The 51,462-nt window shown below is 47.4% G+C and carries 44 protein-coding genes and 1 pseudogene (1 of these 45 running past the window's edge); 20 read left to right on the forward strand and 25 right to left on the reverse strand.

The features are described 5' to 3' along the window. Positions 1-591, reverse strand: partial view of an RNA-guided endonuclease InsQ/TnpB family protein gene (locus QUB66_RS00885; RefSeq protein ID WP_332971183.1) — the start only. 735 nt of this gene lie to the left of the window's left edge; 591 of the gene's 1,326 nt are visible here — the first part of the coding sequence; the start codon lies at positions 589-591; its stop codon lies beyond the left edge, outside the window. 118 nt (positions 592-709) lie between these two features. Next, positions 710-895, reverse strand: a complete 186-nt coding sequence (locus QUB66_RS00890) for a hypothetical protein (protein ID WP_332967601.1) — start codon at positions 893-895, stop codon at positions 710-712. 393 nt (positions 896-1,288) lie between these two features. On the opposite strand from QUB66_RS00890, the gene QUB66_RS00895 reads away from it, so the two are divergent. Together QUB66_RS00895 and QUB66_RS00900 are read left to right on the forward strand one after the other, a co-directional pair. Further along, positions 1,289-1,486, forward strand: coding sequence for a hypothetical protein (locus QUB66_RS00895; RefSeq protein WP_265239488.1), 198 nt, complete (start codon positions 1,289-1,291; stop codon positions 1,484-1,486). Between the two features lie 7 nt (positions 1,487-1,493). After that, on the forward strand, positions 1,494-2,231 hold the full coding sequence (locus QUB66_RS00900) for a class I SAM-dependent methyltransferase (protein WP_265239489.1): 738 nt from the start codon (positions 1,494-1,496) through the stop codon (positions 2,229-2,231). A 223-nt stretch (positions 2,232-2,454) separates the two neighbouring features. Here QUB66_RS00900 and QUB66_RS00905 read toward each other — a convergent pair whose 3' ends face one another. After that, a complete protein-coding gene (locus tag QUB66_RS00905; RefSeq protein ID WP_332967598.1) occupies positions 2,455-4,134 on the reverse strand; it encodes a hypothetical protein in 1,680 nt (559 codons plus the stop codon). A 447-nt stretch (positions 4,135-4,581) separates the two neighbouring features. Next, positions 4,582-5,061, reverse strand: coding sequence for an NUDIX domain-containing protein (locus QUB66_RS00910; RefSeq protein ID WP_265239442.1), 480 nt, complete (start codon positions 5,059-5,061; stop codon positions 4,582-4,584). A 152-nt stretch (positions 5,062-5,213) separates the two neighbouring features. Here QUB66_RS00910 and QUB66_RS00915 point away from each other — a divergent pair, with 152 nt between their 5' ends. Then, positions 5,214-5,915 carry an esterase/lipase family protein gene (locus tag QUB66_RS00915; RefSeq protein WP_265239441.1) on the forward strand — a complete coding sequence of 234 codons (702 nt, stop codon included), beginning with the start codon at positions 5,214-5,216 and terminating at the stop codon, positions 5,913-5,915. 130 nt (positions 5,916-6,045) lie between these two features. Here the strand turns inward: QUB66_RS00915 and QUB66_RS00920 are convergent, their stop codons facing one another. The 3 genes from QUB66_RS00920 to QUB66_RS00930 form a co-directional block, all read right to left on the reverse strand. Then, on the reverse strand, positions 6,046-6,864 hold the full coding sequence (locus QUB66_RS00920; RefSeq protein ID WP_265239440.1) for a class I SAM-dependent methyltransferase: 819 nt from the start codon (positions 6,862-6,864) through the stop codon (positions 6,046-6,048). A gap of 66 nt (positions 6,865-6,930) precedes the next feature. Further along, positions 6,931-8,889, reverse strand: a complete 1,959-nt coding sequence (locus QUB66_RS00925; protein WP_332967593.1) for a cation:proton antiporter — start codon at positions 8,887-8,889, stop codon at positions 6,931-6,933. Positions 8,890-9,301: 412 nt separating this feature from the next. Further along, positions 9,302-10,576, reverse strand: a complete 1,275-nt coding sequence (locus QUB66_RS00930) for a GH25 family lysozyme (protein ID WP_332967591.1) — start codon at positions 10,574-10,576, stop codon at positions 9,302-9,304. A gap of 240 nt (positions 10,577-10,816) precedes the next feature. Here QUB66_RS00930 and QUB66_RS00935 point away from each other — a divergent pair, with 240 nt between their 5' ends. Both QUB66_RS00935 and QUB66_RS00940 read left to right on the forward strand, forming a co-directional pair. Then, on the forward strand, positions 10,817-11,311 hold the full coding sequence (locus QUB66_RS00935; protein ID WP_265238637.1) for a DUF427 domain-containing protein: 495 nt from the start codon (positions 10,817-10,819) through the stop codon (positions 11,309-11,311). A 232-nt stretch (positions 11,312-11,543) separates the two neighbouring features. After that, a pseudogene (locus tag QUB66_RS00940) lies at positions 11,544-11,810 on the forward strand (diguanylate cyclase domain-containing protein); the annotation flags it as partial. 9 nt (positions 11,811-11,819) lie between these two features. On the opposite strand, the gene QUB66_RS00945 reads toward QUB66_RS00940, so the two are convergent. Further along, complete coding sequence (locus QUB66_RS00945) at positions 11,820-12,827, reverse strand: methyltransferase domain-containing protein (protein WP_332967590.1); 1,008 nt, start codon at positions 12,825-12,827, stop codon at positions 11,820-11,822. 512 nt (positions 12,828-13,339) lie between these two features. Here QUB66_RS00945 and trxB point away from each other — a divergent pair. Continuing rightward, positions 13,340-14,710, forward strand: coding sequence for a thioredoxin-disulfide reductase (trxB, locus tag QUB66_RS00950; protein ID WP_332967588.1), 1,371 nt, complete (start codon positions 13,340-13,342; stop codon positions 14,708-14,710). A gap of 318 nt (positions 14,711-15,028) precedes the next feature. On the opposite strand, the gene QUB66_RS00955 is transcribed toward trxB, so the two are convergent. Further along, positions 15,029-15,163, reverse strand: coding sequence for a hypothetical protein (locus tag QUB66_RS00955; RefSeq protein WP_332967586.1), 135 nt, complete (start codon positions 15,161-15,163; stop codon positions 15,029-15,031). Positions 15,164-15,167: 4 nt separating this feature from the next. Here QUB66_RS00955 and QUB66_RS00960 point away from each other — a divergent pair, with 4 nt between their 5' ends. Next, positions 15,168-16,052: an ABC transporter permease gene (locus QUB66_RS00960; RefSeq protein ID WP_332967584.1), complete on the forward strand. Its 885-nt coding sequence runs from the start codon at positions 15,168-15,170 to the stop codon at positions 16,050-16,052. A gap of 723 nt (positions 16,053-16,775) precedes the next feature. Here the strand turns inward: QUB66_RS00960 and QUB66_RS00965 are convergent. After that, positions 16,776-16,928, reverse strand: a complete 153-nt coding sequence (locus QUB66_RS00965; RefSeq protein ID WP_332967582.1) for a hypothetical protein — start codon at positions 16,926-16,928, stop codon at positions 16,776-16,778. 55 nt (positions 16,929-16,983) lie between these two features. On the opposite strand from QUB66_RS00965, the gene QUB66_RS00970 reads away from it, so the two are divergent. After that, on the forward strand, positions 16,984-17,700 hold the full coding sequence (locus QUB66_RS00970) for a potassium channel family protein (RefSeq protein WP_332967580.1): 717 nt from the start codon (positions 16,984-16,986) through the stop codon (positions 17,698-17,700). On the opposite strand, the gene QUB66_RS00975 is transcribed toward QUB66_RS00970, so the two are convergent. Further along, positions 17,657-19,276, reverse strand: coding sequence for a cation:proton antiporter (locus QUB66_RS00975; protein WP_332967579.1), 1,620 nt, complete (start codon positions 19,274-19,276; stop codon positions 17,657-17,659). The two genes, QUB66_RS00970 and QUB66_RS00975, sit on opposite strands and share 44 nt — an antisense overlap. Positions 19,277-20,399: 1,123 nt before the next feature. Between QUB66_RS00975 and QUB66_RS00980 the strand changes: the two genes are divergently transcribed. Next, complete coding sequence (locus QUB66_RS00980; RefSeq protein ID WP_265238627.1) at positions 20,400-20,564, forward strand: hypothetical protein; 165 nt, start codon at positions 20,400-20,402, stop codon at positions 20,562-20,564. A 133-nt stretch (positions 20,565-20,697) separates the two neighbouring features. Here the strand turns inward: QUB66_RS00980 and QUB66_RS00985 are convergent, their stop codons facing one another. Next, on the reverse strand, positions 20,698-21,003 hold the full coding sequence (locus QUB66_RS00985; RefSeq protein WP_332967578.1) for a hypothetical protein: 306 nt from the start codon (positions 21,001-21,003) through the stop codon (positions 20,698-20,700). A 239-nt stretch (positions 21,004-21,242) separates the two neighbouring features. On the opposite strand from QUB66_RS00985, the gene rpoD reads away from it, so the two are divergent. Further along, positions 21,243-22,412, forward strand: a complete 1,170-nt coding sequence (rpoD, locus tag QUB66_RS00990; protein WP_265238623.1) for an RNA polymerase sigma factor RpoD — start codon at positions 21,243-21,245, stop codon at positions 22,410-22,412. 206 nt (positions 22,413-22,618) lie between these two features. Here the strand turns inward: rpoD and QUB66_RS00995 are convergent, their stop codons facing one another. Then, complete coding sequence (locus QUB66_RS00995; RefSeq protein ID WP_265238621.1) at positions 22,619-22,771, reverse strand: chlorophyll A-B binding protein; 153 nt, start codon at positions 22,769-22,771, stop codon at positions 22,619-22,621. Between the two features lie 125 nt (positions 22,772-22,896). Further along, positions 22,897-24,339 (reverse strand): ABC transporter ATP-binding protein, encoded by a 1,443-nt coding sequence (locus QUB66_RS01000; protein WP_332967577.1) that lies wholly within the window; start codon positions 24,337-24,339, stop codon positions 22,897-22,899. Positions 24,340-24,403: 64 nt separating this feature from the next. Here QUB66_RS01000 and QUB66_RS01005 point away from each other — a divergent pair, with 64 nt between their 5' ends. Next, the gene (locus QUB66_RS01005) at positions 24,404-24,538 is read left to right on the forward strand and encodes a hypothetical protein (RefSeq protein WP_332967576.1); all 135 of its coding nucleotides are present in this window, start codon (positions 24,404-24,406) and stop codon (positions 24,536-24,538) included. Positions 24,539-24,682: 144 nt separating this feature from the next. Here QUB66_RS01005 and QUB66_RS01010 read toward each other — a convergent pair whose 3' ends face one another. Both QUB66_RS01010 and QUB66_RS01015 read right to left on the reverse strand, forming a co-directional pair. Beyond that, entirely contained in the window at positions 24,683-27,235 is a 2,553-nt protein-coding gene (locus tag QUB66_RS01010; protein ID WP_332967575.1) for a DNA gyrase/topoisomerase IV subunit A, read from the reverse strand. 86 nt (positions 27,236-27,321) lie between these two features. After that, complete coding sequence (locus QUB66_RS01015; protein ID WP_332967573.1) at positions 27,322-27,624, reverse strand: hypothetical protein; 303 nt, start codon at positions 27,622-27,624, stop codon at positions 27,322-27,324. Between the two features lie 618 nt (positions 27,625-28,242). On the opposite strand from QUB66_RS01015, the gene QUB66_RS01020 reads away from it, so the two are divergent. Continuing rightward, the gene (locus QUB66_RS01020; RefSeq protein WP_265238613.1) at positions 28,243-28,638 is read left to right on the forward strand and encodes a response regulator; all 396 of its coding nucleotides are present in this window, start codon (positions 28,243-28,245) and stop codon (positions 28,636-28,638) included. A gap of 535 nt (positions 28,639-29,173) precedes the next feature. Here the strand turns inward: QUB66_RS01020 and QUB66_RS01025 are convergent. The 7 genes from QUB66_RS01025 to rpsT all read right to left on the reverse strand — a co-directional run bounded on the left by QUB66_RS01025 (position 29,174) and on the right by rpsT (position 41,971). Next, positions 29,174-33,352 carry a DNA-directed RNA polymerase subunit beta'' gene (locus tag QUB66_RS01025; RefSeq protein ID WP_332967570.1) on the reverse strand — a complete coding sequence of 1,393 codons (4,179 nt, stop codon included), beginning with the start codon at positions 33,350-33,352 and terminating at the stop codon, positions 29,174-29,176. 224 nt (positions 33,353-33,576) lie between these two features. Next, the gene (locus tag QUB66_RS01030; protein WP_265238611.1) at positions 33,577-35,454 is read right to left on the reverse strand and encodes a DNA-directed RNA polymerase subunit gamma; all 1,878 of its coding nucleotides are present in this window, start codon (positions 35,452-35,454) and stop codon (positions 33,577-33,579) included. Between the two features lie 83 nt (positions 35,455-35,537). After that, positions 35,538-36,626, reverse strand: a complete 1,089-nt coding sequence (locus QUB66_RS01035) for an HNH endonuclease (protein ID WP_332967569.1) — start codon at positions 36,624-36,626, stop codon at positions 35,538-35,540. Positions 36,627-36,759: 133 nt separating this feature from the next. Continuing rightward, positions 36,760-40,143, reverse strand: coding sequence for a DNA-directed RNA polymerase subunit beta (rpoB, locus tag QUB66_RS01040; protein ID WP_265238607.1), 3,384 nt, complete (start codon positions 40,141-40,143; stop codon positions 36,760-36,762). Between the two features lie 267 nt (positions 40,144-40,410). Further along, positions 40,411-40,614 carry a hypothetical protein gene (locus QUB66_RS01045; protein WP_265238606.1) on the reverse strand — a complete coding sequence of 68 codons (204 nt, stop codon included), beginning with the start codon at positions 40,612-40,614 and terminating at the stop codon, positions 40,411-40,413. Between the two features lie 121 nt (positions 40,615-40,735). Next, a complete protein-coding gene (locus QUB66_RS01050; protein WP_265238604.1) occupies positions 40,736-41,515 on the reverse strand; it encodes a TatD family hydrolase in 780 nt (259 codons plus the stop codon). A 156-nt stretch (positions 41,516-41,671) separates the two neighbouring features. Next, complete coding sequence (gene rpsT, locus QUB66_RS01055; protein ID WP_265238602.1) at positions 41,672-41,971, reverse strand: 30S ribosomal protein S20; 300 nt, start codon at positions 41,969-41,971, stop codon at positions 41,672-41,674. A 467-nt stretch (positions 41,972-42,438) separates the two neighbouring features. Between rpsT and QUB66_RS01060 the strand changes: the two genes are divergently transcribed. From QUB66_RS01060 to QUB66_RS01085, 6 genes are all read left to right on the forward strand, one after another. Next, the gene (locus QUB66_RS01060) at positions 42,439-42,705 is read left to right on the forward strand and encodes a hypothetical protein (RefSeq protein ID WP_332967566.1); all 267 of its coding nucleotides are present in this window, start codon (positions 42,439-42,441) and stop codon (positions 42,703-42,705) included. Positions 42,706-42,929: 224 nt separating this feature from the next. Beyond that, positions 42,930-44,243, forward strand: a complete 1,314-nt coding sequence (gene hisD / locus QUB66_RS01065; RefSeq protein WP_332967604.1) for a histidinol dehydrogenase — start codon at positions 42,930-42,932, stop codon at positions 44,241-44,243. Between the two features lie 328 nt (positions 44,244-44,571). Beyond that, positions 44,572-44,997 carry a universal stress protein gene (locus QUB66_RS01070; protein WP_332967603.1) on the forward strand — a complete coding sequence of 142 codons (426 nt, stop codon included), beginning with the start codon at positions 44,572-44,574 and terminating at the stop codon, positions 44,995-44,997. A gap of 94 nt (positions 44,998-45,091) precedes the next feature. Further along, positions 45,092-45,970, forward strand: a complete 879-nt coding sequence (locus QUB66_RS01075) for an ATP-binding protein (RefSeq protein WP_332967564.1) — start codon at positions 45,092-45,094, stop codon at positions 45,968-45,970. A 448-nt stretch (positions 45,971-46,418) separates the two neighbouring features. Beyond that, positions 46,419-46,772 (forward strand): STAS-like domain-containing protein, encoded by a 354-nt coding sequence (locus QUB66_RS01080; protein WP_332967563.1) that lies wholly within the window; start codon positions 46,419-46,421, stop codon positions 46,770-46,772. Then, positions 46,772-47,377 (forward strand): hypothetical protein, encoded by a 606-nt coding sequence (locus tag QUB66_RS01085; protein ID WP_332967562.1) that lies wholly within the window; start codon positions 46,772-46,774, stop codon positions 47,375-47,377. Before QUB66_RS01080 ends, QUB66_RS01085 begins: the two co-directional genes overlap by 1 nt. Positions 47,378-47,551: 174 nt before the next feature. Here QUB66_RS01085 and QUB66_RS01090 read toward each other — a convergent pair whose 3' ends face one another. Then, complete coding sequence (locus QUB66_RS01090) at positions 47,552-48,994, reverse strand: NB-ARC domain-containing protein (RefSeq protein ID WP_332967561.1); 1,443 nt, start codon at positions 48,992-48,994, stop codon at positions 47,552-47,554. A gap of 439 nt (positions 48,995-49,433) precedes the next feature. Between QUB66_RS01090 and QUB66_RS01095 the strand changes: the two genes are divergently transcribed. Together QUB66_RS01095 and QUB66_RS01100 are read left to right on the forward strand one after the other, a co-directional pair. Beyond that, positions 49,434-49,850 (forward strand): hypothetical protein, encoded by a 417-nt coding sequence (locus tag QUB66_RS01095; RefSeq protein ID WP_332967560.1) that lies wholly within the window; start codon positions 49,434-49,436, stop codon positions 49,848-49,850. 33 nt (positions 49,851-49,883) lie between these two features. Then, the gene (locus tag QUB66_RS01100) at positions 49,884-50,432 is read left to right on the forward strand and encodes a hypothetical protein (protein WP_332967559.1); all 549 of its coding nucleotides are present in this window, start codon (positions 49,884-49,886) and stop codon (positions 50,430-50,432) included. A 357-nt stretch (positions 50,433-50,789) separates the two neighbouring features. Here the strand turns inward: QUB66_RS01100 and QUB66_RS01105 are convergent, their stop codons facing one another. Then, positions 50,790-51,188: a hypothetical protein gene (locus QUB66_RS01105; RefSeq protein ID WP_332967557.1), complete on the reverse strand. Its 399-nt coding sequence runs from the start codon at positions 51,186-51,188 to the stop codon at positions 50,790-50,792. Between the last annotated feature and the right edge of the window lie 274 nt (positions 51,189-51,462).

Consider the following 51,462-nt stretch of genomic DNA (forward strand, 5'->3'; position numbering starts at 1 on the left):
TCGGGTGATACTTGTTGGGTTAATTTCTGGCAGTTCAATTTCAAGGCTTACCATTAAATAGTAAGTCTTGGAAGAACGCTGGTAGAGAATCTTTGCTGCACCAATATTAGGACAGACCTTGATCAAGTCTAAATGCTTGTTCCAACCTTCATAAGGCACAACAATACGACCGTTTAGCGTTCCAATACTGACTTGTTGGTCAGATTTGAACCTGTAGTCTCGCTGATAATTCAAAGTTACAGTCCGAGATGCGTATTTTGGAGCTTGATCAAGCCCTTTAAAGCGCTTCTTGGTGTATCCCTTTTTAATAGCTTCGTTGTTCTGCTTAACTTTTGTTGTTAAAGATTTAAAGGTTGCAGCCACTTGTCTAGGAACGTTACACGCCATCTGTGCGCCTAATTTAAACTCGGAGCGCAGGTGGTTGTAAACGAGTTTTTGCAACTTAGTACCATTACTCGAACTGCTGTCGCCGAAAGCGACCATAGCAGTATAATTCAAGGCATCACGATAAGCCAACGCAGTATCGCGCACCGCCAACTTCTGTTCGGCGGTGAGATTCAGCTTTAACTTGGCGGTGATAACTTGGTTCATGGTTTCACTAGGTTGTGAGATGAGTATAACTCGTGAAACTATCAGATAACTACCTTGTTACAAATCTTGTTCGTTCACTCATGCACCGCGCTAGCAGTCGAACGTTACGCTGATCGATTTAATATGCGGTACAATCGCAAGCCTCACCCGCATTCATCCCGCCACCAACCGAGGCGGTATGGTGGGGGAATCCTGCTGTTCTAGTTGAATAATCGCGCGCCTCTGAAATCCCCGAAAGCGAGGCCATCTCCCAACAGCAACCAATTTCAATCGCATGAGCATTTGGGGGATCGATTTTCAGCATAAGTCGCTGCTTGCTTGCTCCGTGAAAGCTATTTCCTGGCTGATACTTTTAACCGTACCCGACAGCTAGGATGCTCTGAATTACAAGAAAGAATTAGTTTAAAGCCGGAACCCTGATCGGGAGAAATTAAAATCAGACGATTCATTACTCCAATCCTCGGACTTCCAGGTAGAGGTCGCCCTCAAGCAGTCAACTGTCAACTGTCAACTGTCAACTGAATGAACTTCCTTCTGCTATATTTATAAGTTTGCCACCAGTAGGAATGTTGAAGTCTCTAGCTGAAGGTAGAATTGCTACGGGAATCCGTGCACCCGGAGCTGAAAAATGATAGATTAAGAGTAAGATTTTGCCGAGCTAACTCAAAATCCAATCAATCGCTTAGGGGGTTATTTGATGGAACCGTTAATTGGATTGGTGTTGCTAGTCGCTTACGGAGGCGGTATCTGGAAATTTTGGAATGGTTTCGATCGCACAAACTTCGACAGAAGTTTCGCAAATCGCCTGAAACTGTCCCTGCTGTGGCCCGCGTTAATTTTTAATAAGCCTTACCGCCAAAACTTTACAAAAGCACTCAAAGGCTCTAAAAGGTAATTCACGAATGTCTAAAAAGTCCGATCGCGCAGTTGCAGGTCAAGAGCAGACTTGGTTTGCCAAAGAAAAATCAGATAACTGGCAAGTTTTATTATCGCAGGTTGCTTCCCGGTTCGATCGCGAATACCGAGGAGAAGCATTCGCCTTACCCGAAGAAGTCGAAGCCATGCCAATTTTCCTAGAATCAGTCGCCGGGACACTCCAAGCAAAAACAGTATCTCCCTTCTGGAAAATTGCCAAACCCCAAAAAAATCAGCGCTGTTTAGACATTGGCTGCGGAGTCAGCTTTCTGATTTACCCTTGGCGCGAGTGGGAAGCATATTTTTACGGTCAAGAAATCAGCAGCGCAGCGCGAGACGCATTAAACGCTCGCGGCCCTCAGCTCAATTCTAAGCTGTTCAAAGGAGTAGAACTGGCCCCCGCTCACAAGTTAAATTACGAAGAGGATCAGTTCGATTTATGCCTCGCTACAGGCTTCAGTTGTTACTATCCCATAGACTATTGGAGTATTGTCATGGGAGAAGTAAAGCGGGTATTAAAACCGGGCGGTCATTTTGTGTTTGATGTTCTCAACCCCAAGGCACCTCTAGCAGAAGACTGGGCAATTCTGGAAACATATCGAGCCGGAGAAGTATTTTTAGAGACAATAGAAGATTGGGAAAAAGTAATTAAAGCGGCTGGCGCTAAAGTAGTAAAAAAGCAAAGCGGCGACTTATTCCAAATGTACAAAATTCAATACAATTGAGAGGTCATTGGTCATTGGTCATTGGTCATTGGTCATTGGTCATTGGTGATTGGTCATTGGTGATATCAAATCCAGTTAAAAATGTAGGTGCGTCAGCGGCTAGAAATTGGTTTCAGAAGCAACAAATATAGCAACTGACGCACCCTACGAATACTTTTACTCAAAGCAAAACTCGTAGAAACCAGGTTTCTCGCCCCATGAGTAAGACTTGACCAATTAACAATTAATTTTCGGTAGCTGGAGAAGGCGCAGGAGACGGGGACACTTCCGGGGCTGGAGAAGGCGGCGGGGACACTTCCGGGGCTGGAGAAGGCGCAGGAGAAGGCGGCGGGGACACTTCCGGGGCTGGAGAAGGCGGCGGGGACACTTCCGGGGCTGGAGAAGGCGCAGGAGAAGGCGGCGGCGACACTTCCGGGGCTGGAGAAGGCGCAGGAGAAGGCGATTGTTCGGCTGCTGGTTGCGGTTGAGGTAAGGGCGACGGTTTGGTTGCGGGTTTTGGTGGGGGCGTTGGCGACGGTTGGGCCCCTGGTTTCGGTTTGTTTGAGGCAGCCGGTGGCTTCTCAAACTGCGGTTTCACTTCCGCAGGGGCTGGGGATGGGGAGGGCGGCTGGCCTGTCGGGCTGGGTGCTGTTGGGGCTGGCGCTACTGGCTGTTGATTGCTTGGTCTGGGCCTAGTGGGGCCGGTGGATGGGGTGACAGGAATGCCGCTGCAAACTTTTTCGTCGTATTTAAACTCGACAGTCACCTGGTAAATCTTGTGGGTGCTGGTTGTTGGAAATGTTAGAGCAGGGTTAATAATCGCAATTTTAGCCGCATTATCGAGAATACCGTAACCCGTCGAGTATATCGTTTGAGGCTCGGCCTTGAGCAAGCCTTGAGGGCTGACAACTGCTCCAAAAACTGCTTTTCCTTCGAGTTTTTGCGAGCAAGCTGCTACGGGATAAGCGACATTCACAGGAGTCGGCCCCGTCGTATCCAAGTCAGGATAAGCCTTTTTGAATCTGTCAGCCAAAGCAACATAGGCATCTCCAGCATCGAGCTGTGCCTCTCTGTCGGTGGGTAAGTTTGAACCCGATTGTCCGCGCTGTTGTAGCTGTTGCTGTCCCTGGTCAAATTGCTCTCTTCTCTTTCTTTCTTCGGGAGTTTCTGCAATCAGATTCCTTTTATTCGGATCTTTTTGAGTCAATTTCACTCCATCCTGGCCGGAATTCCTGCTGCCAATTGGGAATTCCGGGGTAAAGACTGGAGCTCCGTCTGGGAATAGCGGGAGTCCGCCTCTACTTGCTATAACCCTTTTGAGTGTCTCTGCCTCATCTTCGGAGGTGCTGCCGGGAAGCTGGGGGATTCCTGTCACTCCTGGTGGCGGTGGCGGGATATTGCGATCGAAATTACCGGGTAATGGCGGGAAAATCAAGCCGCTGGGAGGCACTTGCGGGATGACAGTGGGTGTTCTGAGAGAGGGGGGTTTGAGAGTTGGAACTGAAGCTGGCGGCTGCGGGGCTGTTAAGGGTGGGAGAGGGGGATCTAAAGGGGCAAAGAATCCTGGAGGGGGCATTCCCGGAGGTAGGGCGGGCAAGTTGATGGCTGGAGGTTCGGGGGGGTAGGGCGGGGCTAACTTGGGCGGGGCGGGAAGGGGAACTGGTGCGACGAGCGAAAATGGCTTATTGGACGGTCGCGGTGGTATAGTTTGTGGCAGGCGGCCGGCTTCTGCGGGAGTTAGTTCTACCAAGCCGACGGAACCGGGGATCTTTTTTGAGGAATTTCCACCATAGATGATGTTTGAGATCGTCGGGGCGCCGACTCCGAGCACTCCGTGAAGGCCGACAGAAGCTAGGGCTGCCCACCAAAAAGGCTGGCGCAGCGGTTCGGAAAGGGCGTTGGCTAGGGACGAAGAGTCATTCATGACAATGGGAATGGGGAATTGGTAATTGGTAATTGGCAATCTGGAATTGGTAATCTGAAATTGGTAATCTAAAATTGATATTTTTTTATTTTGAGCGATTTAAAAAGATACTGTTAGGAATTCAAAGGTATAATTTTAGCACGATCGCCCTCTAAATTGCCGATCGACCTTGATGACAATTTATGGGCCCAAAACTGAACCAAATTTATTAAACACGATCGACAAGTTCGATCGATCGGCGTTTCCAATTCGGTTACAGCATCAAAAAACTGATCTAGTGGCTGCCAACCAGGCCCGCGGCCCCTCGATGGCCCTCAAACATGAGCACCGTCCCACGTACACGAGTGTGAGGGTCGATTCTCAAAATTTTAGACTTTTGTTCAAGCTCCCAGATTAATCTGTGGAGTCAATCTAAAATCTCAAATCTCAAATCTCAAATCGCAGGATTCACCAGCGATAGCGGTAAGTTTTAAAAGGAGCTCCCTCGATGCTCAGCAAGTCGAGCGGATAAATTGGAGCACCGCTTGCCATGTACTGAAACATTTCCCGAACTTCCTCACCCCGTAGCGACAACTGGTCTAACTCTTTGAGAGAATACCAACCAGCACATAAAGTGTGCTCATCCGGCTTGCTCTTGGGCGGTGTCTTATCTTCAGGGCGAGCCACAAAAATCACTCTCAGGCGCACATTGCCCCTAGGCATCACCGTATGCTCTACCCTGAGAATTCCCTCCACGATCACAGAAATGCCCGCTTCCTCAATGGTATTGCGCACAGCAGCTTCGAGCAAAGTCTCGCCTTTTTCCACTCGCCCTGCTGGGAGATACCACTGCTGCTCGTACTTGCGCTCTTGTACCAGTAGAAAACGGTCTTCTAAGTGAACGACAACTAGGGTAAAATACAATGTTGCAATCGGCTCGCGAGCCATAAAAGTAGATATTCCCCAAGCAAAAAGTTTAACGAGCGGCAGATGTTAGCAATCCAAAGGATGCTTCGACAAGCGTCTTTGAACTTGAAAAATAGATCGTAGCATCCCGATCGCAAAATCTCAAATCTCAAATCTCAAATCTCAAATTGATCATGCCATTACCAACCGTGATTTTGCCAGGATATTTTGCTGCTGCTTCAGACTATCGGGAATTAGAAAAATCTTTGGTCGATCGAGGTTTCCCCACAGTAACAGTACCACTGGGCAAGGGAGATTGGTTGCCCACTCTTGGCGGGCGATCGATGGTGCCAATTTTGCGACAGCTCGATCGCACGGTCAAACAGATGTTACAGCAATACGGCAGCCAACAGATCAACCTCATCGGTCATTCCGCAGGCGGCTGGATTTCTCGGATTTATTTAGGCGAAAAGCCTTACACGATTCACGGAGATGTGCTGGAGGATGCGGGTTTGTGGGAAGCTCACCCTTGCGTCCATACTTTAATCACTTTAGGCACGCCACACGTCTCTCAAGAGCGCTGGACGCGCAAAAACCTAGATTTTGTCAAAATTTACTATCCGGGGGCTTTTCACCCGCAGGTGCGCTACGTATGCGCTGCTGGGAAAGCTGTTTTGGGCAAGCCCGGTTTAAAGACGTGGCTGGCTTATAAAAGTTATGAGTTGACTGTGGGGAATGGCGAAACTTGGGGAGATGGAATTACGCCGATTGAAGCTGCTCATTTGGACGGGGCCGAAAATTTGGTGTTGGAGGGTGTTTGGCATTCGCCTCGCTCTCCGGGGAAGTGGTATGGTTCGCCGGATGTTCTGCCCGCTTGGATTGGGTATTTGCAGTAGAAATAAATTACCACAGGCGGGACGCCTGTTCCACAAAGGAAGAAGCGGAAGGTTGAAGGGAGGATTTAGAGTCATTGGTCATTAGTCATTAGTCATTGCTGGGAGGAAGTTTGAGAGTTATTCGAGATGTCTATTGATTCTTTTCCCCGCAAGCCATCAACCAAAAACTCATCATTAATCGATCGCCCTTAGCTACAAACTCATCCCGCGAAACCAGATAACTGGCTATTTCTGACTCGGAAATTAACCCTTGTTTGACCAACTGTAAAATGGGCCCGGAGTCCAGCAAAGGCTCAAACGCTTCAATTCCGATGATATCGCTGTGGCTGACAACCGCTTCTAAATCGATGCTACCAAATCCAGCTTGTTTGAGAATGCGGCACAGATTTCGCCCGATCGATAAATTGCCTCCCCGCGAGGCCATAACCTGTTTGAATTTCTCCCTGACAATCTCGACTGATAGGGGTGGATTTGTCAGCCAAAACAGATCGGCATCGCTATCGATAATCACCAATTTTCCCCTAGGCTTTAAGATGCGGAATATTTCTCTAGCTGCTGCGACTGGTTCGGGGAGGTGGACGAATAGCAAACGGGCGATCGCAAAATCAAAAGAGTTCGCAGGTAAGCCGGTATCCGCCACCGACGCTTGCACGTAATTTACTCGATCGCCAGCTTTTTCATGCAAATATTCTACTGCTTTTTCGTGCAGTACGGGGTCAATTTCTACCGCTGTTATCGAACTGTTTGGCAGCAATTCTAACAGCTTTTCGGTAAAAAATCCCGGCCCGCTACCCGCTTCTAAAACATTCATCCCGTCTGCTAAACCGAACCACTTTAAATTGCGCGCTTCCTTTTCCCAACTTATCAGAACTTGAGCTTTTAATCGCTGGATTTCTCCCTCTAATTCCAGATTGTACGTATTTGCTTTATACGAACCTTCTCCGGTCATAAAATTATCCTGCTTCTTGCTGGGATACCTAGATTATAGAACCGATCGGACACAGGGTTAATGCCCCTACCGCGAAACAGGCGGCTGCAAAATTTCAGCCTCTTCTGCTATTTCCGCTTCTACCAAAATCTCCTCTACAATCGGAGTAGGAATCGGCACTTCTTCAACTACTTGATGCTTTTCCAAAGTCAGGCGAGATTGCGACGAACCTGACAATCTTTTCAACAATTTCGGTGTAGGATCGTATAGTAAATAGATAATTCGATCGCCCGCTTGCCAAATTTCTGTCGCTGACACTACTTGCAAGTATCCTTGTCTTTCCAGCAACAGCGGCGCTAACTCCCCAGCCTGAACCAAAGCTTGCAAGTGAGCAATCTGAAACTGCAATCCCTCGCTTTTTAACTCGGTTTCCCCCAATTTTACTTCGTTGTCAATCAGATATTCGTTCCAATCCTTCAGCGACAAATCGGATACAAACGCTTGATTGATTTTACTGTTATTTGCAGGCGAGTTTGCTTGCTGGTCTTTGGGGAAGATTGCCAAAACCCGCGGCGGTGCAAACTCCTCGGCTGCTCGTTGAGCTAACACTAAGTTTACCTCGCCGTTGTTGGTCATTGCTAAAAAAGTTCCCATCGAATCAAGTCCGGCTTCTTCTAAAATGCTGTGATCCAAAGCACTACTCAAAAACACCCGCAAACCTTCTCTTTCTGCTTGCGCGCAAGCTTCCGGGTTGGTGTCGATAATTGCGACAGATTCTCCGCGTTCTTGAAATAAGCGAGCAATTAATCTGCTCAAAGGATTTGACCCTACAATCACGGCACCGGTAGCTGATTTTAAGGTGATGTCCAAAATTTGAGCGACCCATCCCGCTGTCAGCCCTTGCACGAAAACTGTGATAATAATTGTTAGGAAGACTAAGGCTTTAATTGAGTCGCCACCGTTGATTCCTCGCTGGGTGAGCAAAATTGCAAATAAAGATGCGATCGAAGCTGAAATAATTCCCCTCGGCGCTACCCAAGAAGCAAATAATTTTTGCCTCCAGTTGAGCCCGCTGTTGATGGTGCAAACCCAAATATTAATCGGTCTCACTATCCACATTAAGGCTAAAACTGTAAAAAAACTTCCCCAACCGAGGGCGACCACACTAGCGAGGGATAAATCGGCCGCCAACAGCACGAACAGTACGGATATAGCCAGGATTGTGAGCTGACCTTTAAACCTTCTCAGCAGCCTTTCTTCCGGGACAGCAGCGGCTCTGAGGACAATACCTGACAGCACACTTGCCATTAGTCCTGATTCGCTGCGGATTTGTTCTGATAGGCCGAATAATCCCCACAAACCGGCTAAAACTACTAAATTTTTGAGGTCTTCTGACAGGAATTTCGCTCGCTTGAGAATCAGTCCCAGCAGCCAACCTCCGGTAACTCCGATGACTGTGCCAATACCCAGCCGCACGATTAAATCTCCGAACAAAATCAGCAAGTCGGTATTGCCGTTTAAAACCACGTTTAGTACCAATACTGCCAGAATTGCCCCGACGGGATCGACTAAAACACCTTCGCCTTCTAGCAAGGCGGCGACTTTTTTGTCTACGGGTACTTGTTTGAGCAAAGGGCCGATGACTGTCGGGCCTGTGACGACTACTAGAGAAGCATACAGAAAGGCGATCGGCCAGGGAAATTCTCCTAACCAATGCGCGGCCATTCCGCCACCTATTAGCGTAATCAAAGTGCCGAAAGTAACTAAATTGCGGATGCTGCCGGAAACTTTGCCTAAATCTCGCAATTCTAAATTCAAGCCGCCTTCAAACAAAATTAAGGCTACGCAAAGGGATACCATAACTTCCAAACCGTTGCCCAACAGACTCGGATGCAGGATTCCCAAGCAATCCGGGCCTGCTAAAATGCCGAAAAGCAGCAAAAATACGATCGCCGGAACTTTCAGATAAGCGGCCAGAACTTGAGCGCTGATACCACAGGTGACGGTCATGACCATCAACAGGGTGATGTTAAAGGGGATTTCCATAGATACAATTATTACAGGCTGCCCGCTGGGTTTTAAAAGTGCGATCGCGAGTAATTTGAGTACAGGCGCTATATTTGGCGCTGGTACAAACTCGGCACGGCCCTGGATTTTTGCGAATAAGATTAAAAAACCTTGATATTGGCTATAACTTTATCAGATAATTCTCTTAGCGTCAAAGATGGGAGCAAGCTGTAGCGCCTAAATTGTCTGTTATGTTCGAGGGCGATAAGGGGAGAGAGGGAGAGAGGGAGATTTGAATGTCGAGTCAATTATCAAAGAGACTTCTTGCACTCATTCTGAAACTATCTTGAAATACATTTGCGTTGCATCGTCGATTGCATCTGCCTAAAATCTGCGGTTGACCTAATTTCAGAACACTGAAACCAGATTCATCTGTGGAATTCATCTAAAATCATTTGGCATTCTGCCATCGGCGAAGAAACTCCGATAGAGTTGCCGGCGAAATTTTATTTTCCAGCCAATCTAATGCCTGATTTTGGTTTGGTGCAGCCCGATAAAATTTGCAGGTGTCTATCAGCCGAATCGGAGAAATTGGGGCAGTAGATTGAGCACGCCACTTTTGCCCAAACTCGGCAATCACAGTCGGAGAAATTTGTTTTTGCAGCCAATCTAAAGCTTGGTCTTGTTCTGCTAAACCGCGATAAAATTTGCCGACATCTATTAATTTCAAATTAGTGTCTGGAGGTACGGCAGTTGTCCGCCACTTTTGAGCAAATTCTCCTAAAACAGAGGTAGAAACTTGACTTTGCAGCCAAATCAAGGCAATATCTTGAGCAGCATTAGCTTGATAAGACGAGAATAACTTAGTCAGTGGCACAGCCGATACTGGAGTTGGCGTCGGAGTGGGTGTCGGAATTGGAGTTGGTGTCGGCGGTGGAAGGGGAACTATTACTTTTGGAGATTTTTGCATCAAAGCGGCCCAGGTTTTGATACCAGCCATGCCGTCTGCATTGAGATTTTGAGATTTTTGAAACGAGATGAGTGCGGCTGTGGTAGAGGTTCCAAATTTACCATCCATCGCGCCTTGATAGAAACCTTTACTTCTTAATTGCTTCTGGATGTCTGCAACTTTATAATTGATCGCGCCTTCTCGGACGCTTTCAAAAATATTGGCATCTACATTACCCGAAACTCCCGATACGGTGCTAGTGTCGCTGTACTGCCAAAAAGTCCAAGTCTTCCAGCCTCCTGGTACCCAAGGTTCCTCGGCACTGGTATAGTGAGCAATCCACAGTGGGTAATCTGCCAACCGTTGTGTGCCGAGGTTGTCCCAGAATCCGGGGTAAGTGTAGATAATTGGTCGCATCAAGGTGGCTTTTTCGACTGCTTCGAGCCAAATTGTCGCGCGATCGCACAATTCGTCCGCATTCAAACCGCCTGTAGTTTCCAAATCCAAAACTGCCGGCAAATCCCCCGCTGCCAGTTTGACAGTTTTCAGGAACAAATCTATCTGTCCTTGAACGCTGCTTGTCGGTCGAAAAAAATGGTAAGCACCGCGTTGAATCCCCGCCGCTTTCATTCCCGCCCAATTCCGGGCGAAAGTTTGAGAAACTAACGTTGCACCTTCCGTCGATTTGACAAATGCGAACAGAATGCCTCCCTTGGCAACGGCTTGCCAATTGACATTGGGCTGGTAGTCGGAAACATCTATACCGCGAATGCTCATATAGCAGTTGACAGTGGACAGTGGACAGTTGACAGTTGCATGACGGGAATCAAACCATTGATGCTTGACGAGTATCGGCTCTATTCAGGAAGTTATTTATGTCCTCACCGATGTGGCGAATGCTCATATTACGGAGAATAGAGAAAAGCTGAGGACTGTCTGGATTGGCAACTAGACTTAGAATACATTAAATTGTAATCTTCAGCCGCTAATTGTTTTTTTGTAGGGGAGATTGTACAAGTGAACCTCGATCGCATAGAACCAGGCCCTGGTCAAGAGTCTGTTTGGGATTACCCGCGTCCTCCTCGCCTTGAGGAATTGACCAAACACGTACAGATTGTTTTTAATGAAGTGACGATCGCCGACACGCGGCGCGCTCAGCGGTTGTTAGAGACAAGTCACCCTCCTGTCTACTATATCTCCCCCGATGACATCCAAATGGAATATTTACACAAAACTTCACGGGGCTCGTGGTGCGAGTGGAAAGGACAAGCGGGTTATTACACTGTGACGGTAGGCTCGAAGGAAGTTATAAATGCTGGTTGGTTTTATCCTAATCCCAATCAGGTTTTTGCAGCTATCAAAGATTACGTGGCTTTTTATCCTAGCCAGATGGATGCTTGTTATGTAGACGGGGAATTAGTGCAATCTCAACCAGGGGATTTTTACGGAGGTTGGATTACCAAAGATATTGTCGGCCCGTTTAAGGGAGGAGTCGGAACTTGGGGTTGGTGAGAAAATTGTGAAATTGCTTCGTTTCTCACAACGATTCGCGGTTTTGGCTTTTGAGTTGAGGACTGGCACAGAAACCGCGTTTTTTACTCCAAAGAATTGGTTGAAAGCCGGAACCCTGGTAGGGAGAAATTAAAATCAGACTATTCATTACTCCAATCCTCTTCCTTCTTTTGTCAACTGTCAACTGTCAACTGAATGAAGCACAACTTTGTTATAGCCTTATGGAGGCGAAGAGTTTGTGGTAATTTTGCCCCGGATTTCACCTGAAAGAGCTTTGTGGATTGCCGAGAAAATTCGAGTCGGGGTGAAAGAACTAAAAGTCGAACATATTAATTCGGCGGTGTCTTCTTATGTTACACTGAGTTTGGGAGTAGCGAGTACGGTTCCTCGACTGGAAATTTCCAAAAAAGATTTGATTGCAGCAGCAGACCGTGCGCTTTATCAAGCTAAAGACGGAGGGCGCGATCGAGTAATTTTAGGTAATATAAAGTTAGACTAAATCCCAATTCTACATCCAAGCCCGCTCCGCCGTCCAGTGTCTATCCGAAGATTCATAAATTCTCAAACCCTCCAACCCCGCGCTTTCCACCATTGTCTCAACTTCATCTAGGGAAAAAGCCGCGTGCAGAGAATCGCTAAACAATTGTTTCTGATGCGAGTTACAATCTCCCGCGTACATCTCGACCAAATTATCCCTGATTGTCTCATCCAGAGGCCGCAGTAAATCTCGTAAAAATATTGCTCCGTTCGGTTTTAAGACTCGCTGGACTTCGCGAAAAAATAGCAAGGGGTCGGGCAAATGGTGGATAATGCTGTTAGAAATCACCATGTCAAAATAACTGTCTGGATAGGGCATGGCTTTAGCATCAACTAATTCTAGCTTAATTTGCGATCGCACATTTGCCTTGGACACATTCTCCAGTCCTAATTTCAGCATATTTGCCGACAAATCGATGCAAGTCATTTCCCAAGCCGGACGCATTTGAGCAATGGCGATCGGGATTCTCGCCGTACCAGTCCCAGCATCTAAGATTTTCCCACATATCGGCCCGAGGGCGATCGCACTTTTAGCAAAAGCCGCATTCACCTCAGAAAAATCCATCGAGTCATACTCAACAGCTTCTTCCCAAGTATCCATAACCTCCGGTTCCAAAACTCGCTGCATAAAACTTGTCTGATTGTCGGACATTTCCAGATACGGGCTGAGTTTCGCCTGCAAAAGCTCTACTAACTCCGGCTCCATATATCTGTAATTATCGGCGATTTGCAGGCAAATAACCTTCTTGCCTGTGAGAGTTTCGGGAAATTTGCTGTGAAGTCGAGATTCATGCTTCTTTTCCATCACAAATATCACATCCGCCCAGCCGAGCAAGCCTTCAGTTACTCTAATTCTCGCACCTTTTTCCGTGCCAGCCGATCGCGCACTGTACCCGCTAATTTTCTCGCAAATCTTCTCGGCCGTTAAACTCCGCCACTTGTTTTGGCTGCATACAAACAGTATCTTGATTTTATCCATCAGACACAAGTGCAAAATTCTCTGTTAATTTGGGAAGAAAGTAAAAATCTTGATCGCATTTTTGTCCGATCGCACCTTACATATCACAATACCTGTACCTTGTCAAATCCGCCAAAGTTTTATTTACAATTCTTAAACTTAAAAATGCGAGTTTTGCATCAAAAATTGTGATTATTGCATTTATAGATTTTGCTTCTTCCATGTCCTGAAAGGGTTTCAGCCTACGCGCAAAAAAATAGTCGTAGCACCGCTTGAGTATCGGAATTGTATAATAGCTCAAACGGCGCACTTTCGTCAAGTAAATGAGAATGGAATCAATAGTGAGGGATGGTAATTTTTGGGGATTTTCGGAGATTGATTGAACATTTAAAACTAAATTAGTTTTCCTATCGTATTTGCTTATCACATTAGCTTTAATTGTCCCGATCGCCCTCAACCCCTCAAAAATAGAAATATGCTTGATGCTGCTAGAATTGATAAAACGAAGTCGTTATGAGTTCAAATAAATAATTATGACCGACAAAACCGTAGAAAACCTAGTAATTATCGGCTCAGGCCCAGCAGGCTACACCGCAGCCATCTACGCCGGGAGAGCAAACTTAAAACCCGTAGTCTTTGAAGGCTACCAAATGGGAGGCATTCCCGGCGGTCAACTGATGACCACCACAGAAGTCGAAAACTTCCCCGGCTTTCCCGAAGGTATCACCGGGCCGCAACTGATGGATCGGATGAAAGCTCAAGCAGTGCGCTGGGGTGCGGAATTATACACAGAAGATGTAAGTTACGTTGATTTAACTCAGCGTCCGTTTACAGTGCGATCGGAAGATAGAGAAATCAAAACCCACACCATAGTAATCGCTACAGGCGCAACTGCAAAAAGATTGGGCTTGCCTAGCGAAGATATTTACTGGAATTTGGGAATATCTGCCTGTGCGATTTGCGACGGTGCTACCCCAATTTTTAAAGGAGTTGATTTAGCTGTCATCGGCGCGGGCGATACCGCAGCGGAAGAATCTATTTATTTGACAAAATACGGCTCTCACGTACATATGCTGGTGCGCAGCGATCGAATGCGGGCTAGCAAGGCTATGCAAGACCGAGTGCTGAGCAATCCTAAAATTACCGTCCACTGGAACACCGAAGCTGTGGATGTTTTGGGAGTGCCGGGGAGCAAAATGGATGGGTTGAAAATTAGAAATATTCAGACTAGCGCTGAGAGTGATTTGCAGGTGAAGGGATTGTTTTATGCGATCGGTCATACTCCCAACACTCAACTGTTCCAAGGTCAGCTAGAACTCGACGAAGTAGGCTACATCGCTACCAAACACGGCGCGGTAGAAACTAGCGTCGAGGGAGTTTACGCTGTTGGTGATGTGCAAGACCACGAGTTTCGCCAAGCTATCACCGCAGCAGGTAGTGGTTGTATGGGGGCGATGTTGGCAGAGCGTTGGCTGTCAGTCAATGCTTTAACCCAGGAATTCCATCAAACCGAGGAATCCGAGCTACCCGCCGCAGCGCCGGAAGCTCCCAAAGTCGGCAAAACTAGCGAGAATTTTGATATCAACGACACGCGCCACGAGGGAGGTTATGCTTTGCGGAAGTTGTTCCACGAGAGCGATCGACTGATTGTAGTTAAATACTCGGCTTCGACTTGTGGCCCTTGTCACAGCCTCAGACCGATTTTGAGTAAAGTGGTAGATGAGTTCGATGGCAAAATCCACTATGTAGAAATTGACATCGAAGAAGATCCAGAAATTGCTGAAAATGCTGGCGTGATTGGTACGCCGACGATTCAGTATTTCAAAGACAAAGCTATGGTGACTGAGCTCAAGGGAGTTAAGCCGAAAAGTCAGTACCGGGAGTTAATCGCCAACAATTTGTAGGACTTACTCGCGGGTTGCCAGAAACCGGGTTTTTCACGAAAATACGTGTTGTAGCTGGATAACCCACAAAAAAAAACCCGGTTTCTTGACTCGCAGCGGGTGATCAACAATCCGGTTTCTAGCTTGCACAATCGTCAGCTCACTTTTGAGGCGAGAAACCGGGTTTTTAGCGATATCCCGGACTCCGCGCCACATTTTCGTAAAAAACCCGGTTTCTAACCAGTATTGAGCGCATAAGGGAGAAAATTTTCGGCTATTTCAGGTTTTGTTAGGCTTTCTGCTACTAGAATCAAAAAGTCTCATATTGGTCGATCGCAATTATAGCAACCACACCCAGCGCTTAAAACCTTCTGAATTGCTAAAACCCCTTCTTCCCTCTTCCTGAATTTCCCCCCTTGGGGGGGGCAGGGGGGGGTTGACTTCTTCCCTCTTCCTTCTTCCCTCTTCCTTCATAAATATGACTCAAAGCCGCCTCCGACTGCCACGATTTCTCAACACGGCCTCACCGTCAAGCCTGTCAATGAAAATGATGTGGGCGGGTTTAACAATAACTGCCGTGTTTATATTGGTAGCCACCTTGTCTCCGGCTATGCAGACTTGGGGATGGCTGCAAAATCCTACCGATGCTTTGATTAATCCTATCCACGAACCGCCGTCGGCGAATTATTGGTTTGGGACTAGCCGCAGTGGCTACGATGTTTTTTCCCGCACCCTGTTTGCTTCGCGGGCGGCTTGGCAAGTGGTGATTTTAGCCACAGCTTTGAGCTTGTTTATCGGTGTACCTTTGGGTTTGGTTAGCGGTTATTTGGGCGGTAAGCTCGATCGCGTGTTGTTATTTTTAATGGATACAATTTATACTTTGCCGGGGCTGCTGCTGTCTCTGACACTAGCCTTTGTAGTGGGAAGAGGAGTTTTCAATGCTGCGATCGCCCTAAGCATTTCCTATATCCCTCAATACTACCGCGTCGTCAGGAATCACACCACCAGCGTCAAAAACGAATTATTCGTCGAAGCCGCACGAGCAATGGGTGCTGACACTTGGACAGTGCTGTCGCGCTACCTATTTTTGAACGTGATTCAGAGCGTACCCGTGCTATTTGCGCTCAACGCCGCTGATGCAATTCTAACATTAGGAGGCTTAGGATTTCTCGGTTTAGGACTCCCCGAAGAAACTCCAGAATGGGGACACGATTTGCGTTTAGCCTTAGATGCGCTACCCACCGGCATTTGGTGGACAGCCTTGTTTCCCGGTTTGGCCATGACTTTAATGGTAGTCGGATTATCTTTGGTAGGAGAAGGATTGAACGAATTTGTCAATCCTCGGCTGCGGAATCAACAGTAATTTGTCTGGTAGTTCAATTAAGTTCGCAGTCAGGACTTGAATCTTTTCTTCTTCTCTTTTCTGACTTCGCGCCCTTTACGTCTTCGCGGTTCGTTAAAATAGGTATTATTTAACGAACTGGCGGTTCAGAATCAGGTGAGGTACTCGCCAGTTAATTACTAATTCCATAATTACCCAATCTCAAATCGAAAATCTAAATCTATACCTCACTCACTCGAAAATTGCTATATTGTCAATGTGTTGTCAATTATCCAAACTTTGGGAGTGTTGACTGAATAGTTTTTACCCACAAAAGACACCAGGCTCTCCTGGGTTTATGGTGTATACGGTATTAAGCACAACTGTTTGTGATTCTATGATGCCCTCGGAGTAAGGATATGCGGTTTGCTGATCACCACAAAATCAGGAGAGCCAGATACCAATCAGTTGGAAAGGATATAGCCTTTCGATCTCTCATATGAGGTACTATCCGGCATAGGGCTATGGGCATAGGGCTATCCTCACTTTACTTTTTTGATAACCGCTATAAACGTCTGACAAAAATCATCAACTATCTTGACAAACATCTGTGTTTATCTGCTTTTCATCTGCGGTCAATCTATCCATAAAAAAAATTATCAAATAGGTCAAAACTCTCGCTCATTAATAAAAACTATTTCATTAGATATCTTCCATTTCCAACCTCGCTAATCCTGAAAAGCATCTGCGTTGATCTGTGTTTATCTATCTTACATCTGCGGTTTGTAGATCGATCCCGTGACTTAAGCAAGAAGTCTCTACTTCCAACAAACGATCGACTCTAGCTTGAGAAAAGCGAATCAGGTAGTCGTTTCCCAAGTGAAAAGCGTAAAATTTACCTGCTGTGACTTGCACCATTGAGAAGCTTATAGTGCTAAATCAGTAGTGTTCATTTTTAGGGCGATAGTTAGTTATGTACGTATTAATTGGTGGAGCAGGAATGATGGGGCTGGGTTTAGCCCAGCAGTTATTAAAACTCGGTCACACAGTTGCGATCGTCGATACCGACCCCCTTGCGTGTCGCTTTGCCCGTGAAAAAATTGGAGTGATGGCATTTGAGGGCAGCGCAGTCAGTACAACGGTTCTCATCGAAGCAGGAATCAAACAAGCCAACGCAGTCGTTTCAGCCCTCAGAGATGATGCCTTGAATTTAGCGTTGATCACATTGTCCAGAAGCTATGGCATTTCCCATATTGTGGTGCGAATGCGCGATCGCGAATTCCTAGAAGCCTATCGCCTCGCTCAAGCCAGCCACATTATCAGCACCACTGATTTAGCAGTCGCAACAATGGCAAATGCGATCGAATACCCGGAAGTTGAGTCGATGATGCACTTTGAGCAAGGACAAGTGGAGGTGCTGAAGCTGCCCGTTCCAGGCGATTGTTATGTGGCCGGTCGCACCGTTGCCCACATTGCTCAAGACCCCCGCTTTCCAACAGGTTCGCTGATCATTGGTTATCAATGCCATGCCTGCGCCAATTTGGAGATTCCAAACGGCAACACCGTTCTTGAAGCAGGTTCTACGATCCTGGTTGTTACCCGTCCTGAGCTAGTTCACCCCATGATTGATTATTTGGGCATTCGCGCTAGTCATCTTCCAATTTTAGAAGTTTCTCATCCAAATCTTTAATGTAGGGCCCAACCAGTTCTTCGGGAATGATGCGCTTCCGTAGCGCATCGCTAACGGCCCCCTTTTCCGCTAAGAGCAATCGCCGTCGAATAGTATCTAACCCAGCCCGATCGCCCTTGATGTGACTTGCTCGATGTTGATTGTAGAGTTCGCGCAGCACACGCTCCGACTGTGCCACCCGTGCCTGATAGGATGCCCATAGCTCTTCGTAGACTGCCTTGGGCAATACGCCTGATTTCAGCAAACTATCTAGCTCGTCTTGAGCGGCCTTGCAAGCAATCAACTGAATCTGTAACTGCCCAGTTTCCTGCGTGACATCAGAAACACCGCTAATTTTCAGCCGTTTGACAAACCAAGGTAAACTTAATCCCTGCCCAACCAGAGAGAACAGAACAGCACCGAAAACCAGCGCAATAATGTTATCCCGTCCTGGCAAAGTCAGCGGAATACTTACAGCCAATGCCATTGAAAGAGAGCCTTTAATGTTCCCTAAAAATAAAATATGCTGCCAGCGTAGGGGAATCGGACGATCGAACCACCGCAGACCAGCTAACAACGGATAGACCGAAAGAATCCGTCCCAGTTGATAAGCTAGGATGACGAACAGAATAGATGGCAAAATGCTCAACAAAGTGCCTGGGTTAATTTCGATGCCGATCAGGAGAAAAATAAAGGTGTTGACACTAAACCCCGCATATTCCCAGAAACTCAATAACGTAATTCGATCCGAGGCAGACGAACTGCGAGGAAGTCCAAGGTTGCCAAAAATGAGTCCGGCGATGACCACAGCCACCGCACCCGATACTCCCAAAAATTGCGCGATCTGGAAGGTTCCTAATGCTAGAGCTACGGTTAGTAAGAGACTACTCAACCGATCGTTTAAACGAACAAATATCGGTAGGCTCAAGTAGCCGAAGATGGCACCCACGAGTCCCCCACCCAAGCCGACTAGGAGTAGTTCCTTCAGGCCTTGCACAACGGTGAGAGATCCTGTCGCATAAATGACCAAAACCAAATTGAATGAAATCAGAGCAGCCGCATCGTTGAACAGGGTTTCTCCTTCGACAATGGTGGATAATCTCGAAGGCACACGGATCTCCTTAAAAACCGCGATCATCGAGACAGTATCAGTGTTTGCCAAAATGACTCCGATCAGTAATGCGGGAATCCAGTTTAGCCCCAGTCCAAATTTAACCAAAACAGCGATAATTGCCGAGGAAAAGATCGAGCCTGGACCCGCTAGAATTGCGATCGCTTTAAAGGTGCTTCGCAGACGGCTGATATCCGTGTTGATTGCCGCTTCAAAAATCAGAATGGGCAAAAAAAGATTCAACACTAAAGAAGGGTCTAAACCAATTCGACGCGACAAGAGTTCTGTAATTGGCAAACCTGCTAGCACTAAACCCGTAACATAGGGAATTCGCAGTCGCTGAGCGATCAGTGCAACCGCTGTTGCAATCATCAGCAGAATGATTAGGATAATGACTAATTCAGGAATGCTCCCTGCCGTTTGGCTATCTGTTGCAGCAGGATTGTTGCCCAAGGGGGTCTGTTGCGCTATAATCCACTCCATCATTGATACTCCTCCAATAAACTCGCTTGCCTCACAGAAATTGAGAGCTTAGCTACTGTTTGAGTCTACAGGAGACCATTCACTTTGTTGTGTGCCTGCAATGTATGTGGTGTATTTAGATGAATGCCGCTACAACTGAAACAACTTCTCTGAGTTGCTTGGACGATTTAGGCGATCGTCTCAGGGAAAACCCATCTTAATAGTTCAACAACCTGAAAAAGGAAGAGAAAAGCAACGAAAAAATTAAAAATTTAAGGGATATGCAGCATCAATAATCAACAGGTCTAATCAACTTGGCCAGGGTTTTCAGTACAGACACGGAGCAAAATTTTTTCCTGATAGCGAAATACCCTAGCTATCGAGCCGCATGATTTAAACCAGAGTGGGGGATCGAGCCCGGATACCTGCTTTCGGAGGACAGGCTGTAAATAAATGTAACAAAAATTTTAACATAGCACCAGAGTCGTATTGCTTAAAAGCTTTGAACGAACTCGGCAGCTTTTGTCCGGTCAAACAGCAAGCACATCGCTACACTGGGTAAGTTTCTTTTTTTTTAAAGTTATCCTCCGCCCTCCGTTGCAGCAGCGTCTGCTGGGGCTTTGTTCTGTCTGCTGGAAATTTTTCACACAACACCAGTAATTTTACTTAAAATTGATGAATTTGCTTTGTCAAAGCTTCACACTGTTAGGATATATTTAAAGTAAATATGAAGTTGTGGTTCCGGAAAATAGCGAATTGTCTTGCTTGTGAGAATGTGCGATCGCGCAAGTGCGAGCCGAAAGCCAACAAATTTTAGAGAAGTTTGCAGCCGGGAGTTGCGTGGCGGGTTAACTCTGATTACAATTTATCCGGGTGGTTTTTGCCACCCTCCGCGACAAATTCGTGTGGAACTGCTTAAATGAGAATGTGACGTTAAGAACTTAATGTGATTTAACGTCAAAATTAAACCCAATTTCTGAGATTTGAGCTAACTTAACAAAGAAAGCCCCTGTTGCACTACTAAACCCGCAACGCTTCATTTGGGGTCATAGTCGGTCTCTAATCTGGAGTTGCCGACTTACAACGAAAGCTCGTAAGCTTTATTCAATCGCACATTGCGTATGATTCAATTCAGGGAAACAGGGTAATGATGGGTGCATCTACACGGATTGTATTGGTCCTAATTCCGGCAAGTCAACAATTGTCTGCTAACTGTCTGGCCAACTACGCCGCAGCCGTTCACCCAGATATGCGCAGCAAACAGCGCCGTTCGATCGCGTCCAAGTTTTTGCGGGCCGTTCTCAGGATTTAACTGAGCCCGATATCAGTCAGTATTGTTAAGCTAAGCTGACAAAGTTCTTCTGGTTCTTGACAAAAAACGGAAAATAACTTCCATTTTTTGTGAGAACGGCTACAATCGGAAGGGTCTTTGTAAGATCCGATTCTCACCGTTTGGTACTCCGACCCTCTGCTGTTACATTTGACAGCAGACCCGCATCCAAGGTGGCGAAAGTTTGCCGTGCAACTGTGATGTCTGACGACATCGTGAAAGCAGCAAGCAAATCAAAAGTGGGACACCCCATAACAAAAAAGTTAGAGGGCTCCGTGCCGGAAAACTTGTACGGGTGAAAAATCGAAGTACCGAGTAAAAAAAGCCAGTATTTGTTGAGGTGCGATCGCATCTCTGGGTTCAATTCTCGCTTGCCCGGTATCGCAGATGATGCGGTAACTCGTTGCTTTGCAGTAGCCACACGCTCAATCTAAGGTTGCGACATAAAACCCTGGGATCAATAAATGCGATCGCTACTTCAAACCAGAACTTGAACTTTGACCCAGAACTGGTGCAATTTCGGTAACAACTTCAGTTACAGACCAAAAACCCATTATTTCTTCCTGCGGGAATGTCAATACTGGCTAACTTGTCTAAACTACAAACAGACACTATTCCACTGTTATTTATTCTTGAATTTAGGAGCATGAGGAAGGCGGCATGATCCAGACTAACACCGTACTAGAAACCAAAATCAAACCCAAAATGGAAACAATCGATTTGCTTCGGAGCCCCGAAAGCGTTCTACCTGAGAGCGAGTTAGAACTCTTTATCGACGAAGAAGATGATCGAGAAGATTTTCTAGAAAATCCATCTGAGGAAGAAGACACTAAATCTGCCAAAGGTGTCAAAGCTCGTCGTCGGGCTCAGGCAAAGAAAAAGCATTATACTGAAGACTCTATTCGTCTTTACCTGCAAGAAATCGGTCGGATTCGACTGTTGCGAGCCGACGAAGAGATTGAACTCGCCCGTAAGATTGCAGATTTGCTGGAATTAGAGCGAGTTCGAGAACAACTTCTCGAAGAGTTAGACCGCGAACCCAAAGATAATGAATGGGCTAATGCTGTAGATATGGCACTACCTGCATTTCGTCACCGACTCCACGTCGGTCGGCGGGCGAAGGAGAAAATGGTGCAATCAAACCTGCGTTTGGTGGTATCGATCGCCAAAAAGTACATGAATCGCGGTTTGTCGTTCCAAGATTTGATTCAGGAAGGCTCTTTGGGTCTGATTCGGGCTGCTGAAAAATTCGATCACGAAAAAGGCTACAAATTTTCCACCTATGCAACTTGGTGGATACGTCAAGCCATCACCAGAGCAATCGCCGATCAATCCCGGACTATCCGCTTACCGGTTCACCTTTACGAAACCATCTCGCGGATTAAGAAAACCACCAAACTGCTTTCTCAGGAAATGGGTCGCAAGCCTACGGAAGAAGAAATCGCCACTAAGATGGAGATGACGATCGAGAAGTTGCGCTTCATTGCTAAATCCGCACAGTTGCCTATTTCTTTAGAAACTCCGATCGGCAAAGAAGAAGACTCGCGTTTAGGAGACTTTATTGAATCTGACGGGGAAACGCCAGAAGATCAAGTCTCGAAAAACTTGCTCAGAGAAGATTTGGAAAGCGTTTTAGATACCCTCAGCCCACGAGAACGAGATGTACTCCGGCTGCGTTACGGCTTAGACGACGGGCGGATGAAGACCTTAGAGGAAATTGGTCAAATCTTTAACGTCACTCGCGAGAGGATTCGCCAAATCGAGGCTAAAGCTCTGCGGAAGTTGCGCCATCCCAACCGTAACAGCATCTTGAAAGAATATATCCGCTAGAGTAATTTTCTAGCATCACCCAAAAGAGTGATTCGCTCTTTTGGGGTGGAACCCCCATCCCAAAAGAGCGATCGCTTCTAAATTTGTACTACTACATACATCGTGGTAATTCCTGATTAGTAGATAGTCAATTGCCATTAAAAATTTTGGGAGTCCCTGATGGAACCCCCAAGCTTTGCAGTGTCTGAAAAGTCTTAACTAGAAAATTAGATCAGGCCCCAGAAGTGAAGCAAGCCTTGACCGGAAACCAATTCAATGACGACAGCGGCAGAGAAACCAATCATTGCTAAACGACCGTTCCAATTTTCAGCTCCTTCGCTGAAGCCCCAGTTCCAAGCGTTGCGTTTTTGTTCTTGCATAGTATGAACTTCCTTCGTTAACTTTTGTAAGGCTTATGTAAATTAATATAACATTCACTTGAATAAAGTGCAAGTGTGTGGTGCGTGATATTGGTCACAAAGGTCGATCGACCTTTCTCCTGTTCCTACCGAGGAAAAATAGCCAACTCGGTATCCGGGTCAAACAAGTGAATCTTGTCATGGGTGATCGCCAGCCAAAGCTCCTCACCAACACGGATCGATCGCTCAGGAGGAACCCGCACCTGCATCCGCACAGCCGGAGCATCAGTCAAACACACCCGCAAATAAGTTTCGTGTCCCAAAGCCTCCACAATTTCCACTTGTACAGACAGATTTTTGGTAGCAGGAGGGTGAATGCTCAGATGTTCTGGGCGGATGCCCAAAATTAGCCCTCGCCCGTCATATTTTTGTAGATTTTTCGCCCAAATATCAGGTAAAGTAAAGCGAAATTGCGGGTGAGAAATCAACAACGGGGCGGTAAATTGCACAGGGAAAAAATTCATCGGCGGAGAACCGATAAACTCAGCCACAAACAGATTAGCCGGCTTGTTGTAAAGCTCCAGAGGTTGAGCGACTTGCTGAAGCTGACCTGCATTCATAATAGCAATGCGATCGCCCATAGTCATCGCCTCAGTTTGGTCGTGAGTCACATAAATAGTGGTAGTGCCCAACTGGCGCTGCAACTGCACAATTTGCGATCGAGTTTCCGCCCTCAACTTCGCATCAAGATTCGATAGCGGTTCGTCCATCAAAAACACTGCGGGATTTCGAGCCATCGCCCTCCCCAAAGCCACCCGCTGCTTTTGCCCTCCTGAAAGTTGTTTCGGCAAGCGATTTAACAGCGGTTCTATTTGCAATAATTGAGCTACCGCCCTAACTCGTTCTCCTACCGCCTTCTCCCGTTCCGACAAATAGCGCAAACCCGGAGGAAGCTTGCGAGTTGCTCCTACCAAAAAATCCTCCCCTAAAGTATATATGCGATCGTTGTTTACAGTATTAGAAGCTAAATAATTAATCACCTCTTCTAGCTTCTTTTGGATGACTTCTGCCTGAACCCGGCTGCTTTTTTCTGTCTCTGTCTCTGTCTTTTCTTCGCTCTTCCTTCTTCGCTCTTCCTTCTTCCCTCTTCCTTCTTCGCTCTTCCCTCTTCCCTCTTCCTTCTTCCCTGTTCCTTCTTCCGTTTGTGAGCGACGTAATCCAAAGGCGAGATTATCGTAAACTGTTAAGTGAGGATAGAGAGCATAATTTTGAAATACCATAGCGATATCTCGGTCTTTAGGAGGCAAATCGTTAACGAGCCGATCGCCAATCCAGATATTTCCCGCTGTCAAAACTTCCAAACCGGCGATCGATCGCAGCAAAGTGCTTTTTCCGCAGCCAGAAGGCCCCACCAGCACCATAAATTCTCCGTCTTCGACCGTCAGGTTAATCCGCCGCAAAACAGTGTTAGACGAAGAGCTAGGAGTCTCTATTGATACACTTTCTGCGACGTTGTTTGCTGCTTTTTCCTGTTCTCCTTGGCGGAGTGGAAAACTTTTGTAGATATTTTCTAATACAACTTTCGCCATCGGACAATTTTAGATTTTAGATTTTAGACTAGGGCATGGGGAATTGGGAATTGGGAATTGGTAATTGGTAATTGGGAATTGGGAATTGGTAATTGGTAATTGGGAATTGGGAATTGGTAATTGGGAATTGGGAATTGGTAATTGGGATATTCAAGGAAGGAGGAAGTTCGGCAACGAGCCGTGTACAGGATTTAAATGATTTAACGGATGGATGTTGAAGTCAGAAGTCAGAGGTCACAAATCAGATTAATGCCCAATCCCTCCGCTTCGCTTCGCCCAATGACCTGTTTGGCCAATGACCTGTTTGGCCAATGCCCAATGCCCAATGCCCAATGCCCAATGACTATTGACTGCTAATAACCTTAATAATTTTCTCACCAGGATTGAGGTCAAAAACCCGATCGCCCGGAGCATCTTTCCCCCAAAAAGCTATAGCATCAGTAGTTGATCGCAGCAAGCGACCAGAAGTAGTAAAAAGTTTAACATCCGTACCCGGAACAGCGCGCAGCAAGCCAACCAAAGCATCTTTAGGCTCTGTAAAGCGAAAAGCTTGAGTGCCAATTTCGCCACGGTTAGTAAGTCTAACAGAACCCGCAGGCATTCGTTTAGCCCAACCCAACTCCGAAAATAGTACCAGACTGTCTTCCCGGTCGATCGTAATACAACCCACCAACTGTTCCTGCTTCCGCAACCTAGTCACTTGAGAACCCTGGGCGGTGCGGCCCATTGGCGGCAATTGTTCGTCATCGATATCAAATCGGAGGACTCGGCCTCCCGAAGTTGCAACAGCCACTTGGTCGCCAACTTTGCTAAGACTTGCGCAGCGCAGTCGATCGTCCTCCTTGAGTTTAACAACAGTAATGCCACGATTAGTCAACTCAGCAAATTCCTGCATCGGCAAGCGCTTAATTTTGCCTTGCTGAGTCAGAGTTACTAAATCGGCCGCCTCCGAATTGTCCGGCAAAATAAAGTGTGCAACTGTGATTTCCGAGAAAGCACGACCTGCACTTTCTTTAGTAGCACTGGGCGACAACAAACCAACAATCGGCGTTCCCCGGTCTTTGGCGCTACTACTAGGAATATCAGCCACTTTTAGCGGGTAAGCTTTGCCATTAGGAGTTAAGACTACCAAAGTGCGATCGGTTTTCGTCAGGTTAGCCGTCACAATAAAATCTTCATTCTTTTCTAAAGCTGAAACCGATTTTTCGCGACTTTTCGAGCGCGGACGTTCCCCTGCCGGCAAGCGTCGCACATACTGCTTGTGCGAAAATTCAACAATAGTTTCCTCTGGTTCTAGAACGGGCAATAAGTTAGGCGAAATTGTTGCCGGTAACAACGGTTTTACACCAGCGTTTTTCTTACCCGAAGCTTGTGGTTCGGCAGTTGTCGCGCGTCCAGTTCCATTGGCAAATTTAGTGCGGCGGGGGTCAGCGTACTTGCGTTTTAGCGATCGCAATTCCTTCTTTAAAGCCTTCAAAAGTTCGCGTCTGTCACTCAACAACCGCTGCAATTCTTGAATATTCCCCGTCAACTCATCCAACTCAGCTTGCAAATGTTGCCTTTCCAAACCAGTCAGCCTGCGCATCGGCATCGCCAAAATTGCATCAGATTGACTTTCGCTCAAATTAAGACGAACTTGGAAAGTTTGCTTAGCAGTAGTACCGTCAGGAGAATTTCGCAGAATGTCGATCGTAGTATCGAGATTTGTCAAAGCCAACATTAAGCCTTGGACAATGTGACAGCGACGTTCTGCCGCCTGCAACTCGTAATTGTAGCGGCGTGTCAGAGTCACTTCTCGGAAATCCAGAAATTCCTGCAACAACTGTCTAAGTGTCAACTGTCGCGGTTGACCATTGACAATTGCCAACAAAATCGCGCCAAAATTTGTTTGCAGGTCAGTTTGTTGATAAAGACGAGCTAGCACCGCTTCCGGGGTAAATTCCCGCTTGAGTTCAATCACAACTCGAATCCCCTCGCGATCGCTCTCATCGCGCAAATCAGAGATACCATCAAGACGGCCGGCATTCACCAAATCCGCCACCTTTTCAATCCAAGCCGCCTTATTCACCTGAAACGGAAACTCCGTCACGATAATCGCTGTTTTAGTCCGCACCTTGCGATTACCAGGCACTTCTTCCACTCCAGCCACACCCCTGACCGCAATGCTACCTCGACCCTTAGTGTAGGCATCAACAATGCCCTCTGTAGAGACGATTTCCCCTCCGGTCGGGAAATCCGGGCCCGGAATTAATTCGATCAACTTCTCATCCGAGAGTTCTGGATTTTCAATCAAAGCAATTAAACCGTCCACCACCTCGCCCAAATTGTGAGGCGGAATATTAGTTGCCATCCCCACAGCAATTCCGGTACAGCCATTGAGTACCAGAAACGGCAACTGAGCAGGTAGTGCCGTCGGTTCCTGTTCGGAACTGTCAAAGTTACCAGTAAAATCAACGGTTGCCTCGCCGACTTGGGTTAGCATGGCTTCGTGGGCGATCGATGCCAGCCTAGTTTCCGTGTAGCGCATCGCAGCAGCCGGGTCATTGTCCACCGAACCGAAATTGCCATGACCAGCCAGCAAAGGATAGCGGCTCGAAAACTCCTGAACCATGCGCACCAGAGCGTCGTAAACCGATTGGTCGCCGTGGGGGTGATATTTCCCCAAAACATCTCCAACTACCCGCGCGCACTTGCGATAAGGTCGGTCTGGTGTCAAACCGAGTTCGTGCATCGCGAATAAAATTCGACGGTGAACCGGTTTTAAACCGTCGCGGACATCAGGCAAAGCTCGCCCGACGATCACACTCATGGCATATTCGAGGTACGATTGCTGCATCTCGGTATGCAGAGGCGTAGAAATTACTTGCCCGGAAAGTAGGTTGAGTTGTTTAGCCATGAGTCCTTGTGTCCGTTAATTCCTGAGTGAAGACAGCCTCTGTCAGTCGATTTTAGATTTTAGATTTTAGATTTTAGATTTTAGATTTACTTGCAGCTTTGAATCAGGGTGCAGGAACTAGAGTCTAAAATTTTGGGATATCCACGACGATTGTCGGGGGCTTGTACCCGTTTTTGGGCGGGGTCAATAATGCTCAGGTTGCCTGTCTCGATCGAAAAGCGTTTGCCGCAGACGAACCGAAAGTTCGACCCGCCCAGCGGGAGAAGCAAAATAAATTTAACAGGTGAAACCAGAATCAGAGTGCCGAAGACGGGCAACACTTGCCTCTTACTCTCCACTCTTACACTAACCTCTATGTTGCCGACAGGAGCGCCTACTTGTCTATTCACCGCCCGCCGTCAGAAGGTTGATTCACAGTCATGCTTTTTCTTATAATCGCTCACAAATGCCGATCGTTCAGAATTGGGCGCCGTCAAAAGCTCTGCTCGCGAGCTCTCAAGCCTCTGACACCAGCTCGATCGACTGAAGCGTCGATCTTTTCAGCTATATCGATCGGTCAAAACTGAGAATTGGGAATCTCAACAATCTCCCGCTAGATTCGCTACTCCGAATGCTGAGGCGGGAGTATGTGAATAAACCTTGCTTTATTCTCAGAGCTGAAAAAAAAATGATTGTCACACCTCACCAACTCTAAGTCGGAGGCCCAAGCGAAAGACAGGATACTAGAAACCTGCTACCGGGGAATCTTGAAATTCTCACCAGTGTCAGGTCTAGTGCTAAAAAACAACTAAACTGTCTGTGTGTAGTAGTCTAAATTATGGTACTTGATGCTTCTAGGCATCTGTACACCCTCTGACAGTTACTCGCCCAAGGAATATATGCGGGTTTTGCAGAGTTCCCGGCTGATGGCGATAAAAACTCTGCATTTTTGACGGGGAATGTAATCCCCGTGTCGTGTTCCTCTTTGGACTCCAGTCGCAAAGTTTCTATACTTCCCATATTTATTTATGAAAACCGTTCTGATTGTAGAGGACGATTTGGTTAATGCTCGGGTTTTTTCCAAAATACTGACTAAGCGGGGGGGCTTAGCTGTCAAGCACACGGAAAATGTTGAAGAGGTGATGCAGATTGCTGCTGCCGGTGAAGCTGATTTGATTTTAATGGACGTGTCTCTTTCACACAGCGTGTACCAGGGAAAATCTGTTGACGGCATTAAGATTACTCAATTGCTGAAAGCTGACCCGCAAACGGCCTCGCTGCCGATTATCTTGGTGACTGCTCACGCGATGGCGGGTGATAAAGAAACCTTTCTGAATCAAAGCGGTGCCGACGGTTACATCTCTAAACCCGTAGTAGACCATCAAGAGTTTGTCGATCGGATCAAGGCTTTGCTCCCTGAGTGAGCGAACCATATTTGAAGAAGGAAGTAAAGCCAACGGATTCGTCGGCTGCTAGAGATGTGATGGATGCAATCTTGTCGGGAAGCCGCGAAGATTTTAGTTCAATACGCTTGGGTTAGCGGTCTTTTACGAATTCGCTCTTACTATTTTATGGGAAATACAGGCAGCTTTTAGAACTCAGACTGTTCTTAACCCAAGCCGATTGGGTTTTAGTTATCGTCGCGAGAGAAGTTATAAGGAAGAAAGAGTTTTAACTGTTTGTTAATTCAAACAATTAAAACTCTTTCTTTTCAAGTTTTCTTGAATTCTGATTTATACCTTCGGACGAATATCTCGTGCCTTCTTTTTTCGGGCGAGTTGATGTGCGGTTCGCCTCGATTTAATCGCACTTTCGGCTATGAATTCTGAGTTCTAAGTTTTGAGGCGAAAAATTTAAGATTTTTCAACCAACGCTTTAGCTAAGCGTTGGTTGGGACGAACCAAAAAAATTGCCGCACAGTTCAGGATCGCTGTCTGCGCGACAATCTCAAAAAACTTCTTAGTCTTCGTCCTCGTCGAAGTCCTCGTCGAAATCATCATCGATCGGTCCTAAGGAATCATCATCAGTATCAGGGACAAAATCGTCGTCATCAACTTCAATTTCCTCAAAATCGTCATCAACATCAACCTCAATTTCAGAGACAGGGGCGACATCAAAAGGACTCTCGATCGTATACTTGCGGCGGGCAGTGCGATCGTCCACCACGACATCTTCCTGCAAATCGTGGATATCGTCATCAAACACAGCACCATCAAAACCAGCATCCTGAACACTAGCATCCTCATAGGCATTAAACCCAGTCCCGGCAGGAATCAAGCGGCCGATGATCACGTTTTCCTTGAGGCCGCGCAGCCAGTCAGACTTGCCCTCGATCGCAGCTTCAGTCAGCACCCGCGTGGTTTCTTGGAACGAAGCAGCAGAAATAAAGCTGTCGGTATTGAGCGAAGCTTTGGTAATCCCCAGTAGTACCGGAGTATAATCCGCCGGCGCTCCACCAGTAATTGACATCGCCTCATTCACCTGTTCCACCTGCCGCAGTTCGACTAACTCGCCGGGGAGCATGGTAGTGTCGCCACCGTCCTCCATCCGCACTTTGTTGGTCATCTGGCGGACAATCACTTCGATGTGTTTGTCGGAAATATCCACACCCTGAGACTGGTAAACCGATTGCACTTCGTTGACTAAGAAAGTCTGCACCTGCTGGAAGCTCTCCAAAGCTGCCTCAAAGGTAGGCTGGCGCTCTTTGAGAACTTGGAAAAATACTTCCAGAATTTCGTGAGGATTGGCGGGGCCGTCGGTCAAAGCTTCGGCGACGCCCACACGCTGTCCGTCAGAGACGATCGGGTTTTGGCCAGGTAACAAAGGATACTGCTCGATCCTGCCGTCATCCTCTACTACCGCGAGTTCGACAATATCGTCGTCGGTAGCTACCTGAGCCGTCCCCGGACGCTTAGCTAAAATACAAGCTTCCTTCGGTTTCCGTCCTTCGAGTAGTTCTTCAATCCGGGGCAAACCTTGAATGATGTCCCCGGTTTTGGCTCGCTCGAACACCAGGATGACTAAGTTGTCGCCGCGTTGCACCAAGTCGCCGTCGTCTACGTGGAGCACTGCACCACCAGAAACTCGGTAAGGACGGGCTACCCGCAGGACTATTTTGGCTTCTTCTCCGTTATCAGAAGCCGGTATAACTTTCACGACTTGACCGGACTCTTCCAGAATCACTCCCGGTGCTACCTCAGTACCAGCTACCAATAACTGACCAGGGCTGACTGCTGGTGTACCCGCTACTGAAACTGTCACAGAATCCGCCTCCCGCATTACCAACAATCGGCGTACCGGTTCGTTGAGTCCTTCGCGGATGCCCCGGACGATACCTGCTTCTTTGCAGAGAATTTCGGTGCGGGCTACCACTGCGCCAGGGGCGATCGACTGTCCGTCTTCTACCAACAGTCTGGTGTGGGTACTACCTTGAGTCGGATCTGCCGATACGTCCCGCCGAATTACCAGCGATTCCAAAATCACCAACTGCAAGCGGAAAATCCGAGAAGGCGCTGGGGCTTCTTCGCCTTCTACCAGAGCCAGTTCTTGCGACTGCACAATCGCATCAGATAGACCCCAAGCCGGGCCGGAACCGTCGGCTCCAAAAGCCAAAGCGTCCCCATCATCGGGTAGGAGTTCGATATCCGCTGCCAGTTGCGGCGCGCCGGAACCGATTTCTAAGATGAGCTGAGTCCGCAGGAGTTCGAGTCCTTCGACTGATTTGACGCGCTCTCCGTCTTTGTAGGGGAGCCGCTGGACTGCTTTGAGGGAGATGGACTCGTTGAGTGCTGTCTGGGAAGGTATGGGCGGTTTGTCGGGTACTGGAAACTCTACTACTGGCCGCAGCAATAAGGCTGGGCCTTCGGGGGTTTCGATGTATTCGGCATAGCCCAATTCTTCGGCAATTAATCCGGGGAAGATTTCTTGACCGGCGCTGACTATTTGACCTTCGCCCAAGGTTAGTGGTGGGCGATCGACTGCGTGCATGGTTCCGGGCTTGATCACAATTTCCCGGAGGATGTCGTTTTTCTGGGTGACTTCTACCGCGCCACTGGTTTGGCAGAAAATATCTTTGACGACTTCGGTGCCGGCTTCGACGTATTGGCCATCTTCTACTAGCAGCAGGGAGATGTCTTTGTTGACTTCGTGGCACTCTTCGGCAATCCACAGCAGAGTGCCGCCTTTGACTACTTCGTAGCCGAGTTTGGCTTTGCCGCGCTTGTGGACTTCGACTCCGGCGTATTTGACGATGCCTCCGGTGGCGGTGCGGTAGCTGTCATCAAGCAGTTCGGCTACGACTTCACCGTTGATGACTTTGCTCCCCGGCGCTGTTTTCAAGGAAAACCGTTGGTTGGAAGCAGTTTCGATGATGTAATGTTCGCGGCCGCCGGCGCTTTCCGATCGCACAATTGCTTGATCTAGCAACACTTGAGCGGTGATGATTTCGATTTCTCGCTCGTCGGCGATGCGGACTACGCCGCCGTGTTCGGAGACGAGTTTCGTTTCGGCGATGACGCTTTCTGCCACGATGCGATCGCCATTTTTGACGGCCGGTTCGGCGCCCGGGAGTAAGTTATAGACTTCTCCTGAGAGAATCCAAATCAGTCCGCCTCTGCTGGCGGTGCGAGTGGTGTTACCTTGGCGATCGGTTTTTTCTTCTGGTACTAAGTCCGCAAACTTGGCTTCGCCTGCTAAATCGGAGGCTACGTCGGTTGTGACTTTTTCTGTGGTTTTGCGGGCGGCGCGTCCGACGATCGGCACTTCTGCCAAAACTTGACCGGAGATAGCGCGCTGTCCGTCTTTGACCATTAGGGTGGAACCTTGGACGATCGCGAATTCAACTTTCAGCTTCTGATTTTTCGCGCCGGATTTGCCTTCTTCATAGCCTTCACCCTCCAATACGAGTTTGCCGTTGTTTTCGGCGACGAGGGCTTCTTCGCCATGTCTAGTGCGGAAGGCGCGGGTGCGTAAATTCTTAAACTTTGCCACGCCCGGGAATGGTGCTCGTTCTTGTTTAGCAACTTCTCCAGTAAATACGCCGCCTGTGTGGAAGGTACGCATGGTGAGTTGGGTTCCCGGTTCGCCGATCGACTGGGCGGCGATAATCCCGATCGCTTCTCCCATGTCTACCATTTTCAAGTGGGCGAGACTCCAACCGTAGCAGGATTGGCAAACGGAACGGGTGGCTTCGCAAGTTAGGGGCGATCGTAAATATACTTCCGGCACTCCAGACTTACCGATTTCCCCTGCCAGCTCTTCAGTAATCGGCTGATTTCGGACGGCTCTTTCGTTGCCATAGGTCACGATTTCTTTGGTTTTGGGGTGCACCACATCTCGTGCCAACACCCGCCCTAGCAGCCGATCTTTCAGGGGAATCAGCACGGTAGCGCCGTCGGTCATCGGCCGCACGCGAATCCCGCGCTGAGTGCCGCAGTCTACTTCACGCACGATGACATCTTGGGATACATCCACCAACCGACGAGTCAGGTAGCCGGAGTCGGCGGTACGCAGGGCGGTATCTACTAAGCCTTTGCGGGCGCCGTAGGAGGAAATGATGTATTCGGTGACGGTGAGTCCTTCGCGGAAGTTGGTTTTAATGGGCAAGTCGATGATTTCTCCTTGGGGGTCTGCCATCAATCCGCGCATTCCGACGAGTTGCCGCACTTGGGAGATGTTCCCGCGCGCGCCGGAGAATGCCATCATGTACACCGAGTTGAGGGGGTCTGTGGCTCGGAAGTTTTTGACTACTTCATCTTTGAGGTCTTCTGAGGTGCTGTTCCAGGTGTCGATTACTTTTTGGAAGCGTTCGACTTCGGTGATTTCGCCTCTGGTGTATTTCTGTTCGGTGATGCGGATTTCTTCTTCGGCTGCATCGAGCAGTTGTCGTTTGATTGGGGGTACTTGCAGGTCGTCTACGCTAATTGAAACTCCGGCTTTTGTGGCAAACCGGAAACCCAAATCTTTGAGTTTGTCGGCCATTTGCGCTGTGCGGGCCGTTCCATAGTTCATGAAAGACCAAGAGATTAGTTTTTTGAGCTGACCTTTGTCAACAACTCGATTGCGAAAAACAATTTCCTTATTTTCCTTATTTTCTGTCATTTTTCTACTGTTAGTAATTTGATAAGAGTCATTAGTCATTAGTCATTAGTCATTGGGCATTGGGCATTGGTCATTAGTCATTAGTCATTAGTCATTAGTCATTGGTAACTGCTAATCAATACAGGATTCAAGCCACATATAGCGGTTCTCAAGCGTGGTGAGGTATGCCCCATGCCCCATGAATGCCCGATGCCCAATGCCCGATGCCCGATGCCCAATGCCCGATGCCCGATGCCCGATGCCCGATGCCCAATACCCAATTCCTAGTTGTTAATTACCGATTCGATCGTCTGGTGATAGATAATCCGACCGGGAGTAGTGCGAATGAACTGAGTAATCAACTTGCCCTCCGCATCTTCCCGAACCCGGCGGAACTTGTATTCTTTCGTCACTACTGTACCGTCTGCCGATCGCTCCGTCTTCAGCGGTTCCCCTTCCGGTTCTGTATTTTCGATCGCACCTTGAAATCTCACCCACACATAAGAGTGCAAGTTAATCACTCCTTGTTCGTAAGCTACAACCGCATCGGTAAAGCTAGAGAAATAGTGACCCGCTCCTTTTTGAGCATCAAGATTTTCGGCGGTTAGGTAATAGCAACCGAGCACCATATCTTGAGAAGGAGTAACGATCGGCCTTCCGGTTGCCGGCGACATAATGTTATTAGAAGCCAGCATCAGCAAGCGCGCTTCCGCCTGAGATTCCAGAGACAAAGGAACGTGCACGGCCATTTGGTCGCCGTCAAAGTCAGCGTTAAAAGCCGGACAGACTAGCGGGTGAAGCTGAATCGCCCTCCCGTCCACCAAAATCGGCTCAAAGGCTTGAATCCCCAAACGGTGCAGCGTGGGTGCCCGGTTCAGCATGACAGGGTGTCCTTCAATCACCTCCTGAAGCACGTCCCAAACGCTAGGATCGTTGCGCTGGATCAGTTTTTTGGCGGCTTTGATGTTGTTGACTAATCCTTGGCGGATCAAACGGTGGATGACAAAAGGCTGGAAAAGCTCGATCGCCATTTCCCTCGGCAAACCGCACTGATGAATCTTCAGTTTTGGCCCGACAACAATTACCGAACGTCCAGAATAGTCAACCCGTTTCCCCAGCAAGTTTTGCCGGAAACGACCTTGTTTCCCTTCAATGATGTCTGACAGCGACTTCAGCGGACGGTTGTTTGCGCCTACCACAGTCCGGCCCCGGCGGCCGTTGTCAATCAGCGCATCCACAGCTTCTTGTAGCATCCGCTTTTCGTTGCGAATGATAATCTCTGGTGCCAGAATTTCTTGCAATCTCGCCAAGCGATTATTGCGATTAATAACTCTTCGATAAAGGTCATTAAGGTCACTGGTTGCAAAACGTCCACCGTCTAGCTGTACCATCGGCCGCAAGTCTGGGGGAATCACCGGAATCACATTGAGCACCATCCAATCGGGATGAGAACCCGTAGCGATAAAGTTGTCAATTACCCGCAAACGTTTAATTAACTTCGCGCGTTTTTGACCTTTAGCATTAGCAATATCTTCCCGCAGCTTTTCCGCTTCACTTTCTAGCGGAATATTTTGCAGCAGAACTTGTAAAGCTTCAGCACCGATGCCTACTTCTACGCCGGTTAGGGTGGAATCTTCGCTGTAAAGTTCATCTTCTATTTCCAGCCAAGCATCTTCTGTGAGTAATTGCTTGTATTGGAGCTTTTCAGCATTACCAGCATTCAACACAACATAGGCGTTGAAATAAACAATTTGTTCGACATCTCGCAGGGGCATATCTAACAGAATTGCCATGTAACTGGGGATGCCTTTGAGATACCAAACGTGAGCTACTGGAGCTGCTAATTTAATAAATCCCATCCGGTGGCGGCGGACGCGAGATTCAGTGACTTCAACACCGCATCTCTCGCAAACAATGCCTCTATGACGAACTCTTTTGTACTTGCCACAATGACATTCCCAATCTTTTGCAGGCCCAAAAATGCGCTCGCAAAACAATCCGTCCATTTCTGGTTTTAATGTTCTGTAGTTAATCGTCTCAGGTTTTACAATTTCGCCCACTATCTGACCATTGGGTAAAGTTCTCTCTCCCCATTGTCGAATTCTTTCTGGTGAAGCTAACCCAATCTTTACGTAATCAAATCGTTGTTCTATCTTAGCCATTCTTAACTCCAATCGATGATTTACTTGAAATTATTTGCTGTAATTTATCTTCTTTGCTTGATTCTTTGGTGATTAAATCAATCTCAGACTCCTTTATATGTGACATTATTTTTAATGTCATAAATGACACTTGTGGACACTGCAAATTCCAGAGCAATTTTAGCAATGGATTCTCCAGCTTTAATGCGTTCTCGCACATCTTGCGCTTGAGCAAAAGTCAGTTTTCGATCGAGATATCCACCCATGCGAGGAATCGGAACCTCTTCGCCTTCTTCCTTCCAAGTCAGGTGATACTTAATAGTGTGTATAGTTGCGGGATTTACGCCGTATGCTTCAGCTACATCCTTCATTCTGTCTCCTGCTGCTAGTTTTTGCCGGATTTCTCGCACTTTTTCCCAGTCTAATTTGGCATTGGAAAGGGGATGACTTTTTCCTTGGGTGCGTCCTTTTTGGGAAGCATCTAATAAATTCTGAGTACGAGTACCAGCCCACAGGTGTTCTGGATTAATACAACTGGGAGTATCGCAAGTATGACAAGCATCCATAGAGGTGGGAAGTTCATATCCTAATTTCTCTGCTAAAACAGCACGAGTAACTGATTTTGATTTCCCATTTTTCCAGTATCTGCCATAGCCTGAACCATCTTTTCCGCCTTGAAAAATTATGCAGCCGTTGTCTTGAATTTCTCCTAAAAAACGTGGGGAAACTGTGATGAAGTTATTGGGAATACTTGTCTGAACGATCTTAGTAATAGTTTCATGTTGTACCCCATACTCTCTTGCTAGATGGTTCTTGATTGTTCCAGATAAATATTTAGTCTGAATTTCTCGTAGTTGTTGGATAGACAATTTATCAATTCCCGGAATACTTTTGCGTCTGGGAGTTTTGCGATCGCGCCCCATCATCTGTCCGGTATTCTCAGCAGCCGATCCCGCTACCAGATGTGCCGGGTTGATGCAGCTTCGGTTGTCGCAGGTGTGGCAAGCAAAATAACCGGAATCGAGGAATCCTGCTATTTTTGATTCGAGGACTAATCGGTGGACTAATACCGTTTTGCCATCGATCCACTTACGCCCGTAACCGTTTTTTAACCTACTGCCTTGCCAGTTAATACAGCCTGTCTCCAGGTCTAATGCTCCTTCAATTCCGGGGATGACTGTTACAATAGTCATGTCAGCGTCTCTCTTTGTTAGAGCGTTGATTCGCCTCAGCAGTGTTCGTACCACTGCTGAGGCATTTTTATTTTAGATTGTCGATTAAAGATTTTAGATTGAATGTTGCCAAAAAATCTAAAATCCAAAATCCCTAATCCTCGTCTTCGTCACGAGAAAGCGATTCGTAAGTAGGCCTGGAGGGCGATCGCCGCCCACCAACGTCTGCCATCAAATCAACCTCAACGTGCTCGCTACCTTCGTCGTTCGTATTCACCTTGTGCACGGCAATATCCAAGCACAAAGATTGCAACTCCCGCATCAGCACCTTAAACGATTCCGGCGTACCGGGGCGTGGGATAGCTTTGCCTTTAACAATGGCATTTAAAGCTTCATTTCTACCCTGCATATCATCCGACTTCACAGTCAGCAACTCTTGCAAAGTATAAGCTGCACCGAACGCTTCGAGAGCCCAAACTTCCATTTCCCCGAACCGCTGTCCGCCCTGCTGCGCTTTGCCGCCCAAAGGCTGCTGCGTTACCAGCGAGTAGGGGCCGGTGCTGCGGGCGTGGATTTTGTCATCTACCAAGTGGACGAGTTTGAGCATATAGGCGATGCCGACTGTGATCGGGCGATCGAACGGTTCGCCAGTTCTGCCATCGTAGACAATAGTCTTACCGGGGTGTTTTTCGTTAAATATCCACGGTTTACCCGTTTTTTCGCGCGCCTCCTCTAACTTGCCGTGAACGGTTTCCCGCGACTTTTCAGCACCGTGCATTTCATCAAAAGGCACCATCTTGAACCGCATGGATAGATTTTCGCCCGCCCAGCCCAGCAAGCACTCAAAAATCTGACCCACGTTCATCCGCGACGGTACACCCAAGGGATTGAGTACGATGTCAACGGGAGTCCCATCGGGTAAGTAGGGCATATCCTCCATCGGCAGAATCCGGGACACAATACCTTTGTTACCGTGGCGACCGGCCATTTTGTCGCCGACTTGAATTTTGCGTTTTTGGGCTACGTAGACGCGGACAACCATGTTGGCGCCTGGAGGTAGTTCGTCGCCCTGTTCGCGAGTGAAAACCCGCACGTCTACTACGCGGCCTTTTTCGCCATTAGGAACTCGGAGGGAGTTGTCGCGCACATCGCGGGCTTTTTCGCCGAAGATTGCTCTGAGCAGTTTTTCTTCTGGCGGTTGGTCGGATTCACCTTTGGGGGTAACTTTGCCGACCAAAATGTCGCTGGCTTCTACCCAAGCACCTTTGCGGATGATGCCCTGTTCGTCTAGCTGGCGCAGTGCGTCTTCGCCGACGTTGGGTATTTCGCGGGTGATTTCTTCGGGGCCGAGTTTGGTTTGGCGGGCTTCGATTTCGTATTTTTCAATGTGGATGCTGGTGTACACATCTTCGTACACCAAACGCTCGCTAATGAGTATCCCATCTTCGTAGTTGTAGCCTTCCCAAGGCATATAAGCTGCGATGATGTTCTGACCCAGAGCAAGTTCTGCCCCTTCGGTGGAGGAACCGTCGGCGAGGACTTGACCGGCAACTACTCGATCGCCCTCATAGATCAAAGGACGCTGGTTTAAACAGGTATCCTGGTTAGAGCGCTGATATTTTTGCAGTTCGTGCTCGATACAGCCTGAGTATTTTTGCTTCCAAACCGAGGGCTGTTTGGTTTTGAGGTCGTCGTATTCCCGAATCAGGAAACTTTCCTCGCTGGAATTTGACTCAGCATCTACCGCCAGGGGCTTGACAATAATCCGGGTAGCATCGATGTAAATCACTTCGCCGTTAACCTTGGAAACCACTACCATCCCGGAATCTCGCGCGGCCTGAGCTTCCAAACCCGTACCCACGAGTGGCCGTTCTGGTTTGAGTAGCGGCACAGCTTGCCGCTGCATATTCGAGCCCATCAGAGCGCGGTTGGCGTCGTCGTGTTCCAGGAATGGAATCAGGGATGTGGCGACGGAGACGATTTGGACTGGCGATATCGCCATGTAGTCCACCTGCATCGGGGTGGTGGTGGTGAACTCTTGGCGGTAGCGAACGGCTACGGTTTCGCCCAAGAGGTTGTTGTTTTCGTCGAGGCTGATGTCTCCGGGGGCGACGCGCAGGTCATCTTCTTCGTCGGCTGTCATATATACGGGGGCTTTGTCCCGCAATACTTGTCCTTTTTCTACTGGATAGAAAGGAGTTTCGATGAAGCCGTAGGAGTTGACGCGGGCGTGGGTTGCCAAAGAGCCGATGAGTCCGGCGTTGGGGCCTTCTGGTGTTTCGATCGGGCAAATCCGGCCATAGTGGGATGGGTGAATATCTCGCACTGCGAAACCGGCGCGTTCGCGAGTCAAACCTCCTGGGCCAAGGGCGGACAGACGGCGTTTGTGGGTCAGTTCTGCTAGGGGATTGGTTTGATCCATGAACTGGGATAGCTGGGAGGAACCGAAGAATTCCTTGATTGCTGCTACCAGCGGTTTGGGGTTGACCAGGGAAGCGGGGGTGAGGGAGTCGGCGTCTGAAACCGTCATCCGTTCGCGGATAATCCGTTCTAAGCGGTTCAATCCGACGCGGACTTGGTTTTGCAGCAATTCTCCGACACTGCGGACGCGACGGTTGCCTAAGTGGTCGATGTCATCGGTTGAACCGATGTCGAATTCGAGGTTGATCAAATAGTCGATCGCCGTCAAGATATCTTGGGATGTCAGTACCCGCATGGTATCGGGAACTGTCAAACGCAGTTTTTTGTTGAGTTTGTAGCGACCAACTCTGCCCAAATCGTAGCGTTTGGGGTCGAAAAAGCGGGAGTGCAGGAGCTGTTCGCCTCCGGCCACGGTGGGGGGTTCGCCTGGACGGAGTTTGCGGTACAGCTCCATTAGGGCTTCTTCTTCGCCGAATTGTCCTTCTTTTTCGATCGTTTTTTGGAAGTATTCCGGGTGGCGCAGGGAGTCGTAGATTTCGCCGTCGGTGAGTCCCAGGGCTTTGAGTAGAACTTGGGCCGAGAGTTTGCGGGTTTTGTCGATTCTCACCCAGACTAAATCGTTTTTGTCGGTCTCGAACTTGAGCCACGCGCCGCGGTTGGGGATCAGGCTCGCGTTGTAGGAACGGCGGCCGTTTTTGTCGGTTTCCGATTTGTAGTAAACTCCGGGCGATCGCACGATTTGGTTAACGATGACTCGTTCTGCACCGTTGATGATGAAAGTGCCGCGCTCGGTCATCAAGGGCAAATCGCCGATGAAGACTTCTTGTTCTTTGATTTCGCCTGTTTCTTTGTTAATCAAGCGGGTGGGGACGTACATTTGCACTGAGTAGGTGCTGTCCCGGCGCTTGGCTTCGTCTACGTCATATTTCGGGCGCTTGAGTTTGAAGTCTTTGCCGATGAAGTGGAGTTCTAGCTTACCCGTGTAGTCTGTAATCGGGGAGAAGCTGTCTAGTTCTTCGATCAGTCCGGCTTCTAGAAACCAGCGAAAACTTGCCCGCTGGATTTCGATCAGGTCGGGCAAGGTGAAGGCGAATTCTGTGTAATCTTTAGTGGTCATGGGTGTCCTTTTTCCGCAGTGGCTCTAGCTTTTTACATGGCGCCAAGGCTGGGCGTTTTTACCTTGTTGCGTTTTTTTGATGGATTGTGTGAGAGAATTTATATGATGTTTTCGATCGCCTGCCAACTGCTGCAACGGCTATTTTCACTGGTTGCTCGCAGTGTTTTTGTGCGGATTTTGGCTTGGATCGAGATGCTTTTAGCTTCGACCTCTTGGTGCTTCAGGGTAAATCCCCTACACATTTGACTCCTAAAATTGACTTGACAGCTATTGCCAAATTGCCGAGTTTCCAAATTTCTTCTGATGTGTAAGTTGTGTAAATTCGAGGTATTGCTTGAAGTTTTTGCCTGCCCCGAAGGTGAGCGGGCACTCGCCGAAGCTCGCAGTTCGGCGCAGGGCGATGGTGCCGATAGTGAGCCAACGCCCGATCAGTCGGTTCTTTTTATTATAGGACGCAAATCCGATCGCCACAGGCAACTCCCAAAGAATCTGAAATTAAGGATGAATCCGGTTTTGGGTTGCCGGATATAGATGAGATTTTCCCGATTTTCTGCCCTTAACTCTATCTGTTTTCCTCGTTTCTTTGCTCTAGCTAAACTGAAAAGCCGAATAGCTGACAGGCATTTTCAGTTGTCTGTTGGGACAAAGTTAAGAGAGAAACTCCTCTCAATTTAGCAACTTGCTCGGCCACGTAATAGACGTAAGCTGGTTCGTTGCGTTTTCCCCGCTGGGGTACGGGGGCGAGAAAAGGGCAATCTGTCTCGACTAAGATGCGATCGCTATTTACCATACAAGCTGATTCTTGTATTTGCAAGGCTTTTTTGAAGGTGACATTTCCGCTAAAACTGATGTAGAAACCCAAGTCTAAAAACCACTGGGTTTCTTCGGGTGTGCCTCCCCAGCAGTGCATCACACCGCGCACCGGACCGCGTTTTTGCCAAAAGTTCCGAAGCATTTCGGCCATTGGGGCGGCGGCGTCGCGACAGTGGATAATCACTGGTTTGTCAAGTTCCTGCGCAATTTCAAGCTGTGCCTCAAACACTTTAAACTGGTGTTCGCGATCGTCTGCTTTAAAAAAGTCTAGTCCGGTTTCGCCGATCGCCACTACCCGATCGTCAGAAATTGCTAATTTTCTAATCAGGCTTGCAGTTTCGTCTTTCCACTTGGCGGCATCTAGGGGATGAAGCCCCACCGCAAAGGAAACTTCTGCAAATTGATTAGCAATCGCTTGAATTCCGGCAAACTCTTCTGGCTCTACACAAGAATGAACCAATCGAACCACACCAGCTTCGCGCCAGCGTGCTCGAACGGCTTCTAACTCAGACTTGAAAGCCTCAAAGTTGATATGAACGTGAGTGTCGATAAGCTGCATGGGCGAATGGGAGAGTGAGAGATTGGAGGAGGGGGAGAGTGGGAGAGTGCGGGAGTGGGAGAGTAGGAGAGTAGTAGGAAAAATTCTCTTTCTTCCTTCTTTCTTCCTTCTTCCCTCTTCCTTCTTCCTTCTTCCGTCTTCCTTCTTCCTTCTGTCTTAGGATGCTACTTGTGTTTCGTGTGGCTTGAGGGTTCTTGCCAAACGGGACTTTTTGCGATCGCCGTTGTTACGGTGCAGTACACCTTTTTTGACAGCTTTGTCAATTTTGCTGTACGCCTCAGACATACGTTGCTGCACTTCTTGCATTAATTCAGGTGTCGGAGATGCGGCGTACTTCTCAACGGTCGTGAAATACTTCTTCATCAGGGTTTTGACCGCTGACTTGTAAGATTTGTTGTACAAGCGGTTGCGCTCGGCGATTTTGACTCGTTTGACGGCGGACTTAATATTTGCCATAGTTCAGTTTGTGGAAGTAGGTATTGATTGATACATCATAGTCTCGATATAGTCTCAAGACACGGAGATTTTGAGGGACAATCTTTTTGGGTGCGATCCGCAAAAAGCTTGATTTTTTTTAAAGCTGAGTCAGCGATTAGCCGAGCGCTCAGATTTAAGCTGAGTCTGCGGTTACTTTTGCAAGGGCGATCGCGCAATAATTTTTAATTGACTCATCTAACGACCCATTTTTTACCCCTGACGATACCCAAAGGTATGACACGGGTGTTATCGAGGCGTTTTGCGGGGTTTCCACCGTCACGAGTTAAAGTCACGGTTTATTGCGCGCAATTTTCAAGTATACAATAACTTGGCGTTTTTTTATAAAAAATTATTAGGTGTGAGAAAATCTAATATAGCATGGATTCCGCTCAAAATCCCATTCCCGGAAAAATCCAAGTTAAGCTATAACAAAGAGTACGGGTTATTTGGGCTTCGCCTTTGAAGCACTTGCAGAAGACGGAAGGAAGAGGGAAGAAGGAAGAAGGAAGAAGGGAGAAGGCAGAGGGCAGAAGGCAGAAGGGAGAAGGCAGAGGGCAGAAGGCAGAAGGCAGAAGGCAGAAGGCAGAAGGCAGAAGGCAGAAGGGAGAGAGAATATTTTTCCCCTCTCCCCCCTCTCCCCCTCTTCCCCTCTCCCCCTCTCCCCCTCTCCCCCTCTCCCCCTCCGCCCTCTCCCTCCGCACCCGGTTCTCTGACAGGCAATTCCTCAAGGAAGGTTGTGACTTGTCCTCGGTTTGGCAAAAAAATCCTCGACAGAGATTTAAACGCTGGACTGACGCCGGGAAACGAAGCCTTTGAAACTGCCGCGAGTCTCGCGGTTGAAGCTGGTGGACTGGTGGTGGCCGAATTCTCCAGCGCCACAAAAAATCCAAATTGTCAAGCAAATGTTAGTGAATTATTGACGGCATTCCTAATCTCCATGCTGCGAATTATTACTCAGTGGGTTGAGGCACAAGCTGAACTGCGACGAATCTGCGATCGCACCCACGACGAACTTGTTATTCACAAAGAAGCTACCGTGCGCGAGGTGCTGCAAGCTGTAAGACGCAAAGGCGATCAGGCTGTGCTGCAATATACTGCTGAATTTGACCGCACGACCCTAAATGCGGCAGATTTGCGCGTGAGTGGCGCCGAATTGGATGCTGCTTATCAGCAAATATCGAAAGAATTATTAAATGCCATCCGGCTTGCTTGCAAACAGGTAGAAGCGTTTCACCGACAGCGTGTCCCCAAATCTTGGGTGCAGTTTGGTGATGACGAAATTGTTTTGGGTAAGCGCTACACGCCAGTCGATCGCGCGGGAATTTACATTCCTGGCGGTCAAGCGTCCTATCCGAGCTCGGTGATCATGAATGCGGTTCCTGCAAAGGTCGCCAAGGTTCCGAGACTGGTGATGTGTACTCCCCCCGGACAAGAGAAGAAAATGAATCCTGCGGTGCTGGTAGCGGCTCAGGAAGCGGGAGTTGATGAAATATATCGGGTCGGCGGGGCTCAGGCGATCGCAGCTTTGGCCTATGGTACGGAAACTATTCCCAAGGTAGATTTAATTACTGGGCCGGGGAATATTTACGTCACGCTGGCGAAAAAACTGGTTTACGGCACTGTGGGGATCGATTCTCTGGCGGGGCCCTCGGAGGTACTGATTATTGCTGATGCTTCGGCGAATCCTGTACACGTAGCTGCGGATATGTTGGCTCAAGCTGAGCACGATTCGATGGCCTCGGCAATTTTGCTGACGGCGGATTCGGTGCTGGCTAGGAAGGTGGTGGCTGAGGTAGAAAGACAATTAGTAAATCACCCGCGCCGGATTTTGACGGAAAAGGCGATCGCCAATTATGGTTTAGTTGTAGTGGTGGAGTCCCTGAAGGCGGCAGCGGAACTCTCCAACGAGTTTGCTCCCGAACACTTGGAATTGCAAGTGGCTGATCCCTGGGCTTTGCTTGACCAAATTCGGCACGCTGGGGCGATTTTCTTGGGATGTTCGACACCGGAAGCTGTGGGTGATTATTTGGCTGGCCCGAATCATACTTTGCCGACTTCTGGTGCTCCGCGCTATGCTTCGCCGCTGGGGGTGGAAACTTTTATGAAGCATTCGAGTTTGATTCAATATTCGCCGGCTGCTCTGAAAAAGGTTAGTAGGGCGATTAATGTGTTGGCGGAATCTGAGGGTTTGCCTTCTCACGCTGATTCGGTGCGGCTACGCACTGAGACAGAGGGTGAGGGTGATTTTTAGATGGTAGGTTTGAGTTTGGCGATCGAGATTTACGCACTTCGGGCTTAAGAAACCCGGTTTCTTCCAATAAGCTGTTGCGCATTTAAATTGTATATTCGGGACGGGCTAGAAGCCCATCCCACAAGAGTGTTTAAGCGATTTTTGACACACAATTTAAATGTAGAACAGCTTATCTTGCTTAAATTACCAGAAAAAATTGGTTTAAAGCCTCTCGCTTGTACGGAGAAATTAAAATCAGACTATTCATTACTCCAATCCTCTTCCTTCCAGGTATAATTCGCTGTCAACTGTCAACTGTCAACTAAATTCTGAGATTTAAAGGTGCATTATATTGAATACTGTTTTGGTGGCGATCGACAATTCGGAGTTTGCAGCACAGGTTTTGCAAGCTGTGGCGCAGTTTAAGCTAGAACCGACGGCTAAGGTGATTTTAGTGCATGTTGTGAGTTCTGGTACGTTGGATTTTGATGCTGTGGTCGATCGACCTCACGCTCAGGGAAATGAGATTGCTTACCGAGAAGTGGAGAAGTTATTGCAATCTTATCAGGAAACTTTGCCTTGCGAGAGTGAGTTGGAGATTGTTTCGGGGGAACCGGCCCAGGAAATTTTGCGTTTGGCGAATATTTATAAAGCGGACTTAATTGCGATCGGCTGTCGGGGTTTGACTGGTTTGAAGCGGATTTTGGAGGGTTCGGTGAGTGCTGAGGTTGTGGCTGAGGCTCCTTGTTCGGTGTTGGTTGTGCGGGCTAGGTAGGTAGGGGGAATTGAACCGCAGAGGTTGACAGTGCGATCGGCTGATTGATATTTTAATAAATTTCTTTCTGGATCAAGCCTTCCATAGAATAATTATGAGCCTGACTCTTAACATCCCTACAATCAATGATGATCTGAACGATTTTGACAATCTGTTTCAGCTTTTGGAGCAACTAAATGAGGATTGCTCAGAAGTAATTATTGACTTTTCTAAATGTTTTTTTCTCCGACAAAATGCCGTAGCTTTTCTGGGAGGATTAATTCGTCTCATTCAATCCCGCTCGATAAAATTAAACATTAATTGGGATAGTATTCATAAGAACATAAAAATGAATCTTGAACAAAACGGATTCATGTATACTTTTTGTGATAATAAAGAACCTTGGCAGGGTAATTCTATCCCTTATCGAGAAGATAAAAAACAAGATAAAGATGGCTTGGTTGACTACCTAGCAGAAAAATGGCTAGGACAAGACTGGGTTGATATAAGTCAAACATTGCAAAACGTCATCGTAGGAACCGTTTGGGAGATATACGCTAACGCCTTTGAGCATGGGAAAACAGAAATCGGAGTCTTTAGCTGTGGACAGCACTACCCTAAAAAAAAGGAACTAAAACTGACTGTGGTTGACTTCGGTGTTGGGATTCCCAAAAATGTCCGCCAATTCCTAAAACTCTCGGATTTACCAGCAGACGAAGCCCTAAAATGGGCATTTGAAGCAGGAACTACAACCAGGCGCGGTGATGTTGCTGGGGGCGTTGGACTTGACTCTCTGAAAAGATTTGTAAAGATGAATGGAGGAAAGTTGGAGTTTTTCAGTCACAATGGGTATGTACTGATTAACAAAGATGAGGAAACTTACCAAAATCGCCAAACCTTTTTCGGAGGGACACTGGTTAACATTACCCTCCAATGTGATGAAGCCATTTATGTGCTGGCTTCTGACACCGACGGCGACGCCCCACTTTTCTGAGGGAACTTCTGAAATGTCAGGAACTCAGGGCTAAAGCCATTGAGCTTGTAAGACGAAAGTTGAAGCAAGCTATTCTGACCAGCCTAAGTCTTAACTGACTACGTTATCTGGGTCACGATACCGGAGAATGCGACGCTAGTTTTCCGCTCTATCGCTAGTAGTTAAATAGTCTTAAAGTCACTGAGACAGTGCTGCTAGCCTAACAAGCCCTTATAACATTGGCAAAGCGAACATCACCCCGCAAGGGAGAGGCAGAAATGCCAAACATTATGCGTACAGGATTGCGAAGCTTGAAATGGTAATTGTCCCGTTGAGAGTACATTACAAAAGTACACAAAAGCCAAGCAATCCCAAGGCGGTAATGGAAAGATTCAAGGCGGTTCAAACCGCCGAGCCGTTTTCCTCTCTTGGCTCAAGCCACTGAGTTTCCCACTTACCGAATTTTTCTATGAAATCTTACAAGATTGGCACTCTGATTGGCAAAACTTGCATGACACCCGATGACGGTATGAAGGTGTATGACTTGACATACCCCGAACTACGGGCAGAGCACGCTGTGGAGCTTGACTTTGCTGGTGTAGAGATTTTTGCATCTCCGTTCTTCAATTTTGCTATTGGACAGCTACTTAGGGATATCTCCCCAGACACTTTAAACCGTCTGCTGACATTTTCTCATCTTAATAGTGTAGGCAATCAAATACTCACACAGGTGATTAAGAACTCAAAACGCTACTACGCAGCAGATGATTCAACCCGCAATGCAATCAATGAAATTGTCAGCCAACAGGTGGGAAATGTATAATGGCACCCCAATATACAGTCAAGGCTGAGGTAGTTGATATCGGGTCTGACATACCTCAAAAGGATGACATTTTTCTGGTAGATACTAATGTATGGTACTGGCTGACATACACTCAAGCCAGTACCTCTGCGAGGAGCTATCAAATAAATGATTATCCTGCTTATTTAACAAAAATTATTTCTGCTCAAGGATTGCTTTTATATTGTGGGCTTTCTTTGGCAGAGTTAGCACATAATATTGAACAGGCAGAACGAGCAATTTTTTCGACTACATTAAACACAAAAGAATATCGCCATAACGAGCAAACAGAAAGAGATAATGTGGTAGCTGAAGTTGTAGCTGCTTGGGGTCAGGTAACATCTATTGCTGTATCGACTGATGTAACTATTGATGAAACTACAACTAACGCATCTTTAACCAGATTTCAAACTCAACTTTTAGATGGCTACGATCTGCTATTTCTGGAAGCAATGGATAAAGCAGGGGTAGTTCAAGTAATTACTGATGATGGTGATTATGTGACGGTTCCTGGTATCAAAGTTTTTACTGCTAACCGCAATGTAATTATGGCAGCAAGAAATCAAGGTAAGCTGATTACTAGATAAGAAATAAGACCAAATGCTTCATCAGTAATCAACACGCGATCGCAGCAGATATACTGTCTCTATCTTGGTAAAAACCCGGTTTCTAGGCGTGGGAGTGCGATCGAATCCACAGCGATTGAAATCGCCGCTACACAAACAAAACCTGCCTACGCAGGTTGGGGAACGCCTTTTTTATTACTCACAATTGGGGCGGGAATATTGAGTTTTCACATACTCTTTGAGTACGGGCCCAAGAGTGAAAAATGTGCGATCGCCCTCCTGGATTTTTTCAATTAATGAACGCCGTCCCAAGGATTGCATAATTTTTAACAATTGCGATCTAGATAATTGCATATTTTCCCGCAGTTTGGCGATTGAAAGTGGCGCGGTTTCACTTGCTAGCCATGACATCACCTGTTTTTCCGACTCGGATAAGCGATTAAATAGCTGATGCAGTAAAGATTCTAAATCACCTAAAAATAGTGAATCATCAGACAACAGTTCAGAGATGTTGCCGTTAAATAAATCTTGAATCATTGTCGCCACTATTTTTAACCACAAGGGATTGCCTCTGTATTGTTCAATTAACTCTAACCAGTTTTCCTCTTCAGCTAAACCTTTTTCTCTGAGAATTTGCCCCGCGCCCGCACCTAAACCATTGAGTTGCAATGAACGAACGGGTTGATTTTTGCCTTCTAATGCGGCGATTTCTCTGGGTTTTTCCGCACTGATTAGGAGTAAACAACTATTGTGAGATAATTCTCCTATTTGTCTGAATAGCGTGCCGTAATCTTCATATCCAGGTTGGTAATTGCCAGCGAGTTGTCCGCTGCTATTGATATTTTGTACATCATCAAGTATCAGCAGACAGCGGTATTTTTGCAAGTAATCCAGTAGGGGCAATCCCCCCGTGGTTGCCCTTTCCTCTGGGGTGGGCACGCCGTCGGCATTTGGGGCGGGGCCGCACCATCCACCGCCCCTACGGAGGAATTGAATTATGTTTGTTTGAAGTATTGACAGGGGTGGAGATGTGGCGAGACTTCGCCAGATGATGAAATCAAATTCATGTTTGATTTGTTCTACTAGGTGTACGGCGAGTGCGGTTTTGCCAATGCCGACTATGCCTAGTATGGCGAGTAGGCGGGTGTTTTCGTATAGAATCCACTGTTTGAGGGTGGTGAGTTCGGATGTGCGATCGAACAAAACTCCAGATTTAGGCATTTCACCTAAATATTCGCGCACTTTGGGTTTGGCGTTGCCTTTATTCAGAGGTTCTTGATCGGGTGGTGAGTTGGGAACTTTTGGGGAATGTGAAGAATTTCCACAAAAATTGATTTCACCAATTTGTACAATATCTTTATTGAAATTCCAGAGATTTGAGAATTTTAATCGCTCGAATGTGACTCTAAAATTTGATTTATTGACTTCTTCGCCTAATACTTCTGATAGTAGCTGCCATAGTTCAGAGGCAATATCTTTAATGTGACCTTCACTACAGTGAGATTCATCTGCTATTTTTGAGTATTTCTGACCTTGCAAAGTTCCCCGCAGTATCACTTCTTGCAGATTGTCTAAGTGTTTTCCCGTATTGACAAAAACTAGGTCGTCGGCAAGTTTTAAGACTTCTTGAACGTCCATAGGTGGGGTAGATGCTGGGGTTTTGCCTATTATATCCTACTCGATCCGACTTTTTCCGACCCGATCGAGTTTGTCCAGCTTTTTCTGGCGTGGGTAAATCGCAAATGATATAAAAGTGCCTACTTGATCCGACTTTTTCCGACTGGACAAGACTGAGATTTTAGAGTCACAATCATATTTAAGAGGCACTATTATAGCTTTCCCATAGGAAAAAAATGACTACACAAGCATTATCCCTCCCCCAAGCAAACTTAGAAATGGTTCTCTGGCAAGTAGATGCCGATTCAATGAGTAGTATAGCAATCCTAAATCATTATCACGTGCGGCGAACATAAATGTGATTTCCTCAAAATCCATCTGTAGGGACACGGCACTGCCGTGTCCGGGAGACGGCACTGCCGTGTCCCTACAGAAAATCATTTAGGATTGCTATAGCGATTTGTATGTCTGGTTAAATGATCTCGGCTTGCCCCACGAAGTCACCATCAGATTGCACGAGTTGGCTACCTACACGAAAAAATCTGGTAACAAAGTTTTGGCTGTAGGGAAAATTATTCTGCTCAAAATTATCGAGTTTGTCAAAGCACATCCTAATTTAGCTACGGGCATTGCTCTAGGAGTTGCTGTGGGACTATTGGTACGTTCAGTACCAGTTATCGGCCCAGTGTTAGCGCCATTGGCAGCAGTGCTAGGTATAACTATTGGTGCGATCGCTGGACATAGACTAGATCAAGGCTACCGTCAAGTAGATGGGATAGTTGGAGTAGCACAAGACATTATTGAACTCGCCAAATTGTTTTTTCAACTACTGATTGATGTTTTCAATGCAGTTTTTATCAACGTTATCACTGCTTAAATAAGAAAACTTGAAACAATCAGGAGGTTTAATATGTCAGAAAATAAAACCCCAACTAAGGAGCAAATCCTTAAAACGATCGAGCAACTGGAAAAAAATCCTAATGATAAGCTAGGAATTTTAGCTGATATTGGGATTGGTGTGGTAGGTGCTGGTGCTACTGGTGCTGCTGTTGCGGCTTTCGGTGGCGGTACATTCTTGTTGTTTGGGCTAGTAGCGCTACCGGTTGCAGCCCCACTAGGATTGGTTGTTGGCGGTGCAGCATTAGGTGCAGCAGCTCTCGTTGGAGCAAAGAGGATCATGTTTGATGGCACTTTCAACCAAGGGAAACAAGCAGAAATTCTCAAACAGTTACAAGAACTGCTAAGAGAGGTTGAAGCAAAAGAAAGAGCATCTAAGGTTAGAGATAGAGACAGTGACAAGACAAAATTTATCGTTTCCTTGAAAGAACCAGTTAGGCTTAATCTAATTACCCCTCAAAGGGCTCAGGATTTAATGAGGGCTGTCGAAAGTGGTCAAATACCTATCACAGAGGCAATTAAGATGGTTCAGGCTATAGTTGAAGCAGCTAAACCCCAGTAGTCTTTTAAATCCACGACCTGAGAATGCTAAGCATAGGCTATATTGTTCTGGTATTTCTGATAATTGACTTAGCTGCTAAAAGAGCGATCGCCCTTATATGATTGAAGTGCGATCGCTCTTTGGTATAATCAAAGAATCCCGATCGCACACAAGCCAATGGAATCTCTACCCAATCATAGGGATGAACTTGCTCAAATCTTAGAACCTATTCATATAAATCACCTTGCAACCCAACATTTATAATCCTGCAATTACAAAATACTGGGCTACCGGGATAGCAATAATAAGTTTTACGAAGAAATTGCTTTGATTCATTCCATCTGTGCTGAGTCGATCGGGCGATCGATTTCCCTAGCCCTAATTCCCCTTCCCCTTTCCCTTCCCCGCCAAAAACTCCCGCAGCCGCAACAAACTAGCCGTTTGGCCCAAATTCAGCGGTAGCAGCGACACCCCCTCCAACCGAGACTGCACCCAACCGTCGCCCCAATACCACTCGTGAAACCCGTCAATTCCTTCACTCAACAACAGCCGCAGACAATTTGACTCTGCAATCTCCACATGGTGATGCACCGCTACCGGGCCAATCCAACTCGTGAAAGTCAATTCGCGATCGAGCAATTCCGGCAAACCCTTAGAAAATTGCTGAGGCCACAGCCACTGCTGCAACTGCACAGGACGCATCAAACTGTCCCGAATCGCAGTCTCCGAAGCTTCAACCTCAATCCGCAGTTGGCTTTGTTGAAAATTACCTAGCATAGCAATTTGAAATTTTATATAGGAGCTTTACTTAACTTAAATGTAACTTATTGCACGGAGTTCGATCGACAATCGCGATCGCACCCTCTGAAAATTCCCCTACATTATAGTAAAAAAAATTTACCTATTTGGAGAGCAGTTGGCGAGTAAAACTAGAAACAACTGCCACAATCCGCGCCGCCACAATCGAGTCCAGAACAATCCGCGCCGCCACAATCGAGTCCAGAACAATCCGCGCCGCCACAATCGAGTCCAGAACAATCCGCGCCGCCAC

Source organism: Microcoleus sp. A2-C3, from assembly GCF_036706065.1.
GTDB lineage: Bacteria > Cyanobacteriota > Cyanobacteriia > Cyanobacteriales > Microcoleaceae > Microcoleus.

Excerpts from the sequence above, each read along its gene's own strand:
- QUB66_RS01100 (WP_332967559.1), top strand. The coding sequence starts at position 49,884 with ATGTCAGAAAATAAAACCCCAACTAAGGAGCAAATCCTTAAAACGATC.
- trxB (WP_332967588.1), top strand. The coding sequence starts at position 13,340 with ATGACCGACAAAACCGTAGAAAACCTAGTAATTATCGGCTCAGGCCCA.
- hisD (WP_332967604.1), top strand. The coding sequence starts at position 42,930 with ATGCTGCGAATTATTACTCAGTGGGTTGAGGCACAAGCTGAACTGCGA.
- QUB66_RS01075 (WP_332967564.1), top strand. The coding sequence starts at position 45,092 with ATGAGCCTGACTCTTAACATCCCTACAATCAATGATGATCTGAACGAT.
- QUB66_RS00930 (WP_332967591.1), bottom strand. The coding sequence starts at position 10,576 with ATGAGCATTCGCGGTATAGATGTTTCCGACTACCAGCCCAATGTCAAT.
- QUB66_RS00945 (WP_332967590.1), bottom strand. The coding sequence starts at position 12,827 with ATGGATAAAATCAAGATACTGTTTGTATGCAGCCAAAACAAGTGGCGG.
- QUB66_RS00905 (WP_332967598.1), bottom strand. The coding sequence starts at position 4,134 with ATGAATGACTCTTCGTCCCTAGCCAACGCCCTTTCCGAACCGCTGCGC.
- QUB66_RS00960 (WP_332967584.1), top strand. The coding sequence starts at position 15,168 with ATGACTCAAAGCCGCCTCCGACTGCCACGATTTCTCAACACGGCCTCA.
- QUB66_RS00890 (WP_332967601.1), bottom strand. The coding sequence starts at position 895 with ATGCTGAAAATCGATCCCCCAAATGCTCATGCGATTGAAATTGGTTGC.
- QUB66_RS00965 (WP_332967582.1), bottom strand. The coding sequence starts at position 16,928 with ATGGTGCAAGTCACAGCAGGTAAATTTTACGCTTTTCACTTGGGAAAC.
- QUB66_RS01000 (WP_332967577.1), bottom strand. The coding sequence starts at position 24,339 with ATGGCGAAAGTTGTATTAGAAAATATCTACAAAAGTTTTCCACTCCGC.
- QUB66_RS01080 (WP_332967563.1), top strand. The coding sequence starts at position 46,419 with ATGAAATCTTACAAGATTGGCACTCTGATTGGCAAAACTTGCATGACA.
- QUB66_RS00900 (WP_265239489.1), top strand. The coding sequence starts at position 1,494 with ATGTCTAAAAAGTCCGATCGCGCAGTTGCAGGTCAAGAGCAGACTTGG.
- rpsT (WP_265238602.1), bottom strand. The coding sequence starts at position 41,971 with ATGGCAAATATTAAGTCCGCCGTCAAACGAGTCAAAATCGCCGAGCGC.
- QUB66_RS00955 (WP_332967586.1), bottom strand. The coding sequence starts at position 15,163 with ATGAAGGAAGAGGGAAGAAGGAAGAGGGAAGAAGTCAACCCCCCCCTG.
- QUB66_RS00970 (WP_332967580.1), top strand. The coding sequence starts at position 16,984 with ATGTACGTATTAATTGGTGGAGCAGGAATGATGGGGCTGGGTTTAGCC.
- QUB66_RS01050 (WP_265238604.1), bottom strand. The coding sequence starts at position 41,515 with ATGCAGCTTATCGACACTCACGTTCATATCAACTTTGAGGCTTTCAAG.
- QUB66_RS01035 (WP_332967569.1), bottom strand. The coding sequence starts at position 36,626 with ATGACTATTGTAACAGTCATCCCCGGAATTGAAGGAGCATTAGACCTG.
- QUB66_RS00920 (WP_265239440.1), bottom strand. The coding sequence starts at position 6,864 with ATGACCGGAGAAGGTTCGTATAAAGCAAATACGTACAATCTGGAATTA.
- QUB66_RS01025 (WP_332967570.1), bottom strand. The coding sequence starts at position 33,352 with ATGACTAATGACTCTTATCAAATTACTAACAGTAGAAAAATGACAGAA.
- QUB66_RS01030 (WP_265238611.1), bottom strand. The coding sequence starts at position 35,454 with ATGGCTAAGATAGAACAACGATTTGATTACGTAAAGATTGGGTTAGCT.
- QUB66_RS00925 (WP_332967593.1), bottom strand. The coding sequence starts at position 8,889 with ATGGAAATCCCCTTTAACATCACCCTGTTGATGGTCATGACCGTCACC.
- QUB66_RS00975 (WP_332967579.1), bottom strand. The coding sequence starts at position 19,276 with ATGATGGAGTGGATTATAGCGCAACAGACCCCCTTGGGCAACAATCCT.
- rpoD (WP_265238623.1), top strand. The coding sequence starts at position 21,243 with ATGATCCAGACTAACACCGTACTAGAAACCAAAATCAAACCCAAAATG.
- QUB66_RS00980 (WP_265238627.1), top strand. The coding sequence starts at position 20,400 with ATGATGGGTGCATCTACACGGATTGTATTGGTCCTAATTCCGGCAAGT.
- QUB66_RS01090 (WP_332967561.1), bottom strand. The coding sequence starts at position 48,994 with ATGGACGTTCAAGAAGTCTTAAAACTTGCCGACGACCTAGTTTTTGTC.
- rpoB (WP_265238607.1), bottom strand. The coding sequence starts at position 40,143 with ATGACCACTAAAGATTACACAGAATTCGCCTTCACCTTGCCCGACCTG.
- QUB66_RS00895 (WP_265239488.1), top strand. The coding sequence starts at position 1,289 with ATGGAACCGTTAATTGGATTGGTGTTGCTAGTCGCTTACGGAGGCGGT.
- QUB66_RS01010 (WP_332967575.1), bottom strand. The coding sequence starts at position 27,235 with ATGGCTAAACAACTCAACCTACTTTCCGGGCAAGTAATTTCTACGCCT.
- QUB66_RS00995 (WP_265238621.1), bottom strand. The coding sequence starts at position 22,771 with ATGCAAGAACAAAAACGCAACGCTTGGAACTGGGGCTTCAGCGAAGGA.
- QUB66_RS01085 (WP_332967562.1), top strand. The coding sequence starts at position 46,772 with ATGGCACCCCAATATACAGTCAAGGCTGAGGTAGTTGATATCGGGTCT.
- QUB66_RS01020 (WP_265238613.1), top strand. The coding sequence starts at position 28,243 with ATGAAAACCGTTCTGATTGTAGAGGACGATTTGGTTAATGCTCGGGTT.
- QUB66_RS00915 (WP_265239441.1), top strand. The coding sequence starts at position 5,214 with ATGCCATTACCAACCGTGATTTTGCCAGGATATTTTGCTGCTGCTTCA.
- QUB66_RS01105 (WP_332967557.1), bottom strand. The coding sequence starts at position 51,188 with ATGCTAGGTAATTTTCAACAAAGCCAACTGCGGATTGAGGTTGAAGCT.
- QUB66_RS00910 (WP_265239442.1), bottom strand. The coding sequence starts at position 5,061 with ATGGCTCGCGAGCCGATTGCAACATTGTATTTTACCCTAGTTGTCGTT.